Genomic DNA, 57,671 nt, shown 5'->3' on the forward strand with positions numbered 1-57,671 from the left:
ATGGATAATGAAGCTTTAATAGATTCTTTTTCAGATTTTAAATATGAAAAAAATATAGATAGAGTAAATCTTATGGCTATTTTAGAAGAATCTATCCGATGCGTTTTAAGAAAAAAATATGATTCATCTAAAAATTACGACATTATTGTAAATCCAGATCAAGGAGATTTAGAGATATGGAGAAATCGTATAGTAGTGAAAGATGGAGAAGTAAAAGATATAAATAAAGAAATAGAATTATCTACAGCTCGTAAAATAGAGCCTGATTTTGAAATAGGAGAAGAAGTAACAGAAAAAGTAGAATTACAATCTTTGGGACGAAGAGCTGTTTTATCTTTGAAACAAAATTTGTTTTCAAAAATCAACGAATACGATAATACAAATACTTATAAGAAATTTAAAAACAAAATAGGAGAAATCATTAATGTTGAAGTATATCATATTTTGTCTAAGCAAATTATTATGAGAGATGAAGAACAAAACGAAATGTTTTTACCTAAACAAGAACAAATTCCAAGTGATTTTTTTAGAAAAGGAGATCCAGTTAGAGCATTGGTTAAACGAGTAGATTGGAAAGACAATAGGCCTTTCGCTATTCTCACTAGAAGAGATGAAGCTTTTTTGGAAGAACTTTTTAAATTAGAAATACCAGAAGTCTCTGATGGTTTAATTACAGTAAAAAAAGTTGCACGTATACCAGGTGAAAAAGCTAAAATTGCTGTAGAATCTTATGATGATCGTATAGATCCAGTTGGCGCCTGTGTAGGAATGAAAGGATCTAGAATTCATCCTATTGTTAGAGAACTGAAAAATGAAAACATAGATGTCATAAATTATACTTCTAATACACAATTGTATATTACAAGGGCCCTAAATCCTGCTAAAGTTTCTATGATGGAAGTTAATGAAGAACATAAGTATGTCAACGTATATGTAAAACTTGAAGAAATATCAAAAGCAATTGGAAAAGGTGGGCAGAATATTAGATTAGCTAGTCAATTAACTGGATACAAAATTCATATATTTAGAGATTTCCCTTATGAAGATGATGTAGAACTAACAGAATTTTCTGATGAAATAGAACCAGAAGTATTAGAAAGATTTCATAAAGTAGGCTTAAATACTGCTAAATCTGTTTTAAATTACAGAAAAGATGATCTCAGCAAACGAACCAATCTTGAAGAAAAAATAATAACCAAAGTGGTTTCCATATTAAAAAAAGAATTTGAAGAAGAATTCAATATAAATACATAAGTTTTTTGGAGTAAATTTTTATTTTTGTTCTTACACATTTTATATATGTTTATATGACTGATAAAATCAGATTAAAAACAGTATTAACCCAATTCAATATTTCTTTACAAAGAGTAGTTCGTTTTTTACAAAAAAAGGGAATTGAAATAGAACATAATCCTAATGCAAAAATAGAAGGACAAGTCTACAAATTTCTTGTGCGAGAATTTCAAACTTATAAAGAAATACGAGATGAGTCTGAGAAAGTATTTCTGCAAAAAAGGATGGAAAAAGAAAAAATAAAAGAAGAATTGTTAAAATCAAAGCATATTCATGCTCCTCAAATTATACGTGCTAAGTCGGATAATTTAATTGGGTTCAAAAAAATAGGAAAAATCAATATTGATATATTAGACAAAAAATATGACACTAAAGAAGAAAAAAAAAATAATTTGCATAAACATAAAAAAGTAGAAAATAAATTTAAGGAGAATAAACCTGAACACATCGACACTATCTATCAAAAATTAGATGGGGTTATGTTAACAGGAGATAGAATTGATTTATCTCAATTTGAAAAAAAAAGAACTAAACAAGAAAATCACATTAAAAAAAAACGAAAAAGAATTAAAAAAGAAATTTTTATTGATGAAATGAGAAATATTCCTGTCAGGAAAAAACAGGATAAAGAAAAAAAAACTTCTTTTAAACATTCTTCTGAAAAGAAAATAGATAAGTCTAAGAGTAAAAAAAATTCAAAAAAATCAGGAATTACTGATGAACAAATAGAGAAGCAAATTAAAGAAACTTTGGAAAAGTTATCATCTAAAGGAATAAAATCAAAAGCTTCAAAAATTAGAAAAGAAAAACGTCAATACAAAAAAGAAAAAAGACTATTGCAAAATGAAATAGAAAATGAAAAAAAAGAAAAAACACTAAAGGTCGCTGAATTTACAACAGTTAACGAATTAGCATCCATGATGAAAGTTAATGCAACTGATGTCATTGTTTCTTGTATGTCTTTAGGAATAATGGTGACTATGAATCAAAGATTGGATGCAGAAATATTAACTTTAGTAGCAGATGAATTTGGATATAATGTAGAATTTGTTGGATTAGATTTAGAAGAAGCAGTTCAAGATGATAAGGATTTAGAGGAAAATTTAAAACAAAGACCTCCTATTATCACTGTCATGGGACATGTAGATCATGGTAAAACATCTTTATTAGATTATATTAGAAATACTAACGTTATTGCTGGAGAAGCTGGTGGAATTACTCAACATATAGCGGCTTATAGTGTAAAATATTCTGAAAATCAGAGCATTACTTTTTTAGACACTCCAGGTCATGAAGCGTTTACTGCTATGCGTGCAAGAGGTGCTCAAATAACAGATATTGCAATTATAGTTATTGCAGCAGACGATCAAGTTATGCCACAAACTAAAGAAGCTATCAGTCATGCTCAAGCTGCTAACGTCCCCATTATTTTTGTATTTAATAAAATGGATAAACCCAATGCAAATTCTGATAAAATTAGAGAACAATTAGCGAATTTAAATTTTTTAGTAGAAGAGTGGGGAGGAAAATATCCTTCTCAAGAAATATCAGCAAAATTGGGAACTGGAGTGGATAAATTGTTAGAAAAAGTTCTTTTAGTAGCTGAATTATTAGATTTAAAAGCTAACCCAAATAAACCAGCAATAGGAACAGTCATAGAAGCTTCTTTAGATAAAGGAAGAGGATATATCACGACTTTACTTTTACAAGGAGGAACGTTAAAGGTTGGTGATTATGTATTAGCCGGAAGTCATCATGGAAAAGTAAAGAGTATTTTAGATGAACGAGGAAAATCCATTCATTCAGCGGATCCATCAAAACCCATTACTATATTAGGATTAAATGGAGCTCCTACTGCAGGAGATAAATTTAAAGTTTTTCAAGATGAAAAAGAAGCAAAACAACTTGCTTCTAGAAGAGAGCAATTACAAAGAGAACAGAATATACGAGCTCAAAAACATCTTACATTAGATGAGATAGGAAGACGTATTGCACTAGGAGATTTCAAAGAATTAAAAATAATTCTTAAAGGAGATGTAGACGGTTCAGTAGAAGCTATTGCTGATGCTCTTCAAAAATTATCTACGGATACTATCATGGTAAATATTATTTACAAAGGAGTTGGTCAAATAACAGAATCTGATGTATTATTAGCAAGCGCTTCAGACGCAATCATAATAGGATTTAATGTTCGTCCTAATATTGGGGCTAAGAATATAGCCAAAAAAGAAAATATAGAAATACGAACTTACTCAATTATATATGATGTGACTAATGATATCCAAGAAGCTATGGATGGAATGCTTTCTCCTGAAATAAGAGAAAAAATATTAGGAAATGCTGAAATAAGAGAGATTTTTAAAATTCCAAAGATAGGAACTATAGCTGGATGTATGGTCGTCGAAGGAAAATTATTACGTCAAGCAAAAGTAAGATTGATTCGAGAAGGAATTGTTATACATAATGGGGAGTTTACTTCTCTAAAACGTTTTAAAGAAGATGTTAAAGAAGTTTCTAAGGGATATGAATGTGGTTTTGGAATCAAGAATTATCATAATATAAGATCTGGAGATCTTGTAGAGGTTTATGAGGAATTGTCTACAGAAAAAAAAGTTAAATAAATGTATAGAACACATAATTGTGGTGAATTGTGCGAAAAAGATATTGGTAAAGAGGTCATATTATCTGGATGGATTCAAAAAAAAAGAAATTTTGGATCTCTATGTTTTATAGACATTAGAGATTATTTTGGAATAACACAACTTATTTTTTCTAGAAAGTTAATAGATAAAAAATTTTTTTTGGGAAAAGAATTTTTAATTAAAATTAAAGGAAAAGTAGTTGAAAGATCATCCAAAAATTACAAGATCCCTACAGGAAAAATAGAAATTTTAGTATCTCAGATAGAAATTTTGAATTCTTCTCTTCCTACTCCTTTTACTATTGAAAATCAAACTGATGGAAATGAAGAAATTAGAATGATATACAGATATCTTGATATAAGAAGAAATACTATAAAAAACAATTTGATTGTTCGTCATAATCTTGCTTTAGAAATACGAAATTTTCTTTCTAAAAATGGGTTTTTAGAAATAGAAACTCCTATATTGATAAATTATACACCAGAAGGTGCTAGAAGTTTTGTCGTTCCATCTAGAACACATATTGGAAAATTTTATGCATTAGCTCAATCTCCCCAACTATTTAAACAATTATTAATGATAGGTGGAATAGATAAATATTTTCAAATTGTGAAATGTTTTAGGGATGAAGATGCCCGTTCTGACAGACAAATTGAATTTACACAAATAGATTGTGAAATGTCTTTTGTAGGAGTTAACGACGTATTAACTTTCTTTGAATATTTTATAAAACATTTATTTAAAAAGATAAAAAATATTCAATTAGAAACTTTTCCTTGCATTTCTTATTCTGATGCAATGAAAATGTATGGAACGGATAGTCCTGATATTCGTTTTGGAATGCCATTTATAGAATTAAATAATTTGATTAAAAAAAATATTTCTTTCTTAAAAGAACAAGAATTAGTAATAGGAATCAAGATAAAAAAATGTTATAATGCTTATGAACAGATTAATTATCTTTTAAAAAAAATAGAAAATGAAAATATTTTTTGGATACAATGTTTATCCGATAAAACTTTGCTTTCTTCTAATCCAGATTTTATGAATGAAGAAATTATAATAATTTTTATCAATCATTTTCAAGTTAAACCTGGTGATTTTTTATTCATTTCTTACGGAAGAAAAAGAAAAGCTAGAGAAATACTCGGAAAAATTCGTTTAGAAATAGCTAATCATTTTAATTTAAGAAATCCAAAAATTTTTAAACCTTTATGGATTACAGATTTACCTCTTTTTGAATGGAATGAAAAATATAAGAGATATAAATCTGTACATCATCCATTTACAAGTCCAAAAGAAGAAGATATTCATTTGTTGGAAAAACATCCAGAAAGTATTCGTTCTAAATCTTACGATTTAATTATAAACGGAATAGAAATTGGAAGTGGATCTATACGTATTCATAATCAAAATATACAAAATTTGATTTTTAAACATTTAGGACTATCTGCAAAAGAAATAGAATCTAAATTCGGATTTTTTATCAAAGCTTTTGAATATGGAACTCCACCTCATGGAGGAATAGCTTTTGGGTTAGATAGGTTAATTAATCTTTTAGAAGGGAATGATGACATAAAGAATTTTATTGCTTTTCCAAAAAACAATTATGGAAAAGATATAATGATCAATGCTCCATCTTTTTTGAAAAAAGAAAAATTGAAAGAATTACATTTTCGTTAAATGATTTTTATATCGTAAACAAGATTGTTCATATACAAAAATAGCTTTCTCTTGATTTTTCCAATTTCCTATTTTCACTTTTTTGTTTTCTAGATCTTTATATACTAAAAAAAAATGTTCTATCTCTTTTTTAGTATGTAAAGAAATTTCATCAATACTATTTATTGTATTATAATTTGGATCAGCAATAGGCACACAAATAATTTTTTCATCTTCTCCTTTTTCATCTGTCATAAAAAAAATTCCAATAGGTTTTACTTTTATTAAACAACCCGGAATTGTAGGTTCTGTCAAAAAAACTAATGCATCTAATGGATCTCCATCCATAGAAAGTGTTTTTGGAATAAATCCATAATCTGTTGGATAACTCATAGGAGAATATAAAACTCGATCTAATCGAATGAGATTATTTTTTTTATCAAATTCATACTTATTTCTACTTCCTTTTGGAATTTCAATAAGTACATCAAAATTGACTTTCATATTTTTATATTTTTGTATAACAATTAAATTTTTCCAAATATAAAGCAACTTTTTTAGCAAATCCTCCGCCTAAAACTCCATCTATTACACGATGATCATAAGAATGTGACAAATAAATTTTATGTCTGATTCCTATAGAATCACCTTCTGGTGTTTCTATAATAGATAATTTTTTTTGTATTAAACCTATAGCCATAATGGCAACCTGGGGTTGATGTATAATTGGAGTTCCAAAAAGATTTCCGAAACTCCCAATGTTGCTAATTGTATAGGTACCCCCTTGAGTTTCTTCAGGTTTTAATTGATTAGATTTAGCTCTTTTAATTAAGTCATTAATAATTTTAATTAATCCTCCTAAATTATAAGAATCTGCGTTTTTTATGACAGGAACAATCAAATTACCATTAGGTAATGCTGTAGCTAATCCTATATGAATATTTCTTTTTTTTATTATATTTGTTCCATTAACAGAAATATTGATCATGGGAAGATCCTTAATAGCTTTGACTACACATTCCACAAAAACAGACATTAAGGTTAGTTTTTCTCCTGTATTTTTTTGAAAATCATCTTTCATTTTTTCTCTCCATTTCACAATATTGGTGACATCTGCTTCAACAAAAGAAGTAACGTGTGCAGATATATTTTTGCTGTTGATCATATGTTCTGCAGTGATTTTACGAATTCTATCCATTTCTACAACTTCTTCATTTTCTTTATTTTTATGATCTGATAAAAAAATGTCACTGTATTTAGGCGTAATCATTTTATTTTTTTGAATATATTTTAATATGTCTTTTTTAGTGACACGGCCCTTTTCTCCAGTTCCTTCTATTGTTTCTAATTCGTAAAAACTAACCCCTTCTTTATGGGCAATAGTACGTACAAGAGGAGAATAAAAACGTTTTTTATTTTCTTCCATTGTTTCATCTTCTACAGTAAATTTTTTTAACTTTTCTTCCGTTTCTAAAATTGCTATCGGACTTCCTACCTTAGCCACTTCATTAGGAGAAAATAATTTCTTTTTCAAAATACCATTGACTGGAGAAGAAATTTCAGAATCTACTTTATCTGTAGCTATTTCTACCAAAAGGTCTTCTTTTTTTATAGAATCTCCTTCTTTTTTTAACCAACGAATGATAGTAGCCTCAGCTATACTTTCACCCATGGCTGGAAGGGTCAAATTATAATCGGCCATCTAGATTAATCGTTTTATATTTGCAGATACTAATCAGATTTTACAATCCAATACTAATAAAAATAGAAAACTTACAAGACCAAAAATAATAAATTCATTTTAAAAAATGAAAATTCTTTCTTTAAATCAAATCAGAAGAGCTGATCAATACTGTATTGATTACGAATCAATTTCTTCTATCGAATTAATGGATAGAGCAGCTAAAAGCTGTTTTAATTGGATTCTTAAAAATAGACACTTTCAAGTTAGAAAAGTTCCATTTATCGTATTATCAGGAAACGGAAATAATGGAGGAGATGGACTTTCTTTGGCTAAAATGTTATATTTTTACGGAGCTAAAGTTTCCATATACATTGTGAATATTTCCAATCACTTTTCAAATGAATTTTTAATCAATAAAGATAAAGTATTAAGATATGGCATTCCTTTACAAGTTCTTTGTGAAGGAGAAAAATTTCCTTTATTGGATAAGGAAAGTTATTTGATTGATGCTATTTTTGGAATAGGATTTAATCGATTGATCAACCAATATTGGAAGTCTTTTTTTCATTATATCAATGAAAAAAAGTTTCAATCTGTTTTATCTATAGACATTCCCTCTGGTCTTTTTATGGAAAAAAATCATGATGATTTTACAGGAATAATTAAGGCTACTCATACTTTAACTTTTCAAGTTCCAAAATTACCTTTTTTCTTGCAAGATTATGCAAATTATGTTGGAAAATGGGAAATATTGAACATTGGATGGAAAAGTGATTTTCTTCAAAAAATGCATACAAAAAACTTTTATATAGATGATCAATGCATTTATGCTATAAAAAAAACAAGAAAAAAATTTTCCCATAAAGGAAATTATGGACATGGAATTATTATAGGTGGAAATTATGGAATGATGGGATCTGTTATACTTGCTGCAAAATCTAGTTTACGAACTGGAATAGGAAAATTAAGTGTATATGTCCCTTCTTGTGGATATGAAATTATACAGAATGCTTTTCCAGAAGTTATTGTAAAAACAGATATGAAAAAACATTGGATAAGTAATATTGTTATCCCAACTGATATAAATGCAATAGGAATAGGAATAGGAATGGGGAAACATCCTAAAACTGAATATGCTTTTGAATCTTTTCTATTAAAAATAAAACACAAAAAGATATCTATGATAGTTGATGCAGATGCCTTAAATATATTATCAAATCGATTAAAATTATTAAATCTTCTTCCAAAAAATACTATTATCACTCCACATCCAAAAGAATTTTATAGATTGTTTGGACCATGGAAAAATGATTATCAAAAATTGGATCTTTTAAAAAGAATGTCTATGAAATATAAAATATTTGTTATATTAAAAGGAGCTCATTCCATTATTTCTACTCCCTGTGGGAATCTGTATTTTAACAGTACTGGAAATCCAGGAATGTCAACAGCTGGAAGTGGAGACGTTCTGACTGGAATGATAATGAGTTTATTATCTCAAGGTTATTCTCCAAAAAAATCATGTATAATGGGAGTTTATTTACATGGATTAGCAGGAGATATTGCTTCAAAGAAATTAAGCGAAGAATCAATCATTTCTAGTGATATTATTGATCACATAGGAGCAGCTTATCAGGAAATTACAATTTAAGCATAAATCTATTATAGATCGCAGTGCATGACAAATATAATAAAATTATTATCATTGTTGCTAAACCAATTTTATAAATAAAATCTCCATACTTTATATAAAAAGTTTTCTTATCATTAAGGAATATCCTATCATACAAAACTCCTTCTTTTCCATAAGGAATATGTGATATTATTTCTCCTCTTTCGTTAATGAAACAAGAAATTCCTGTATTAGCAGATCTAGCTATATATTTTCTATTTTCAATAGCTCTGAGACGTGCGTAATACATATGTTGTTTGTGTCCTTGCGAAGTCCCCCACCAACCATCATTAGTAATGATAACCATCAATTCTGCATTTTTTTTAAAAAAATTAGAAACATATTCTCCAAATACAGACTCATAACAAATAATAGGTGCTATTCTTACTCCTAAATGAGGATGCTGAAAAACTGAAGGATGACTTTCTTTTCCAAGTTCCATTACAGTTCCTCCAAAATTGAGTAAGATATTTCCTAATATAGGATAAAAAATTTTTTTATAAGGAAGAGTTTCTACTGCTGGTACTAGTTTAGATTTATGATGATACTCTATATTCTCATTAATTCCTATCTGAATAACTGAATTAAAAATATCTAACCATTGTATATTTTTTTTTGAATTTTCTAAAAAAATAGGAACAGAAGTTGTACTTTTTTTTTCTTGATATAAAGAAAATAATTCCACTCCTGTTATAAATACTGTGTTTGGAGATTTTTTTTGTAAATAATCTCTAAATACAGAGACAATTTGATTGTTGTTTATCTTTTTTATTGGAATTTTATTTCCAGGAAATGCAGTTTCAGGAGCCAATATAATCATGGTTTTTTTAGATATTTTTTGATCCATTAATTTCTTGAATTTTAAAATCAGTTTATTTTTTGAAATATGATATTTTTGATAGTATGGATCAATATTAGGTTGTAAAATTAACGTATTTACAGATCTTCTATATTTTTTTTCTTCATATTTTGTATATATGAGATGTGATATAAAAATCATTAAAAATATTTTTCCTATATTGAAAAAGATTCTTTTATATAAAAAAAGTATATTCTTATTTTTCTCATACTTGAGAATTGATTCTGTCAATCCAATATTGACTGTCCATATCCATACAGATCCTCCTAAAGTTCCAGTATATTCATACCATTGGATCCATTCTATATGATTAGAGAATCCATTCCCTAAGTTTAACCATGGCCAAGATAATTCCCATTCTAAATGCATTTTTTCAAATGAAATCCATAAGCAAACTAAAAAAACATTTCCTATTTTTTTACTTCCTGCATGTTTTTTAATCCATGAGTAAAAAGTAAAAACAATTGACATAAAAAAAGAATTCAATAATACAGGAATTAAATAAGCTTCTACAGCAAAAGTTCCATTAATTCTTTTTGAATAAGAGAGCCAACATGTAGAAATAGCATTCCATATTAAAAAAGTAACAAAAGAAAGAAAAAAAATATAAAAATTTTTCAAGTAGTTTTCTACATATAACAAAGGAATGAAAGCGATGAACAAATACATAGGATTTCCATTAGTAGGCCATCCTAAACTCAATAAAATTCCTGAACAGACACTGTATAAAAAAAATTGAATTCCTCTTATTATATCATATGAAATTTGATACAAAATAAATGGAGCTGGCGGGATTTGAACCCGCGTCCAAACAAGTAGCATAAAAGTTTTCTACATACTTATCCAAAAGTATTTTTTTCGTCTTTATTCAAGTTCTGGATCCAGAATAAAAACTAAGATTCAAAACTATTTCTCAGAAAACTTAAGAATCATCTGTCTTCCTATCCTTATTACTTTTTGTACCTATCAGAAATGATAAGGAACAATATCTGATAGATATTTTGCTTCTGTATTTGTTATGCAGACTAAGCTATAATGAATTTACATTAAGCAGCAAAAGCGTATTGTTTTTCGCCGTTTATTGTTATTTGTAACGCTTGATTTACGTGTAAAACCTTACGTAACACGGTATGCTTTCTTTTATCACTAATCTTGCTGTCAAATCCAAAATCAGCCCCTATATACTACTAGATAAAGCTACTCTGATCTGAGACGTCTATCCTTACAAATATAAACAATAAAATTGTAAAAGACCAAAGAGATGATCCTCCATAACTGAAAAAAGGTAAAACAATTCCTATTGTAGGAAAAAGTCCCATTACCATGCCTAAATTAATGACAAAATGAATTAAAATAATATTTCCAACTGAATATCCAAAAATTCTTCCAAAAACATCTTTTTGTCTTTCAGATAGAAAATAAATACGACTAATAAAAAGTAAATAAAATGTAATTAAAATAACACTTCCTATGAACCCCCATTCTTCTCCTACAGTACAAAAAATATAATCGGTATGTTGTTCAGGCACAAATTTTCCTTTTGTAACAGTTCCTTTTTGATATCCTTTTCCAAAAAATTTACCGGAACCAATAGCTGTTTTTGAATATAATAAATTATATCCTACATTGTCTCTATATTTTCTATCAAATTCATTTCGGAATAGAATATTAATTCTATCTCTATGATGTTGTTTCAAAAATTTTTGAGAAAAAAATGGAGAAAAAATGGAAACAGCAGAAAAACTTACAAATAAAAATATATAAAAAAAGAAATTAATGAATGATATATTTTTTTTTATAATGAAGAGAAAAATAAAAATTATAAATAAAAATGAAACTACTATCCAAGGAAATATATTTAATGAAATCAAAAATAATAAAATAGAAAATAAAAAATAAAGTATAAAAGAAATAGATAATCCTTCTCTATATAAAGTTAGAAGAAAAGAAGAAAAAACTATAGAAGAACCTGGATCAGGTTGGAAAAATATTAAAGAAGCAGGTAATATCAATATAATACATATATAGAACAATACTTTTTTATTTTTAATATTATCTTGACTCATCAAATGAGCTACCATTAAAGATGTAGATATTTTAGCTAATTCAGAAGGTTGAAAACTAATAGGTCCAAAAACGTACCAAGATTTTGATCCATTCACGTTTTTTCCAAAAAAAAAGACCCCAATCAAAAGAAATAACGTAAATAAAAAGAAAAATGGTGTAAAATATTTATAGTGAATAGGTTTAAACAAAAAAACAAAAAATATGAAAACAAAACTTAACAAAATCCATATTAATTGTTTTTCTGCTTTTTCAGGAGAAACTGAATACAAATTCATACATCCAAAAAAAATCATGAAAATATAAATTGTTACAATTACCCAGTCTATATTTTTTAATAATATTTTATTTCTTTTTATCAAAAGAACTTTTTGTATAAAAATTATTGAACTTTTTCATTTTTGCTATAGTATCGTATACTTTCTGCAATCCTGAAGTCAGGATTTTTTTTTCAAGATTTTTTCTATGCACATTATTGTTTATGTATTTTTCAGCAATAAGACTAGCAATAGGACCAGCCCAACGAGATCCAAATCCTCCATTTTCTATTATAACAGAAATAGCAATTTTAGGATCCTCTACAGGAGCAAATAATATGAAAATAGAATGATCAGGTAAAGAAACTATTTTCTGTCTATTAATTTTAAGAAAATTCTGCGCAGTTCCTGTTTTTCCAGCCATTCTAATATCAGATGATTTAAAACTCTTTCCTGTTCCAATCATAAAAACTTTTTCCATTCCATTAATAATTAAATCAAAATATTTACTTTTTACTTTAGTATGTTTAGCTCTAGTATAATTTGGATTAGATATAGGTCTATGATTTATGCGTTTTACAATATGTGGAGTATAGAAAAAGCCTTTATTCGCTATAGCACAAACCATATTAGCTAATTGAATAGGAGTTACATTGATTTCTCCTTGTCCTATACTATTGGAAATAATCGTAATAGCATTCCATTTTGTAGTTCCATATTTTTTATTGTAATAATCTCCTGAAGGAATGACTCCTTTTTCTCCTGTAGCTAAATCATTATACAAATAATTTCCAAAACCAAAACTTTTAATAATATTACTCCATTCATTAACTCCTTTTGTTAAATTTTTAGGATATTTTTCAATAACACGTTTATAAACTTGTGCAAAATAATTATTGCAAGAAACAGCAACAGCTGTTTCTACTCCTATAGGTAATCCATGAATTCCAGAATGGCAATGAATTCTTTTTTTACCATATTTAAATCCTTTATAACATATGAATGTAGTATTGGAATTCACTACTCCCATTTGAAGACCAGCTAATTCTGTAAGTAATTTAAATGGAGAAGCTGGAGGATAACGAGCTTGTGTTGTTCTATCAAATAAAGGATTATCTATAGTATCTCTCATTAATTTTTTAAATTCTTTAGAACGATTAATTCCTACAAATAAATTAGGATTATTAATGGGACTAGACACCAATGATAAAATTTCTCCATTTTTAGGATTAATAGCGACTATTCCTCCTTTTTTTTGAAACATAAGTTTTTCTGCGTAATTTTGTAAATTCCAATCTATAGTTAAAGAAATATCATTTCCACTAACTGCTTTAATATCATTTTTTCTATTATTGTAATTTCCTATAATACAACCTTTTCTATCTCTAACCCAATATCTTATCCCCTTTTTTCCTCTTAGTATTTTTTCATAAGATTTTTCCACTCCAGCCCAACCAATAAAATCTCCCATTTGATAATAATTAGATTCTTTCTTAATATCTTTTTGAGTAACTTCTCCTATATATCCCAAAATATTGGATGAACTTTCTACTTTGTAATCTCTAAGAGAACGCTTTGTCCAATCAAATCCTTTATATTTATAAAGTTTTTCTTGTATAGTCGCAAATTTTTCTTTTGAAATAAAAGGAAGAAAAACAGATGGTAAATATTTAGAATAATCTTTTGCTTTTTCTAAATTTTTAGAAAAAGTTTTTTTTTCAATTCCTACAAGATTACAAAATTCTATAATATTAAAATGTTCATCTATAAGAATTGGAATAACTATTAATTCATAAATAGATTTATTGAAAACCAATAAATTTTCATTTCTATCAAAAATAGATCCTCTTTCAGGAATAATTATTTCTTGCTTTATAGAAGTATTAAAAGCATTCAGAATATACTTTTCCGTATATATTTGTATAAAAAATAATCTAATTATGAAAATTAAACCTATAGAACTTAATAAAATGTAAAAATTATATAATTTTTTCAATGTTTAATTTTTCTGAAAAAAAAATATATAATACATAAAATAGTTGTAAAAATACTGCTGAATATCGTTCTAAATAAAAGAATTTTACTAAAAATTGTCCCCTTTAATATTTCTAATATTAACAAAGAAAAATGATGTGTAATAACTAATGAAAATATATAAAGAATTTTTCTAGTAAAAGGTAATTCATAAATAGAAAAATCATTTCTATTTATAAAATTCTTTCCATCAAAAAACTGTAAAAAATTTAATCTTAAAAAAGCAGATAAAGTAGCAGAAAAAGCATGAATCCCTCCAGAATTCATACAATGATCTATAATCCAGCCAATTAAAAAAGATAAAAATAAGAATAAAAATTTATTTCTATTGTAGGGATAGACTAATATAAAAAGTATATATAAATAGCATCCTAAAAATAATGTATTTAATATTGATATTTGAATCAAACAAAGAATAAAAATGAAGAAAACGGAAACAATAAAATTTCTAATGAAACTCATTATTTATTTTCAACTTTATAAAGTTGAACATCATTCCACTCTTTTTTAAATAAATTTTTTACAACATAAGCGTTTTCTATAGTAGAAAAATTAGCCATCAATTTTACTTTTATAATATAATTAGCATGTTCTTCATCAAATTTATAAGAGGAAACTTTTCCAAGTTCTATTCCTTCAGGAAAGGTAGCTGATTTTCCATCTGTTTCCACTATATCTCCTTTATGTATTGTGGAGTGTCTAGGAATATCATACAAAACTACATATTCGTGATCCAGTCCATCCCAACTTAGAGTTCCAAAATATTTATTTTTTTTCAGTCTAGCATTTACTTTAATTTTTGGATTTAAAAGAGAAATAGCGATACTAAAATGTGGAGATGTTTTTATAATAATTCCTGCAATACCATCAGATAATATAATCCCCATATCAGGTTTAATTCCATCTATACTTCCTTTATTTATAGTTATGTAATTTTCCTGCTCATGAATACTGTTATTTATAATTTTTACTGGAGTAAAAGTATATTGTTGTAAATAGTTAACATCTTCTTTTTTGAAATCTTTAGATATTTTTGTTATTTTAGAAAATATGTGTGCATTGCGTAATTTTTTGTTTTCATTTAACAATTTTTTATTTTCAATTTCTAATAAAAAATAACTTCGTAAGTTGTAAATGGTTTCATAAATCTTTCCAATCATGAAATTGGAAGAACCTGCATAAATATATTGATGAAGTTTGGAATTTGAAAAAGAAAGAAAAATAGATGCACATTCTAGTATAAAAAAGAAAATAAAAAAACGCCATTTAAAAAGAAAACTAAAAAATTCACGCATAAGATTTATCTATCCTATTTCATTAAAAATGTAAATTTATCAATATTTTTCAATGCCACACCTGTTCCTTTAACTACAGCTCTTAAAGGATCATCTACTAAAGAGACAGAAAGTCCCGTTTTTTTAGATATTCTTTTATCCAATCCTCTCAAAAGAGATCCTCCTCCAGCCATATAAATTCCTGTTTTATAAATATCTGCAGCAAGTTCTGGTGGAGTTTTTGAAAGAGTTTCCATCACAGCATCTTCTATTCGTAAAATTGATTTATCAAGAGCAGGAATGGTTTCTTTATAAGAAATATTCATTTCTTTTGGTTTTCCTGTAGGTAGATCTCTACCTTGTATATGAATATCATCAGGAGGAGTTTCAATTGATTCCATTGCTGCCCCTATATCTATTTTTATTTTTTCAGCAGTCCTTTCTCCAATATACAAATTGTATTTGGAACGAAGAAAATAAGCTATATCATTGGTAAAAACATCTCCAGCTGTTTTTATAGATTTTTGACAAACAATTCCTCCTAGAGCTATGACTCCACATTCTGTAGTTCCTCCTCCTATATCAATAATCATATTTCCTTCTGCTTTGGTAACTGAAATTCCAGAACCTATAGCAGCGGCCATAGGTTCTTCAATAAGATAAACTTCTTTGGCATTTAGATGTTGAGCAGAATCTTTGACTGCTCTCTTTTCTACTTCTGTAATTCCGGATGGAATACAAATTACCATTGTTAATGATGGAGTAAAAAATTTATTATTGATACCTGGTACTTTCTTGATAAATTCTCTTATCATAAGTTCAGCTACTTGATAATCCGCAATAACTCCGTCTTTTAATGGTTTATATATTTTAATGTTTTCATGTGTTTTTCCTTGCATTTGTTTTGCTTCTTCACCTACAGCTAATACTTTTTTTGTTCTTACATCTATAGCTATTATTGAAGGTAAATCCACTATGACTTTATTATTGTGCATAATAAGCGTATTTGCTGTTCCTAAATCTATGGCAATCTCTTGATTAAAGAGGTTCTTCATAAAATCTATTATTAATCCCATTAATATTTCTTCATGAAAAGATTCACCTAATTTAAATAAAAAATACAGTTTTTCAGTATATTAAACATTTTATATAAATTTTTTCTTTTGGAGGAACATCATGTCTTTTTGTTACAAGGGAGTAATAAAAAAAATCGGAAAGAATATTTGAATCAATCTTTGATTTTGATATCTAAAAAGATTGGAAAAGTTATTAAAAAATCTTCATATTTTGAAAGCGAAGCATGGAATATGAAAAATTCTCCTTCTTTTTATAATAGAGCTTTATATGTAAAAACTAGTCATTCTCCAATTAGTCTTTTAGAAAATATTTTGAATATAGAATTCCTGATAGGAAGAAAAAAGAATCATACAGGAGAATATGAAGATAGAGAAATAGATATAGATATTTTATTTTATGATCATATCATTATATATAGTTCTATTCTGACTATTCCACATCCTCTATTGCATATGAGAAAATTTGTTTTAGAACCTATGTGTGAAATTAGCCCAAATAAGAGTCATCCTATATTTAATTTGACGCTTTTAGAGATATTAGGAGTATGCACAGATAAATTAAATGTAAAAAAATTACTAAACTAAGTTATTTAAGCATGAATGGATGTATGTATGTTATGACTAAAAATTATAATTTTTACATAATTAAACAAATTTAATTTGTTGCATAAAAAGACTCAGTTTTCTATTTTCATTATCATGTTATTCGTTTCTATTTTTGTTTATGCAAACGAAGAAAAAGAAAATAACGATTATCAAGAAAATAATTATTTTAAAGACTTTGAAAACGTTATAAAATACAAATCAAATATACAAGAACATAATATAAAAGAAGGAAAATCCTATCTAAAAGGAAAAGCTTCTATAGAATACGATGATATAAAAATTCAAGCAGATTGTATTGAATTTAATTGGAAAAATGGAGATTTGAACGCAATTAAAAAAGAAAAATCTGTTCTTTTCCAACAAGGAAATCATCAATACACTTTCAGTAATTTTCACTTCAATTTGAAGAGCAAAAAAATAGAAGCAAAAGATTTTTATATAAAAAATAAAAATCAAATGATTATAGCTAGCAGTATTGAAAAAAAAGATCAAAATATAAGTTTAATGAAAAAAGTTACATATATATCAGATCCTTTTTTTCTAAAAAATAAAGACAATAATCCTGATTTTTATTTGAAAACAAATTTTTTAAAATATTCTCATTTTAATAAATATATTTTTTCTGGTCCTGTTTTTTTTTATTGGTATCAAGTTCCGATGCCCATATTTTTTCCTTTTTTATATATTCCTGTAAAAGAGTTTAATAAATATTCTTATGGTATGATATATCCAAAAATTGGAATTCAAAATAAAAGGATTTATGTAGAAGATATAGGATTATTTCTCCCAATTTCCAATTTATTGGATTTTAAAATATTAAGTTCTATATATAACAAAGATAAATGGAAATTAAAAACAAGAATGGAATATAAATTGAAATATTTCTATGATGGTTTTTTTGATTTCAATTATCAATCTATGTCAAATAAACAACATGATTATCAATTTCAGTGGAAACATAATCAAGATTATAAATCAGATTATGATACAAATTTTAATGCAAACATTAATTATAATAAAAATATATTATCAGAGAACAATGACAACGAAGCTCTTTCATATTTAAATGTGAGAAAAAAATTTTCTAATTATTTATTGTTTATGGATGCTTATATGGTAAAAGAAAGCAATAAGAAGGGAATAAAATTCATAATTCCAGAATTAGTTTTTCATATGAAAAATATGTTCTTCAATAATCAAAAAAACTTTTTTTTACGTCATACAAGCATAGAAAATAAAATATTGATTCATAATTTTGTGGATTTTTGTCATAAAACAGTATCCTTTCATACTGGATTCAATCACAAAATGAATATTTCTACTTATTTTTCTTTTTTAGATTCTTATTTGAAAGTTTCACCTAAAATTTTTTATGAGGAATTTTATATATGGAAATATCCTTATTCCTTCGTTTCAAATTTGCAAAAAATAGATTTTTTAGCAGATATGATATCTATCCCATTCAATAAGACTTTAGAAATCAAAAAAAATGTTTTTTTATTGAAACATCAAATAGAACCTGTGTTATCTTTTTATGTTAGGTATTTCCCTCCTTTTTTTCATAATAAAAAAAATCATTTTGAAAAAAAAATAAACTTAATATTAAATAATGATTTGGATGTTCAAATAAAAAACACATTTTATAAAAAAATAAAAATGATCAAAAACTTGAGTTCTTCATTTATTGTTGATCAAAATTCTATCAAATGGGACAATTTACATATTGTAGGTAATGCTGATTTCACAGAAAATCTAGGAATAAAATATAAAGGTGGAATAAATTTTTTAGAAAAAAAGAAGAAAATGAACAAAATAATGTATTTTGATTTTTCTTTTTTTTGGAATTATGAGACTAATTTTTTCTCTGAAAAAAATGAATATAAAAAAAAAGGAAAAAATCGTTATGATTACTTTCTTTTTGATAAAAAAAATTATGCAAGATATTCAATTCCATTGTCTTTTAAAATTGATTTTCATTCCAATTACGAAAACTGTATCAATCAAAAAAAACTTTTTAATGCTTATTTAAGTATAAATGGATCTGTAAATATTACAAAATATTGGAAAATTGATATTCATACAGATTATGATCTCTTGAAAAAAGAGATCATATTTGCTAATATTATTTTTTATAGAGATTTAAGAAGTTTTAAGATGAGTTTTAATTGGATTCCTATGAAAAATCCTTCTTGGAATTTTTTTATTGGGATTAAAGATCCAAATTTGAGTAATATTATACAGTATGATGAGAAAAACTAAAATAAATTAAATATGATACCCAAAAAAATTTCAATAGAAAAAATTCCGTCTTATGGACCATATAGCACATGTGTTCTTGTGGGAAGTTTTTTATTTGTTTCTGGACAAATAGCTGTGGATCCAAAAACTGGAAAATTAGTTTCCGATTCTATAGAAATGGAAACAAGGAAAATAATGGAAAATCTAAAAATTATTCTTTCAGAAAATGGAATAGGGTTTCAAAATGTTATTAAGACTTCTCTTTTTGTAATAAATATGAATCATTTTTCTAAAATAAATGATGTATATTCTGACTTTTTTCATGAAGGAAATTATCCAGCTAGAGAAACTATTCAAGTTTCTGGATTACCTCAAAATGCTAGTATAGAAATATCTTTGATTGCATGTATAAATTAGATATTTATTGTCAAATCAATTGTGAAATATTACTTCTTATTCTTTTTTATCTTATTCCTGAATCAAGCACATTCTGAAAATGTACAGCTTTTTCATGCTGATTTAATACAAAAAAATGATCATAATGATTCTATTTTTTTAATAGGAAATGTTCATTTTAAATATAAAAAATATCATCTTTTTTGTGATCAGGCTATTTATCATAAAAAAAACAATAGATTGTATGGTTATGGAAATGTACAATTAGAATCAGATAAAAGTAAAATAATTTCTAAAAAAATATATATAGAAAATAATTTTTCTCATTTCAAACTATCAGATGGAGTGATTTTATCTATAGGAAAGATAAAATTAATAGCTGATACAATCAATTATGATTTAAGAAAAAAATTACTTAAAGCTGTTAACAATGTAGTTTTTTTTTTTAAAAAGTTGAAGTTAACCACAAATATGTTAGAATATGATTTAAATCGAAAGAAAATTTTTTATAAAATAAATAGTATCATTTATTATAATGATTATGTTATACATAGTAAAGAAGGTTTTTTCTCAACTGATGAAGAAAAAGTAGAATTAAAAAATGGAATAAAATTGGTCAGTAATAATTATACTGTATATTCAGACATGTTGGAATATTTTTTTAAACAAAATAAAATAAACTTCAATTATCCTGCTGTAATCATGCAAAATGATAATTCAGATAATTTTATCTATGTTAAAAAAGCGTTGTTTCTTATTCAAGAAAAAATATTTTTATTAGAAAAATATATTAGTATTCATTATAACGAAAAAATTATAAAAGGAAAATATTTGTTTTTTGATGAAAAAAAAAAATATGGATTTATTAGAAATTTTTTACTAGAAGATTCAAAAAAAAAATATTTTTTGATGGGTGGATATGGAAAGTTTGATTTTAATAATAATTCTTTGATTTTAAAAAAAAATCCGAAAGTAGTAAAGATATCAAAAAAAAATTCTTTTCTTATTTATTCAGATCTTTTAAAGATAAATTTAAAAACAAATTCTTCATATTTAATTCAAGCTTTTTCTGTTAAAAGTTTTTTTTTGAATGAATCTCTTCAAGGAAGATCTAATGTTTTAAATTATGAATCTTCAAATGATTACATTCAATTTGATGGAGATCCTATTTTTTGGTTTAAAAACCATCAAATAACTGGTAAATCCATCTGCATTTCTTTTCAAGAAAGAAATGAATATTTTTTTAAATCCATAAAAATTATAAAAAATGCTTCTTATATAGAAAAAATAAATTCAAAAGAATTTAATCAAATAGAAGGAGATATCATGATTGGTTTTTTTCATGAAAAAAATATTTTAGAAAAAATTTATATTCAAGGAAATATTAATAGCATTATTTTTCTTAAAAATAAAGAAAAAAAGTTAATGAATAAATCTTCTTGTGGAATGCTCTCATTATATTTAGATATAGAAAAAAAAATAAGAGGTATTTCTTGTGTAGAACAGGCCTACTCAGAATTAATTCCTATATCTGAAAAAACTCCCAATGAATTTCTTTTTCTTTCCAATTTTTCTTGGAAAGAAAAACCAAATGAAGATAATAAAAACTTTTTTGTATACAAAGAAATAGAAAAATACAGAAAAGAAAATCATTTAGAACAAGAAGAAATCAAAAAAATAAAAAATAGAACTAAATTCTTATGAAAGAATTAGAAAATGATTTTTTTCAATATCAAGCTCAAATCAACCCTCTACCCATGAAAATTATGGTAGATTATGCTGATGGAAACTATATTTATGGAAATAATGGAAAAAAATATTTGGATTTTGTGGCAGGTGTTTCCGTAAATATTTTAGGACATGGAAATAAAGTAATAAAAAAAGCTATAAAAAAACAAGTAGACAAGTATTTACATACTATGGTCTATGGAGAATTTATACAAAATCCTTGTGTAATTCTTTGTAAAAAAATAGCAAGAAATACTCCAAATCCACTTACTACTACTTATTTAGTTAATTCTGGAACAGAAGCAGTAGAAGGTGCTTTAAAATTAGCTAAATGTTATACTGGAAGAGAAGAAATTATTTCCTGCAAATGGGCTTACCATGGTAGTACTCATGGATCTATGAGTATTATGGGAAATGAAAAAAATAAAAGACCTTTTAGACCATTGCTTCCTTTAGTTAAATTTATAACATTTAATCATATAGAAGAACTGATTTCTTCTATATCAGAAAAAACAGCTTGTGTCATTTTAGAAACCATTCAGTGTTCCAATGGAATTATATTGCCTGATGATTCTTTTTTAAAAAAAGTAAGAGAAGAGTGTAATAAAAAAAAGGCTTTAATGATTCTTGATGAAGTCCAAACTGGATTTGGAAGAACAGGAAAGCTTTTCGCTTTTGAACATTATGGAATAGTTCCTGATATTTTAATAATGGGAAAAGGAATGGGAGGAGGGATGCCTATTAGTGGTTTTATTTCATCTAATAAAATTATGAAGACTTTTTGTGACTCTTATCCATTAGGACATTTAACTACTTTTGGAGGAAATGCTGTTTCTGCTTCTGCTTCTTTAGCTACTTTAGATCAATTAATAAATTCTAATATAATGGAAGAAGTGTCTATAAAAGAAGAGTGGTTTAGAAAATATTTAGTTCATGATGAAATAGAAAGTATTAATGGAAAAGGACTTCTTTTATCTCTTGAATTAAGAGATAAAAATTCAGTGGAAAAATTATTGCAAAATTGTATCAATAAAGGATTAATTTTATTTCGTTTTTTATTTAACAGTCATTCTTTACGTATATCGCCTCCATTGACTATCACAGAAAAAGAAATAGAAAAAGGATGTTCTATTATTATTGAAAGTTTAAATCAACTTAAAAAAAAATAATGTAATTGAGATTTTTCATTGAATTAGCTTATAATGGTAAATATTTTTATGGATGGCAAATCCAAAAAAAAGTAAGTACAGTAGAGGGAAATTTAGAATATTGTTTGTCTAAATTATTAAAAAAGTCTATCAATGTTATAGGTGCTGGAAGAACGGATAAAGGAGTACATGCTAAGCAAATGTTTGCTCATTTTGATTATGAAGGAATAATTAGTAATAAATTAATAGAAAAATTAAATATTTTTCTACCCAAATCTATTAAAGTATTAAATGTTTTTCCAGTAAAAGAAAATATTCATGCAAGATTTAATGCTATAAAACGAACGTATAAATATTATTTAACACGTCAAAAAAACCCATTTTTCCAAGATTTTTCTTGGTATTGTTTTTATCCATTAAATATTCATCGAATGAATATAGCTTCTAAGGAATTAATGCGATATAAAGATTTTAGTTCTTTTTGCAAAAAAAAAACTTCTGAAGCAGAAAATAATAGATGTCAAATCAGTCATGTCTGTTGGTCTGTGAACAATGATATTTTCTGTTTTACTATTGAAGCTAATAGATTTTTAAGATCTATGGTTAGATCCATTATTGGAACACTTATTGATGTTGGAAGAAACAAAATTAGCGTTAGTGAATTTGTTAAAATCATAGAATCTAAAAATTCTAACTTTTGTAGACCAATAGTTCCTGCATGCGGACTATTTCTTACCAGAATTATTTATCCAGAAGACATTTTTTTATGAAAGAAAATTTAAAAAGGAAAAAATCTTCCTTAAAACAGCTTATCAAAATTAGTTTAGATTATAAATTAATATTGATAGCAACAATTACTACTTCTGTATTAATATCTTTTATTTCTGCTTATCGTCCTAAGTTAATCCAAAAAGCTATAGATATTCATATCCTTTATAAAGATTTCTTTGGACTGAAAAATATATTGATTTTGATTCTTTTACTTCTTTTCTTAGAAAGCATATTTCATTTTATTTTATTATATTTTTCTAATGTATTAGCTCAAAATGTTATTGAAAAAATTAGAATTCTTTTATTTGAAAAACTATTGCATTTTAAAAATTCTTTCTTTAATAAAACTCCAATAGGAAAACTAGTATCTTATGCAGTATCAGATATAGAAACTATAACTGTCATATTTAATGATGGAATATTACTTGTTTCTGGAGACGTTTTAAGAATTGTTATGATTATAATAATAATGTTTACAGTACACAAAAAATTATCTTTTATTGTTTTTTTTACTATTCCTTTTATGTATATCATTACTCGATTTTTTCAAAAAACACTAAAAAAAACTTTTCATGAAGAACGAGTACAAACTTCACGTTTGAATAGTTTTTTGCAAGAAAACATTATAGGAATGTCTATTATTCAACTTTTTCATAAAGAGAAAGAAGAATACTTAAAATTTAAGTCTATTAATCGTGAATTGATGAATGCTCATTTTAAAACTATTTTTTACTTTTCCATTTTTTTTCCTATAGTAGAACTTGTTTCTGCAGTGACAATAAGTATTGTTATATTTTATGGAGGATTTAATGCAATTGAAAAAGGAAATGTAAAACCAGGGCAAATTATTGCTTTCATTTTTTTTATCTATCTTCTTTTTCGTCCTATGCGACAAATAGCAGATCGATTTAATATTATACAAAGAGGAATAGCTGGTATAGAAAGAATATTTTCTATATTAAATTCTGATGAAATCATTATTAATAAGGGGAACTTGCGTTTAAAGAAGCTAAAAGGACATATTGTATTTAATAATGTTCATTTTTCATATATTGAAAATGAAATGGTTTTGAATGGAATTTCTTTTGAAATTCAACCTGGAGAAAAGGTTTCTATAGTGGGATCTACAGGTTCCGGAAAATCTACGATTACTCATTTAATTTCCAGATTATATGAAATTAATAAAGGGAATATTTGGATTGATGGACATTCTATTCAAGATATTGAATTAGAAAATTTAAGATCTCATATAAAGGTAGTCACACAAGATACATTTTTATTTAATGATTCGATTATAAATAATATTACACTAGGAGATCCTTCAATTAGCATTGATAAAATAGAAAATATGGCAAAGAAGATAGGAATTCATAATTTTATTACATCATTTCCTAATGGGTATCAATATATCGTAAAAGAAAGAGGAGGATTGCTCTCACTTGGAGAAAAACAATTAATTTCTTTTTTAAGAGTTCAAATGCATCCTTATTCTATTCTTATATTAGATGAAGCTACAGCTTCTTTAAATAAGGAATTAGAGAAAATGATTTATCATGCTACAGATTTTCTAACCAAACATAAAACTTCTATCATCATTACTCACCGTCTTTCTACATTGGAAAATTCTGATAAGATATTAGCCATCAATAAGGGATGTATTGTAGAAAAAGGAACTCATCAAGAACTAATTCAACTGAATGGATATTATGCAGAATTATATAAAGAATCTTTTCATAAGAAAAATTAAGGACACTTGATATAAGTTTTTTTTAATGTTTTTTTTGCCCAGTTTCTTATTATATCTTTTTTTTTAATGTCTTTTACAATATTTTTTAATCTTGTATAATCTGTTTCAAAAGAAATAGGATGAGAAGGAATGCTATCTAACAATTTAACTATAAAAAATGCTTCTTTTCCATTTACAATTTCTTGATAAGGGTTAGAAATTTTTCCTTTTTTTAAAAAATTTAATGTTTTTTTCATGTTTTTTGATAATTGATTTTCTTCAACCCAAATTTTATTCCATATTGAGTAATTCACAATTTGATTGTCTTTTTTTTCGTTCATCAAATTTTCAAAATTTAGATTGTAAATTCGTTTTTTAATCGAATCTACAAATGATTTTGTTTTTCTCAATTCATGTTTTGTATATTTAGGTTTAATTAAAATATGTCTTATATCAACTTCATCCTTTCTTTTTTTCTTTAATTTGATCAGGTGAAATCCTGAGTCTGTTTCAAAAGGTTCAGATATATCATCTTCTGATAAAGAGAGAACTACATGTTTAAATTCTTTTGAAAGACGATTTATTTTAATTCCTTGAATTAAACCTCCATTCCATGCTGAATAATTATCTTCAGAGAACAAAATAGCTTGGATAGAAAAATCAATATCAGAATGTATTTCTTTTTTGGTTTTTTTTAAAAAATCGATAATTTTTTTTCTATTAATTTGACTTAATTTTGGATAAAAAACTATATAAGAAATATACATTCGTTTGGGGACTAAAGGAATTTGATTCTTGTTTTTAGTGAAAAAAAATTTCACTTCTTGAGGTGATACATCGACATGTTCCGTTTTTTTTTGATAAAATTTTTCTATGTATTGATGATTTTTGACTGTTTCGGTTAATTTTTGAATAAAATCTTTTTTCCTAAACTGTATTAAAAATTCTTCTTGATTTGCATATTTTTTACTCATTTCTGAAAATAATGCTTGGGTTTTCAATTCTAATTCTTGATCGATGATTTGTATACTTGCATCTTTTTTTGCATGATAAAGCATTAGTTTTTCAATCAAAAGATCATCTAAACAGTTTTTTTGGTTCTTAGTTTTTATTTCTGAATCTAAAATAATCTCATTTCCTACTATTGCATGAATTCCTCCTAATTTTTCAAAAGAAAAAGAAAAATGATTACTATATATTATGAAGAAAAATAAGAAAAAAATTTTGAGACTTTCTTTCATTAGATTAATTTTTTATTCCAATAAATAATAATACAGAAAAATTATAATATTATGACTTTGATGGCTAAAAATCTATGTAAAAAATATAAAAAAAAATATATAGTTAAAAATGTTTCTTTTCAGTTAAATAAAGGGGAAATAGTTGGATTAATTGGTCCTAATGGAGCTGGAAAAACAACTTCTTTTTATATGATAGTAGGACTTATTAAACCGGATCAAGGAAAAATTTTTCTTTATGAAGAAAATATTACAGAAAAACCAATGTATCAACGTTCTAAAAAAGGAATCGGATATTTATCGCAAGAACCATCTATATTTAGAAAGTTGTCTGTAGAAGACAATATTTTGTGCATATTAGAAATGCAAAAAAAATTTTATAAAGAAAGAAGAAAAATAACAGAAAAACTAATTGAAGAACTAGGATTACAACATATACGAAATCATCGTGGTGATCTTCTTTCCGGAGGGGAAAGAAGACGTACAGAAATTGCTAGATGTTTGGCTATAAATCCTCAGTTTATTCTTTTAGATGAACCTTTTTCTGGAATTGATCCAATAGCTATAGAAGATTTGCAAAAAATTATTCTTTCTCTGAAGAAAAAGAATATAGGAATATTAATTACAGATCATAATGTGCAAGAAATTTTTCTGATAACAGATAGGATTTATTTAATGTTTGAAGGAAAGATTTTAAAACATGGATCAACTATGGAAATCATGAAAGATTCTTTAGTAAAAAAAGTTTATTTAGGAAGTCGTAAATCGTTTTAAAAAAAATAAAATGAATCATCGTTTTAAAGAGCCAGAAGTAGGACTTTTTCTGAATGGAGAACCTCCTCCTTTTTTATGGAAAAAATTTTCTTTTTATAAAAAAATATTTGCTGTTGATGGTGCTTTTTCTTACTTAAATAAATCAGGAATTTCAGTGGATTACATCATCGGAGATTTTGACTCTATTTTAAAAAAAAATATTCCTTTGGGGAACAATTTTTTGACTGATTATGATCAAAAATATACTGATTTTGAGAAAGCTCTAAATATAATTTATCAGAAAGGATTTTTGAACATAAATGTTTGGGGTGCAAGTGGAAGAGAGCAAGATCATTTTTTAGGAAATTTATCTACAGCTTTAAAGTATAAAAAAAAATTGTCTATTATATTTCATGACAAATATCATTCTTATTTTTTTTCCGATAAAAAAACTTTTTTTTATCAGCAAAAAAATAAGAAGGTATCTCTGTTTCCATTTCCTGAAGTAGAAGGATTACAGACTCATGGTCTTAAATATCCTATCAAAAAAGGGTTTCTAAAAATAGGTAAAAATATAGGCATAAGAAACGAATCTGATGAAGAAAAAATAGAAATAAATTACAAAAAAGGAGAATTACTAATATTTATAGAAAAATAAAAATATTTTCTAATTTCTAATAAAAAAAAGAATCTAAAAATCTTTCAATCTATCTATCATTCTTTTTATATGATTAGCAGACTGATTTAAAAGATATTTTTCTTTTTCATTTAATTGCAATTCTATAATTTTTTCTATTCCAGATTTTCCTAAAATGACTGGAACTCCCAAACATATATTTTTCAAATTATACTCTCCTTTCAAAAAAGCTGAACATGAAAAAATACGTTTAGAATCTTTTAAAATAGCTTCTACCATTTGAACAACAGACGCACCAGGAGCCATCCAAGCAGATGTACCTAATAAATTGACTATTTCCTCTCCTCCTTTTTTTGTCTTTTCAACAATAACGTTATTTTCTTCTTCTGATATAAATTCTTGTATGGGGATTCCAGATATAGAAGTGTATCTATATAAAGGAACCATTGTATCGCCATGTCCTCCTAATAATAAGGATTGTATATCGTGAGGTGATAATTTTAATTTTTTAGATAAAAAATAACGATATCTTGTAGAATCTAATATTCCAGCCATTCCAATAACACGAGAAGAATCAATTTTAGCAGTCATATAACTAACGTATGCCATGATATCTAATGGATTTGATACGATGATAAATTTCGCTTTTGGAGAAAAAAAAATAGATTCTTTCGTGACAGAACGAATAATTTCTGCATTAGTCTGAACAAGATTATCTCGACTCATTCCAGGTTTTCTAGGAATACCACAAGTGATAACAACTATTTCAGAATTTTCTGATTTTGAATAATCATTAGTTATTCCAATTACTTGAGAATTTGATCTTACAAGAGGAAGCATCTGAGAAATATCCAAGCTTTTTCCTTTAGGAAATTTTTCTCTAATATCTAATAAAACAATTTTTCTAACTATATCTTTTTGAGCTAATAAACTAGCACAAGAGGATCCTACGTTTCCTGCTCCAATAATAGTAACTTTCATGTTCTTTTTTCTATTTTTCTGTTGTTAATTTTAGGTAAGCTTAAATATTTGCCTAAATTTGTAATCTTTAAAGGTAAACACAATTTCTATTTTTATGAAAGAGGATTACGTCAGAAGAAAAAAATTCTATCATAGACATATAGGACCGTCTTGTAATGAAATTAACGATATGTTGAAAGAATTGCAATGTTCCTCTATTAAGGATTTTATCAAAAAAACCATACCTAAAGAAATACGTTTAAAAAAAAAATTAAATCTACCCAATTCTATTTCTGAATATCAATATTTAAACCACATTTATAAAATCAGTAAAAAAAATAAAATTTACCGTTCCTATATAGGATTAGGATACCGTAATTCTATTACTCCAAGCGTTATTCAACGAAATATTTTAGAAAATCCAAGTTGGTATACTCCTTACACCCCTTATCAATCAGAAATATCTCAAGGACGTTTAGAAGCTTTGATCAATTTTCAAACTATGATTTCAGATCTTACTGGAATGAAAATAAGTAATGCATCCATGTTAGATGAATCTACAGCTGCTGCTGATGCAATGTTTATGATTTTTCAAGAAAAAATAAAAAGAAAACAGATCAATAATAACTATTCCTTTTTTGTTTCAGACGAAATCCTTCCACAAACTTTTGCAGTTTTAAAAACAAGATGTTTTGGTTTAGGAATACACATTATAAATGATACTCATAAGAATTTGCTGAAAAAAAAATATAAAGGAAAAAAAATATTTGGATTGATCATTTCTTATCCTTCTTGTTTAGGAGAAATATATGATTATAGTGAAACAATTGAATATGCAAAAAAAAACAATATATCAGTAATTGTTTCCGCAGATATTTTATCTTTATCCTTGTTAAAACCTCCTGGAGAATGGGGTGCGGATGTGGTTGTAGGATCTAGCCAATCTTTTGGTGTTCCTATGGGATATGGGGGCCCTCACGCTGCTTTTTTCTCTACTCATGAAAGATATAAACGTTTTATTCCTGGTAGAATAATTGGAATATCTGTAGACAGGCAAAACAGAAAAGCATTTCGCATGGCTTTACAAACTAGAGAACAACATATCAAAAGAGAAAAAGCTACTTCAAATATTTGTACATCACAAGTTTTGCCAGCTATTATGGCTTCTATGTATGCTTTATATCATGGAAAAGAAGGATTAATAGAAATAGCTAAAAGCATTCATGAATATGCTAAAAAATTAGAATTTTTATTAGTTAATAATATAAATAATCTTTATCAAGTGAACACATTTTATTTTGATACTATTAGAATCAAAACTGATTTTATAGACAAATTAAAAAAAGTTTCAGAGCGAAAAAAAACCAATTTCAGGTATGTAGATAAAAATCATCTAACTATTACTTTAGATGAAACCACATATAAAGAAGATATAGATCATATTTCATCTATATTTCATGAAGTTTATAAAAAAAGAAAAAAATATGATGATATAAAAAAAATTCATGAAAAATATAAAATTCCTAGTTCTTTAAAAAGAACTTCCGATTTTTTGAAACATGAAATTTTTCATAAATTTTATTCAGAAAATGAATTGATGCGTTATATAAAACGACTAGAAAAAAAAGATCTTTCTTTAAATCATTCTATGATTCCGCTTGGTTCATGCACAATGAAACTGAATGCTTCTACGGAATTATTTTCTTTAAGCCAACATGAGTGGAGGAATGTTCATCCTTTTGTTCCTAATCAACAAGCAATGGGATATCACTTTGTCATTCATAATTTAAAAAAATATTTAAAAGAAATAACTGGATTTTCTGGTATATCTTTACAACCTAATTCAGGAGCTCAGGGAGAATATGCTGGACTGATGGTTATAAAATCTTATCATCATTCATTACAAGAGTCCAAAAGGGATATAGCATTAATTCCTTCTTCTTCTCATGGAACTAATCCTGCTTCAGCAAAAATGGCAGGAATGAAAGTTATTTTAATTGCTACAAAAAATGATGGATCCATTGATAGAAATGATTTATTCAAAAAAGTGAAAGAATATAAAGATTTTTTATCTGTATTAATGATTACTTATCCTTCTACTTACGGAGTATATGAAAGAAATATTCAGGAGATCATAGATATCATTCATGAAAATGGAGGTCAAGTATACATGGATGGAGCAAATATGAATGCTCAAATTGGTTTAATCAAACCAGCACATTTGGGAGTGGATGTTTGTCATCTAAATCTTCATAAAACTTTTGCTATTCCTCATGGGGGAGGTGGCCCTGGAATGGGACCTATTTGTGTTGCTTCACATTTGAAACCTTTTCTTCCTAATCATCCTTTTTTTGAAAAGGGAGAAAAAGATAAATTGACGATATCCTCTTCTCCATATGGATCCTCTTTGATTCTTACAATTTCCTATGCTTATATTCGTTTATTAGGTCCAGATGGACTTAAAAAGTGTACAGAAATATCTATACTGAATGCAAATTATATAAAAGAAAAATTAAAAAGATTTTATAACATATTATATGTAGGAAAAAACAATGCAGTAGCACATGAATTAATTATAGATTGTAGGGTGTTCAAATCTCTAGAAATAGAGGTTGTAGACATAGCAAAAAGAATGATGGATTATGGATATCATGCTCCTACTATATCTTTTCCTGTAGAAGGATGTATGATGATAGAACCTACGGAAAGTGAATCTAAAGAAGAATTAGATCGTTTTATTGAAACACTTATTAATATACGTAAAGAGATTCAAGAAATTGAAGATGGGAAATTTTCTAAAAAAGAAAATGTATTCAAAAACGCTCCGCACAGTATAGAATTGCTAACTAATAATGATTGGAAATATTCTTATAGTAGAGAAAAAGCTGCATATCCATTATTTTGGGTTAGGAAAAGAAAATTCTGGCCATCAATCAGTCGTGTTGATGATGGATACGGAGATAGAAATTTGATATGTACATGTACTTAATTTTTTTAAAATTTTTTAAATTTAGAATATGGAGAAACATGAATAGAATCAAATAAATTTTTTTCATATTTCAATAATCCTGTGATAGCTATCATTGCTCCGTTGTCCGTGGTATATTTCTTTTTTGGAATAAAGATTTCCCATTTTTTGTTTTTTTTTGCAAAAGATATAAACATTCGTCTAATTTCAAAATTTGCGGAAACTCCACCTGCTAAAACTACTCTATAAATTCCAGTTTTTATAGTTGCTTTTTGTACTTTTTCTAAAAGAATTTCTGCTATCATTCTCTGGAGAGAAGCACAAATATCAGATAAGTTTTGTTTTATGAAAAATTGATTTTTTTCTAATTGTTTTTTAACAAATTGTAAAACATTACTTTGTAATCCACTAAAACTAAAATTTAACCCATTTACTGATGGTTTTGAAAAAACAAATTTATTGCAATTTCCATTTTTAGAAAAAAGTTCTATCATAGGTCCTCCAGGATAATGAAAACCCAATATTCTAGCTACCTTATCCAAGGTATTCCCTATAGAATCATCTAAAGTAGATCCTAATATTTCCATTTTGAAAAAATCATTTACTTTCACGATTTGAGTATGTCCTCCACTTATGACTAAACCTAAAAATGGAAATTTAGGATAAGAATTGTTCATATTAGCATTTTTTATGAAATGAGCAAGTATATGGGCTTGGACATGATTTACAGTTAATAAAGGAATATCTAACCCCATTGAAAAAGATTTTGCAAAAGAAGCCCCTACTAATAAAGATCCTATCAATCCTGGACCTAAAGTAAAAGATACGGCATCAATTTGATCTTTTTTAATCTTTGCTGAATCAATAGCTTGATTGACAGCTTTTATAATATTTTTTTCATGTAGTCTTGAAGCTAATTCTGGAACTACTCCTCCATATTTTTTATGGATATCTTGATGAATGATAATATTAGATAAGACATCTCTATTTTTAATAATAGAAACAGCCGTTTCATCACATGATGATTCTATACCGATAATAATAGGTTTTTTTTTCATAATAAAATAACAATATCTTTGATAATGAACAATGTTTTTTTGCATAAATTTTTCACCATAAAAAAAATAATTATTTTTTTGTTTTTTTTATTTGGATTCTTGATTATAAATATTTATGATCAAGAAAAAGTACAAGAAAAAGTATCAACGTTTTTTTTGAAAAAAGTAAGAGAAAAATTAGGTAATAAAATTTCTATAAAACATATTTCATTTAATTTTTTTGAAAAAGAACTTATTTTTTATGATGTCAAAATTAGAGATCATCATCATTTTTCTTTTATTCATTTATCTCAATGTAAAATATCCATTAATAATTTATTTTGTTTTATTTTCATCAATTCTAGACATTTAAATATAAAAAGTTTAATCATTGAAAATTCTTCTTTTTTTATAAGAAAATATTTCAAAGAAAAAGAAAATAATATCCTTTTTTTTATCAAAAATATTTTGATGAATCAAGAATTCAATAAAATGAATATCAAAATAATTACTTGTTCTAAGCTAAGGATCAACAAATCTCATTTGATCTATATAGATTCCAAAAAAAAATTCAATCATTTTTTTTCTAGTTATATAAAAAATATTCAAATCAAAAATCGACAAATAAAAGCTTCTATTTTTTCTTTTCAATCTCAAGAATTTATAAATAAAAAAAAATTTAGCATCAAAAACTTGTTTTGCAATTTAACATATGATTATCCTGCAAAATTAGAAATTCGTGATTTTTTTATAAAAACATACAGTAGTTTTCTAAGAGGATCCTTTTTTATTTTCAATGACGATAAAAAAAATAAAAAATTTTTTTCCAAAAAAAGCATACAATGTGAAATTTTTAAAGGATCAAAATTAGGACCTGATTTAGGAATTTTTTTTTCCAAAAAATGGTCTTCTAATTTTAGATTATTTATTCAGGGAAATATCAACGTAAAATTGAATGGTATGAATAAAAAACTTTTTCTATCTAATATTTTTATAAAGGATTTACAAGAAAATAGGCTGTTTGCAAAAAGTATTTATATTCATTTAAATCAAGAATGGAAAGAATTTAAATTTTTTAAAGCTTTTATTCAATTTTATCCTCATCAAATAAGTAAGATAATCCCATACAAATTCCATTCAAAGTTCAATTTTCTAAAAAAAGTTAATTTGAATTTTAAACAATGGATATACAAAGGTAATTTAATTTTTAGAGAGAAAATTGGAGGGGAAAAAAGAAATTTAAAAGTAGAAGGAACTATTCAAAATCATTTTTTTGTAGTTAAAGTATCAACTTTTATTGATTTTTTGAATCATAATCATGATGTTAAATATGTAAGTAAAATTTCAATTGAAAAAAAATATATTCTTTTTTTATTCAAAGTTTTATTCAAATACAATAAAAAAAGTTTTTTTTTAATTCCATCAGAAATTCCACTTTTTGTAAGTCAATGTTCATTATCTGATTTTTGGATTTTTATTAATTTAAAAGGAAAAATTCATTCACACTTTCAGAAAATCTATCTGAGAATAGATGACGATCAAAATCAAGTTCACAAAGGGATTAAAGTAATGTTAATCAACAATCAAAAATTTAAAAAAATTAGTATCAATGTATATGATATGATCATTGGTCAAATTTATGGACATTTTAAATGGGAACATTTATTAACTATTATCCAAAAAGAAATTTTTGATTTAAAAAATTCCTGTAAAAAAGAAATAGAATACGTGAATTTTAGTTTTCTGATAAAAAAATCCTTTTTCAATTTCATCAAACAGAAAAAAGATAGAAATACTTTTTCTGATATTCTAATTTCAGGAAAAAAAGAGAATAACGTATTTAAAACAATTTTTTTTACAGAAGAGGTTCAATGGAATGGAATTTCTTTTGATAAACTATTTATAATAATTAATTCTTCTTCTTTAAGAAAATTGATACAAATTGATACAGAAAAAATTACTTACAAAAATTTTTTTTCAAAGAAAATAAATGTATCTATTTTGAGTATAGAAAATTTTTGGATGATTAATTCTAAATTTTTTTTAAAATTAAAAAAACAGAAATACAAAGAACAAATCTTGAATTTTATTTGTCAAAATAAAAAAAATTTTTTCATTTTTTTTCCTTTACTTTCTAAATTAAATATCAATGGATATGATTGGAAAATTGATAATAACTTGGGAATAATAAAAATAGACCTTCTTAAAAGAAGATATACCATCAATAATATTATTTTATCTTCAGAAAAACAAGAAATTATTGTAAATGCGGATTTTATTGAAAAAAAGAAAAAAACATTTCAATTTTATTTCAAAGATGTGCAGTTAAAAAAAATTATATTTAAAAAAAATCTAGATGGTTTTGTAAACGGTTTTTTTTCCTATAAAAGGAAATATAATCAAATTGAACCTAATATACATGTAAAAATTACAAATTTTTCAATTGAAAAAAAAATTTTAGGAAACTTTTATGTTCATTCTTTTCATAAGAATAAAAATTATAAGATTAATGGAGTTCTTAAAAAAAATTATCATGACATATTGAAAATAGATGGAAATATTAACAACGAATCAAAAAATCAATCAATACTCGATTTCAATATCAATGTTAAAAACTTAAGAATGGATAATTTTTCCTTTTTTTGGAAAAAAATGAATAGTGAAGCAAGAGGTTTTTTGACAGGAAAAATAAAAATATTTGGGAATATAGACAATCCTCATTATTTTGGAAAATTAGAACTTAAAAAATTTGGAATCAAAATAAATTCTATTAATACAGATTATGAAATCACAAGTAGAGCTTATGTCAATATTGTTTCTGAATCCTGCATATCATTATCTTCTTCTTCTTTTAAGGATACTAAATATAATACTCAAGGGTATATAAATGGATGTTTCTTACACAATAATTTTATCAAATGGAATTTTGAATTATCCATAAACACAAATAATTTACTTGTTTTAGATACAAATGGAGAACGAAATCGTTTTTTATTTGGTAAAATATTCACTCATGGAAAAATTCAAATAACGAAAAAAGAAAATAAAGTTCACGTTTCTATGAATAATGGAAAAATTTTAAATTATTCTCATTTATACATTAATCCAAAAGGTCAAAAATTTAGAAATCAAAGAAATGCAAACAAAGATCACAAGGAAGATAATGATTTATTATCAATAGATATTAAAACAAATGTAAAAAGAAACACAAAAGTATCAATATTTTTAGACAAAAATTTAGAAAATTTTATTGAGTTAAAAGGAGAAGGTTCTCTTTTTTTAAAAAAAACATATAAAAAAAATGTTGAAACCAGTGGAAAATATTTTGTAATAGATGGATTATATCATTTTTCTACCCGAGAAAAAATACCAATTATAAAATTGGAAAAAGAATTTAAAATAAAACCAGGAGGTTTTATTACTTGGAAAAATAATTTTGATCAATCCAATATCAATTTAATTGCTTATGATACAAAGTATGTATCCAAAATTACTGAGTATATAAATTTTACAGAATATGCAATCCTTCATAAAGGAAGGATATTTACAGAATTAAGAATTAACATTTATGGAAAAATACAAAAGCCTAATATTAATATGGAAATTTTATTTCCTAAAAGTAATGAAGAAACTCAACAAAAATTATTTAATAAACTGAACTCTTTTGAGGAAAAAACAATACAATTTTTATCCATTCTAATATTAGGAAAATTTTTTCTAAAAAATGAGACCATAAAAAATTTTTTATACTTTTCTTTTTTCGAAATTTTTTTAAAAAAACTAAAGAAAATATTATTAGATTCATATATCAATCAATCTTTAAATATTAATAAAAAAGAAACGTTCAATTATTTTCTTTCTTCATCTCATAATAACAAAAATCTATCAAATGATAAGAATCATTGTCTCCTTCTATAGTAGGTAGTTTATTTACAAATAAATAAAATCAAATCATTATTGATATCATCTTATTGAAAAACAATAACCTATTTCTTAAAAAGAAAGTTTTGTATCTTGGTATTTTTAATACCTTTATTCAAAAAAAATAAAACAATGATTCTAAGATATAATACAGATGAAATAGACAATACCATTGTCAGAAAATTAAATATAAATGCTAGAACTCCATATACAGAGATCAGTAAACAGATTAGTGAAGAAATCAAACCACTGTCCGTTGGAACTGTTCATGTTAGAGTAAAAAAATTAGAAGATGCAGGTATTATAAAGGGAAGTACTTTGATTATTGGATATGAATCTTTGGGTTTTCATTTAATAGCTTTTGTAGGAATTTTATCAGATTCACGCGAGTCTAAATTAGTAAAAGAAGAATTAAAAAAAATTCCTAATGTAGTCCAATTATATATCACATCAGGAAAATACAATCTTTTTTGCAGAATTATTGCTAGAGATCCTTCAGATGCTAGAGATGTTATTTCTAAAATTGGAGAGATTAAAGGGGTTCTTAGAACGGAATCTACTATTTGTTTAGAAGAAAGCATTAATGATGAAAATAGATTATTATCCAATATTTTACAAAAACATCAATCATCTTATAAAAAAAAAACATGATGATATTATCTAATTGATAATTATTATAATTGTTTGATACTTCTTCTTGAAATCATAATTTCATCCTTCCGAAAAAATTGCATAGTTTCAATTTTTTAGGCAATGGCTAGCTTCTTAAAGTTTTATACATATAAAAATATTGCAGATAAGATTTTAGTTCCAATTATTGCAGTCTTATCATTGACATTTTTTTTCCCAAAAAAAGAGATTTTTCAATATGAATTTTCAAAGGGTAAAAATTGGACTTACAGAGATTTATTTTCTCCGTTTGACTTTGTTGTTCAAAAAAATAGTCAAGATCTAGATTTAGAAATAAAAAAATTGAAAGAAAATCAGAGAATATTTTTTATTCAAAACAAAAAAATAGTTAAAAACATAAAAAAAAAGCTAAAAAAAATTCCATTTCTAAAAAGAAGCAAATATTATTCCAGAATTGTTTATAAAACAGTGAACACTGTGTATAAATATGGATATATAGATTCTATTCCGGAACAAAATAAGATTTTTTGTTTTCAAAAAAACAAAAAATGGATTCCCATTTTATCCAAAAAAATTTATACTCACAAAAAGGTAAATGATGTTATTGAGAAAAATTTTTTGAAAAATAATAGTTATCGTGCAAAAATTCTAAAAAGAATTTTAAAAAAAATTATTGTTCCAAACTTTTTTTATAACCAAAATTATACTGAATTTTTTTTTCATGAAAGAATTAAATCTATCAGTAAAATAAAATATTCTTTTACAAAAGGAGATAAAATTATCAGAAATAATGAAATGATAGATGAAAAAAAATTTCAAGTTTTATCTTTTTTCAAAAAAGAATATGAAAATAAAGTATGGAACAAAAAAAAAGATTATTGTCTTATTATAGGATCTTTTTTAATAATTAGTATGATCTTCACTCTATTTATATTATATCTTTTTTATTTTCAAAATAAAATATTTCATAATAATAGAGAGATGAATTTTTTAATTATTAATATATTGCTCATATCATTGATTACTATTATAATTTTAAAATATCATTCCAAAATATTATATATAATTCCTTTTTGTATACTTCCTATAAGCATTCGCGCTTTTTTCAATTTTCACTTAAGCATCATTATTCACTTAACAACTATTTTATTATTGTCCTTAATTACACCAAATAGTTTCGAATTTGCTTTTCTTCAAGTCACTACAGGGTTTTTAGTCATGTTAACAAAAAAAAACATTTATAAAATGGCTAACCTTTTTATTGCTGTGGGAAAAATAACTATTACTTATATAATTACTTTTAGTTCACTTACTTTAATTCGTGAAGGGTCTTTAGAAAAAATTTCTTTTCATACTTTTTCATTATTCTTTTTTAATGGAGTTTTAACTTTATTTGTTCATCCATTAATATTTCTTTTCGAAAAATTATTAAATCTTACTTCTGATATTTCATTATTAGAATTATCGGATACAAACACTCCTATATTAAGATTATTGTCTCAAAAAGCTCCAGGGACTTTACAACATGTTTTAACAGTAGCAAATATTGCAGAAGAAGCAGCAGTTTCTATTGGAGCTCATTCATTATTGGTAAGAATAGGAGCTATTTATCATGATATAGGAAAAATAAAAAAATCAAAGTTTTTTAGTGAAAATCAATATAATATAATTAATCCACATGAAAAATTAAGTCCAAAAGAAAGTGCAAAAATTATTTTAGAACATGTTCCAATTGGAATTAAGCTAGCAAAGAAATATTATTTACCTGATTCTGTGACTGATTTTATACGCACACACCATGGAAATAGTATTATTCATTATTTTTACGAAAAACAAAAAGAAAAATTTCCAAATACAAAAGTGGATAAAAAACAATTCCAATATTCTGGACCTAAGCCTTTTTCCAAAGAAACGGCTATTGTTATGATAGCCGACTCTGTAGAAGCAGCTTCGAAAAGTATTAAAAATCCATCTTCTAAAGATTTGGAAGACTTGGTAGAAAATGTTATTAATAAACAAAAAAAAGAAAACCAGTTTTCTAATGCGGACATTACTTTAAAAGAAATAGAAAAAGTAAAAAAAGTTCTTAAAAAGAAACTAATAAATATTTATCATACTAGAATAGAATATCCTAATACCTAATTATTTGTTTATTTAATAGATCTCCTTTAGATTTGTATTCTTTCGGAGAGTTGCCGGAGTGGTTAACGGAACAGTTTGCTAAACTGTCGGTATATAAAATATCGCGTGGGTTCGAATCCCACATTCTCCGCAACAACGGGGTATAGCGTAGTTTGGTTATCGCGCCTGGTTTGGGACCAGGAGATCGTAGGTTCAAATCCTGCTACCCCGATCTGCAATTAGATCACGTGGCTCAAATGGATAGAGCAACTGCCTTCTAAGCAGTAGGTTACAGGTTCGAGTCCTGTCGTGATCATCTCTTTCCTTCTAGGACTTCATCTATCATTCCGTATTTTTTGGCTTCTTGAGAAGTCATCCAATAATCTCTATCTGAGTCTTTTTCTATTTTTTCAATAGGGACTTCCGAATGTTTCGATATAATTTCGTAAAGTTCTTTTTTCAACTTCAAAATTTCGCGAACTGTAATTTCAATATCTGAAGCTTGTCCTTGTGTCCCCCCTATAGGTTGATGGATCATGATTCTTGAATGTTTTAATGCAGATCTTTTATTTTTTACTCCTGCACAAAGTAAAACAGCTGCCATAGATGCAGCCATTCCAGTACAAATGGTAGCTACATCTGGTTCTACAATTTGCATGGTGTCATATATCCCTAATCCTGCATAAACATCTCCTCCTGGAGAATTAATATAAATTTGTATGTCTTTCACAGAATCTACAGACTGTAAAAACAATAATTGAGCTTGTACTATATTAGCTACTTGGTCTTCTATAGGAGTTCCTAAAAAAATAACTCGATCCATCATTAAACGAGAAAAAACATCCATTTGAGCTACATTTAGCTTTCTTTCTTCAACAATATAAGGTGTCATTGATTGAATAATATATTCATCTATCATTAAACTATTGATTTTTTTATGCTTAGTTGCATACAGCATAAATTCTTTTGAATTTTTTCGATAATCCATTTTCTTATGTTGAAAAATTTGATCAAAGTTACTCATAATTAATCTCTATTTCTATGCAAAACTTTGCAAAAAAATTTATACATACATAAAAAATACAGAAATTAGGAACTTTTAATTTTAAAAAAAGCATTGAATTTGTACAAAAAATTAGCAATACAAACAATTATCTATTCTATAGGATCAATTTTACCAAAAATTATTAATTATGCTTTTTTAAAATTTTTTACTGTTTCTTTAAAAAGAGAAGAATTTTCTCTTTATACAGATATGTATGCTTTATCTTTTATGGTTATAGGATTTCTTTCTTTTGGATTAGAAAATACTTATTTTAGATTTTTATATAAAAAAAATTACAACAAAGAAACTATTTTTTCAACGGGTGTTATAATACAATTATTGATTACCTCTTTTTTTTTAATTATTTCTGTTAACTCAATTAAATATTTAATTTCTATCGCTGGGTATCAGAATCATCCAGAATATTTTCTTATGTTCTTCTTAATCATATTTTTTGACACAATTTGTATTCTTCCTATGGCTTGGCTTCGTGCGAATGAAAAACCGTTAAAACACACTGTTATAAATATAATAAATATACTCATCCAATCATTTTTAATAATATATATGTTTTTTTGTTCTAACAATCTTTATATCAAAGGAACTTGTTTCTTTTTTATTTTTGAATGGATAAATTCGTTCACAGATAGAACAGGTTATATATTTTTTGCAAACATGATATCATCCTTAAGTAATTTATTTTTAGTGCTTCCTATTCTTTTCAAAAAAGTAATTCTAAAAAGATTTAACAAAATTCTTGCCAAAAAAATGTTAAATTATGGAATTCCTATTATGTTAGGAACTATTGCTTTTTCTATTAATGAAAATCTTGATAAAATATTGATCAAAAGATGGGTTTCCGATGAAATTAACGGATCTTATTCTGCTTGTTATAAAATAGCATCTTTTATGAGTTTGTATATCAGAATTTTTCGATTGGGAATCGAACCTTTTTTTTTTAAAAAATCAGTGGATTCTGATGCAAAATATTATTATGAAGAAATTAACTATATGTTTATTCTTTTCGGATTAATTTTTTATGTATTAATATGTGGAAATATCCCCATGTTTGTAGAATTTTTTATTGATCAAAAATATCACTTCGCAATGTCCATTATTCCTATAATAATGATGGGAAATTTATTTTTAGGAGTTTATACGAATCTATCCATATTTTATAAAGTAATAGATAAACCTATTATAGGAACTTATATCTCCTTAATAGGAGTATTAATCACTTTTTTATTTAATATTATTTTTATTTTAATTCCTAATAGTAGTTTTATGATCCCTGCTTGGGGAACTTTAGCATCGTATGGATGCATGTTAATCATTTTATACATTTGGGGGAAAAAAAAATTTTTTAAATTTTGTAGAAAAATAAGAAATATCATAATTCATTTTTTATTTGCAATTTTTTTAGTTATTGTGATCAATAAAAAGAAAGAAATGATGTTTAGCTTCTTTTTTCAATTCCTATATTTGACAATTATTTTATTTATTGAAAAAAAAAGATTGATTAATTTAATTAAATATTAAAAGTAGATTATCGTGTGATAAAAAATGGATACCAATTAACTTTAATTGCCAATATAGAAAAATCTATTTCCATTAATTTTATGGAAAGAAAATTGATATCAACAGGCATTTTTATTCAATTTCCTAAAAAAATTAAGTATCATTTTTTTTTGAAGAAAAAATTCATTGAAGCTATTTGCGTCATTCATATTACAAAAAATAAAAAAAATACGGTTTTATGTCAAGAAATTAAAATGATTATAACAAACGTTTTGTTTGAAACTATGAAAATTAGATCCAATGAAAAACTAGCTGTAGTAAACATATTTCAAGGAACCCAAATAAAATGGGAAAAATGTTCTATTTTAAATACAAGTATGAGAGGATGCAATAGTTTTGGAAGTACTGGGATATGAAAAAATAATACATATATAACAAATGATGTGATATGAAAATTATAATTCCTATGGCTGGAAAAGGATTGCGTTTGCATCCGCACACTTTAAGCACTCCAAAACCATTAATCCATATAGCAGGAAAAACAATTTTGAGAAGATTGTTGGAAAGTTTATCCGGAGTTATAAAAATTTTTTCTGTACAAGAAATTGTTTTCATTATAGGAAATGACGGAGAAAATATTGAAAAAAAATTAATCCAATTAGCTAATGAGATAGGAGTTAATCCTATTATCTATTATCAAATCACTCCACTTGGAACGGCAGATGCCTTGTTAAAAGCTAAAAATTCATTGAATGGAGGACCGATAATCATTATTTTTTCCGATACTTTATTTTATAATACTTCTTTGGAAAAGGAAATTACTAACAAAGTAGATAACATTATATGGACAAAAAAAGTTAAAAATCCTCATTCATTTGGAGTGGTAAAATGTGATTCTTCGGAAATTATTACTCATTTTATAGAAAAGCCAAATAATTATGTTTCTGATCTAGCAATCATCGGTCTTTATTATTTTAGAGATAGTCTTTTTTTAAGGAAAGAACTCCAATCTTTAGATAAAAAAAGAAAAAATGAACAAGAATATCAATTAACATCTGTTTTAGAAAATATGAGAAAAAAAGGAGAAAAATTTATCAGCAAACAAGTTCAAGAATGGATGGATTTTGGAAATAAAAAAAGAACCATTTCTTCTAATTCAAAAATATTATCTATAGAACACAATCATTCTCAATTGATTCATGAAAAAGCAATCATAAGAGATAGTTTAATTATAAAACCTTGTTCAATCGGAGAAAATACAAGCATTGAGAATAGCATCATAGGCCCTTATGTTTCAATAGGAAAAAATACAAAAGTAAAAAATAGTAATATAAGAAGATCTTTGATTCAGGACAATACAAAAATACAATATGCAAATTTGCATAATTCTATGATAGGAAATCACATCTATTATATCGAAAAAGCAAAAAAAGTAAGTTTAGGCGATTATTCTGTTTTCAATTAATAAAATCAAAATTCATAATTTTTTTTATATTTGATAAAAAATCCCGTTGAATGGATTTCATTTCTATTTTTTTAATACTACTTGGAACTTTTGGAACCACAGAAATTGTGGTGATTGTCATTCTTGCACTTTTACTTTTCGGTGGTAAAAAAATACCGGAATTAATGAAAGGATTAGGGACAGGATTGAAAGAATTCAAAAAAGCTTCTGAAGGAAAAGATTCAGAATCTGAAAAAGAATAAAAAAATTTATTTCATTTTACGTTTGTTCATTCGTACTTTTTTTCTACAATTTGAGATAATGGCAACGATAACGATAAAAAATATTATGTTTTTTATGCTCATATTAAAAAGTTTGATTGTTCAATCTGCATCAAAGCACTTTTTGGAACAAAAAAATGTAATTAATTTTCATAAAGATATTTTTGATAAAAAATTAGATTTAAATAACATTTATACAGAAAAATTATGGAAAAAAATGCTTGTAGGGAAAAAAAAATCTTTATCTAGTAAGAAATTATCTCATAAAAAAAATATTGTTATTACTAATATAGATTCTGAAAAACTTCAATTAAGATTGAATTTTTTAAATAAAAGATCTAAAACTAAGATGCTTAAATACAACAGCATAGTGCATGCTTCTGTAGAAAGTTATCTTCGTATGGGAAAATATATAGAAAAAATTATTTCATTGTCAGATTTTTATTTTCCTATGTTTGAAGAAAAACTTGAAAACTATCGTCTTCCAAAAGAATTAAAATATTTAGCTATTATAGAATCAAATTTAAATCCTGTTATTACCTCCAAAGCAGGAGCTCAAGGAATTTGGCAATTCATGCCTGAAACTGGAAAAATATATGATCTCAACATTAATAATATTTATGATGAAAGAAATGATCCTGTCAAATCAACGGAAGCAGCTTGCCGTTATTTAAAATTTCTATATAAAAAAATAGGAAATTGGGAATTAGTCTTAGCTGCTTATAATGCTGGTCCAGGTACTGTAGATAAAATATTGCAAAATCATCAAAACAGAAAAGATTTCTGGGGTTTATGGGAATTTTTTCCAAAAGAAACTCAAAATTATGTTCCAAAATTTATTGCCATTAATTATGTAATGAATTACTATAAGGAACACAATATTTACACATATCGCTCCTATCCCTACAAATATAAATATAAAGAAACAGTCCTAATCCCTGTCAAAGAAACAATTTCTTTGAAATTTTTTGCCTATAGTTTAAATATGTCTTATCAAGATTTAATTCTTCTAAATCCACAATATCTTGTGGATCTTATTCCTCCTGGAAATAAGTTTTTTTTGAGATTGCCAAAAAACAAAGTTTCCTTTTTAAAAAAAAAATAGGGAAGCATATATTATTATAATAACTAAAGTTTCCTTAACATTTTCAAAATTATGAACGAAAAAATTGAACAAAAAAGAAAATCTTTAGAACTTGTTCTAGAAAAAATGGATAAAATATATGGGAAAGGAACTGTTATGCGAATGGGAGATTCTCATATAGGAAATTTAGAAATTGTTTCTTCTGGATCTTTAAGTTTAGATATAGCTTTGGGAATAAAAGGATTTCCAAAAGGTCGTATTATTGAAATATTTGGACCAGAATCTTCAGGAAAAACTACTTTAGCATTACATGCAATAAATCAATCTCAAAAATTAGGAGGTTTTGCTAGTTTTATTGATGCTGAACATGCTTTTGATTGTCTTTATGCTCAAAAAATAGGAGTTAACATCAAAGAATTAATAATCTCTCAACCAGATAATGGGGAACAAGCGCTTGAAATAGTAGATAATTTAATTAGATCTGGTGTTATTGATATGATCGTGGTTGATTCTGTGGCAGCTTTAACTCCTAAAAGTGAAATAGAAGGAGAAATGGGTGATTCTAAAATAGGATTACAAGCTAGATTAATGTCTCAAGCTTTGAGAAAGCTAACTTCTAGTATAGGAAAATCAAAAAGCATACTCATATTTATTAATCAATTAAGAGAAAAAATCGGAGTTTATGGAAATCCGGAAGTTACAACAGGCGGAAATGCCTTGAAATTTTATTCATCAATTCGATTAGACATCCGAAAAGGAAATCAAATTAAGAATGGAGAAAAAATATTAGGAAATAGAACAAAAGTAAAAGTAGTGAAAAATAAACTTTCTCCTCCTTTTAAAATTGCTGAATTTGATATAATGTACGGTGAAGGTATTTCAAAAATAGGTGAAATACTGGATTTAGGAGTTGATTTAGGAATTATTAAAAAAAATGCATCTTGGTTTAGTTATGGAGACATGAAATTAGGTCAAGGAAGAGATTCTGTCAAAGAATTTTTAAAAGAAAAGAAAAACATTATAAATGAAATACAAAAAAATATAATAAATCAATATATTCAAAAATAGAAAGTGATATGAAAATTACTTTTTTAGGAACTGGAAACTCTCAGGGTATTCCTATTATTGGATCTAAACATCCAGTGTGTTTGTCTAAAAATCCAAAAGATAAGAGACTTAGAAGTTCTGTTTTAATTGAGAAAGACAAAAAATTTTTTTTAATAGATTGTGGTCCAGATTTTCGTTATCAAATGTTGCGAAGCAATCATGAAAGATTGGATGCTATTTTTCTTACACATGAACATCATGATCATATAGGAGGATTAGATGATATAAGACCGTTTTCTTTTAATATGAATAAACCCATACCTGTTTATGGATTACGTAGAGTTTTAGAGAATTTAAAAAAAAGATTTTTTTATATCTTTTCAGAAAATCATAAATCGAATACATCAAGAATATCCATACATGAGTTAGATAGTTATAAAGATTTCTTTATTGTAGAAGATTTTAAAGTTTTTCCTTTATCCATATGGCATGGAGATCTTCCTATTTTAGGTTTTCGTATAGAAAATTTTGCATACATTACAGATGCAAGCAGTATTCCTCTTCAAACAATTCAACAATTAAAAGAATTAGACATTTTAGTTTTAAATTTTTTAAGAAAAGCACCAAAATATCCTTATCACTTTACGCTATACAAATCTTTGAATGCAATTCAAAAAATTCGTCCTAAAAAAACTTATCTCACACACATTAGTCATATGATTGGGTTTCATGAAGAAATAGAAACACGATTACCAGAAGATGTCTACCTAGCTTATGATGGATTAATCATATATGAAACATAAAATATTTTTCATTTAAATACAATTTATTTACTATTGATTTATTTAGAATAACTCGTTTTTATATTTATTAAATACAATTAAAATAATATGCAAACGTTAAAAAAAATTTTTTTTTCCACAAAAATAACTTCTTTTTTATTTTTATTGTTGGCTATATCTATGGCTATAGCTACTTTTCTGGAAAAGAAATTTTCTACTGATGTCGCCAAAATATTTATTTATGAATCTACTTGGTTTGAAATAACAATGTTATTAATTACAATCAATCTGATAGGAAATATATGGAAATATAAATTATGGAATTATGATAAATTTCCTCTTTTTATTTTTCATTTATCATTTGTATTTATCTTCATAGGAGGAATTTTTTCTAGATATTATAGTTTTGAAGGAATAATGTCTATAAGGGAAGGTGAAATTAATAGAAAAATCATTTCTAGAAAAAATTACATAAAATTAAAAATTAATCAAGGAAACTATACTAGATTTTATCATGATCCTTATATTCTTTCTTATTATCATAAAAGATATAAAAGAAAATTTTTATTTAAAGATAATCCTTTAAAAATAAGAATTATAGATTATATTCCATGTGCTAAAGTTATTTTTTCGAAAAAAAAACCAGAAGAAAAAATTATAAAGATTGTTTCAAACAATCAAAAAGGAAGAACGGAAAATTTTATTAAAAATGGAAATATAACGAAAATAAACGGTGTAATATTTTCTTTAAATAAAAAAATACCTTCAGGTATACAAATTGTTGAAAAAAATAACAAATTATTTTTAATATCTTCTTTTTCAGGAGAATATATAAATATGATTAGTAAAAAAACTTATTTTTTACTCAAAAATACTTTTGATGTTTTAAAAATAAAACATTTGTATCGAATGAAAACAGATCATGGAATGATGCAGTGGGTTATTCCTGAAAAAATTATGAAAGGAAAATTAGAATATATCAAATCATGTGAAAAAGAAGAAAATAATAATTTATTAAGTGCTATTACGGCAGAAATATCTTTTCGAGATCAATCCAAATTAGTAACCTTTTTAGGAGGAAAAAATACAATAAAAATGAGTGATCCTTTATTATTTAAGGATTGTAAAATATCCATCGGATATGGATCTATATTTTGGAATCTTCCTTTTTTATTGCGATTAAATAATTTTAAAATAGAAAATTATCCAGGGTCTGAATTTCCTTCATCTTTTATGAGTCATATCACACTTATAGACAAAAAAAAGAAAATAAATCATTTTATTTACATGAACAATGTTCTCAACTATAAGGGATATAGATTTTTTCAATCTGGATATGATCCTGATGGAAAAGGGACTCATTTTTCTGTTAATAATGATTATTTAGGAACCTATTTTTCCTATGTAGGTTATTTTTTGATGAGTATAGGGATGTTTTTTACTTTATTTTGGAAAGGAACTAGATTTAATTATTTGAAAAATAAATTGAAAAATTTATATAATAAAAATCATTCAATGCTATTTTTCATATTATTTCTATTGTTAGGAAATAATTATGTTTCTTTTACTAAAACACACAATCAAATACATGAATTAAAAAAAATTCCTTTAGAAAATGTTTCTGACGCTATTCATATTCCTAAAAAACATAGTGAAAATTTTGGACGTTTATTAGTACAAGATCATAAAGGAAGAATAAAACCTGTCAATACTATAGCTATTGAACTTCTTAGAAAAATACATAAAAGAAATTCTATAGAAAATCTAGATGCCAATCAATGGTTTATCTCTATGCATCAAGATAATATATTTTGGACAAAAATACCTTTTATTAAAGTAGATAAAAAAGGAGGATATCAATTTTTAAATAAAGTAAAAGCAAATCAAGAATACTATGTTTCTCTGATAGATCTTTATATTTTAGATCCAAAAACATCAAGATTAAAATTTGTACTTCAAGAAGACTATGAAAAAGCTTTTTCTAAAAATCCTATGCAAAGAGACGAGTATGATAAAGCAGTACTCAGTCTTAGTGAACGTGTAGGAATTATTCATGAGATTTTTCAAGGAAAATATATTCGCATTTTTCCTATACCAAATGATAGGAATCATACTTGGTCTAGTTGGATTATATCAGATTCAAACAGATTAAACCTTTCAGGTTTTTCTATGTTTAATAATTACCTAAAATCTTTATTTGATGCTCAAAATGAAAAAAATTGGCGAATTGCAGATAATGAAATCAAAAAAATACGACTCTATCAAATAAAACATTCTAAATCTATTTTACCTTCGAAAAAAAAAATATCCATAGAAATTATTTATAATAAACTCAATATATTTTATGTTTTATCTTTTTTATATGTTTTTTTGGGAATAGTTATTATTATTAATTCTTTTTTGATAATTTTTTTTCAAAAAAAATATATGTATTTTTTTTCTAAAGTGTTTTTTTTCATTTTATCTGTTTTATTTGTTGCAAATTTTCTAGGTTTAATTTTTAGATGGTATATTTCTGAACATGCTCCATGGACTAATGGATATGAATCTGCTATTTTTATTAGTTTTTGTTTAGTTGGAATAGGTTTTATATTTTATAAAAATCAATTTGTTTCAGGAATGACAACCTTAATAGCATCTATTTTATTAATGATAGCACATGGAAATACAATGGATCCAGAAATAACAAATTTAGTACCAGTTTTAAAATCTCATTGGTTGATTATACATGTGGCAACAATAACAACCAGTTATGGTTTTTTTTTCACAGGATCATTTTTAGGATTTTTTGTATTAATCTTATATATATTAAAAGCATATTTCCATTATTATAGTAAAATAATTCAAATTCATATTGAAAAATTAACTATTATTAATGAAATGTGTCTTACCATAGGACTTTTTTTATTAACAATAGGAACTTTTTTAGGTTCTGTTTGGGCAAATAATAGTTGGGGACGTTATTGGAGTTGGGATCCAAAAGAAACTTGGGCTCTGATTAGTATTATGGTTTATGCTTTTGTATTACATATCCGATTGATTCCATTCATGAAAAGTATATTTGCTTTTAATTTTTACAGCATATTGTCAATAAGTTCTATTATTATGACTTATTTCGGAGTCAATTATTATTTGTCTGGATTACATTCTTATGCTAAAGGAGATCCTGTTTCTGTTCCTTTTTGGATATATTATAGTTTATTAATTTTGTTTCTTGTCACAGGTTTTGCTTATTATTCTGCAAAATTTCATAACATTACAAAAATAGATAAAAATAAACAGTGAATTTTCATTCATCTTTTTTTAAGAAAACAAAAAAAAAAGAAAGCACTCTATTTAGAGATGCATTTGGAAATTTACATTTTATAAAACGTTTTTTAATTTTCACTTTTGGTTGCATTTCTTATAATCGTTATAATGGATTTAATCAATTACAATTAAAAGGAACGGAATATCTTAAAGATCTGCCTGACAAAAGAGTTTTATTTGTTTCAAATCATCAAACTTATTTTGCAGATGTTTTTGCTATGTTTCATGTTTTTTGTAGTGTAAAAAATGGATTTATAAATAGCATAAAGAATCCCATTTATCTTTTGAATCCCAAAGTGAATCTGTACTATGTAGCGGCTCAAGAAACCATGTCTCAAGGTATTTTAACAAAGTTATTTGCTTATTCTGGAGGAATTACTGTGAAAAGAACATGGAAAGAAGGAGATAAAAGAGTAAATCGTTCTGTGAATATATCTGAGATAACTCGTATGGGAATAGCTCTTAATGATGGATGGTTAATTACTTTTCCACAAGGAACTACCCAAGCATTTGCACCTGGACGAAGAGGAATTGTTCATGTGATCAGAAAATATAATCCTATTGTTGTTCCTATTGTAATTGATGGATTTCAAAAAGCTTATGATAAAAAAGGAATTCGAATTAAGAAAAAGGGGGTATTACAGAAAATGAAATTTAAAGAACCTATTCAATTAGATTTAAAAAAAGAAACCACTGAGAATATTATGGAAAAAATCATGGATGCTATAGAACAGTCCCCAAAATATTATAAAAAAAACAATAATGATGTATTATGAAATACAAATTGATAAGAGATACTTTTCTTGATTTTTTTCAAAAAAAGAAACATAAAATTATTTCTTCTTTTCCTATTCATTCAAAAAATGACCCGACCCTTTTTTTTATCAATGCAGGGATGAACCCTTTTAAAGATTATTTTTTAGGACATGTCAAGCCTGATTATTCAAGAATAGTCAATATTCAAAAATGTCTTCGAGTAACTGGAAAACACAATGATTTGGAAAATGTTGGATATGATAATTATCATCACACTATGTTTGAGATGTTAGGAAATTGGTCTTTTGGAGATTATTCCAGAAAAGAAACAATAGAATGGGCTTGGGAGTTATTAATTGAAGTCTATAATATACCAAAAGAAAATATTTACATATCTGTTTTTATTGGAGACGAAAAAGAAGGATTATCCATGGATCATGAAACTTTAAAGTTTTGGAAAACTTTAATAAACAAAGATAATATTCTTTTTTTTGGAAAAAAAGAAAATTTTTGGGAAATGGGATTGACAGGGCCTTGTGGACCTTGTTCAGAAATTCATATAGATTTACGTAATGAAAAAGAAAAAAAAATACTACCTGGAAAATATCTTATTAACAAAAAACATCCAAAGGTGATAGAAATTTGGAATCTTGTTTTTATAGAATTCTTACGTAAATCAGATGGAACATTAGAAAAACTACCGATAAAACATGTTGACACGGGAATGGGATTGGAGAGATTATGTATGGTATTGCAAGGAAAATTTTCTAACTATGAAACAGATATTTTTTTTCCAATTATTCAGAATATAAAAGAATCTTTGGGAAAAATTTATAAAGAAGATTTTAATCAAAAAGTGTCCATACATATAATAGCAGATCATTTGAGGGCCATTGTTTTTTCTATTTCAGATGGTCAATTGCCATCAAATAATGGAGCTGGTTATGTTATAAGACGAATTTTAAGAAGAGCCGTAATTTATGTGATCCGTTTTTTATATAAAAAGGAGCCTTTTATTTATCAATTTGTAGATTCTTTAGTGAGAGAAATGAAAATTTCTTTTCCAGAATTGGAAAAAAAAAGAAAATACATCAAAAATGTGATTTTTGAAGAAGAATTTTCTTTTTTAAGAGTTATTGAAAAAGGAAGTCATAAAATTCAATATATCATAGAAAAAACTAAAGAAAAAAATGAAAATATTATTGATGGAAAAATCATTTTTCAATTATATGATACTTATGGGTTCCCTATACAGTTATCTAAAATGTTAGTTGAAAAAAATAATTTATCAATTGATGAAAATTTATTTCATAAAAAATTGTTAGAACAAAAAAATAGATCAAAAAAAGAAAATAATACAATAGAAAAAAAAGATTGGATAAAAGTACATCATCATCAATTTATTCATGAAAATGTAAATTTTGTAGGATATGATATAACAGAATGTGATGTATCAATTTTAAAATACAGAGAAATAGAAAACAAATTAGAGAAAACTTATTATTATGAGTTAGTCTTTTCAAAAACTCCTTTTTATCCTGAAGGAGGTGGACAGTTGGGAGATACTGGATTAATAAAAAGCAAAACTGATGAAATTATTATTTTCAATACTAAAAAAGAAAATTCCATTATCATACATTCTGCTCAAAAATTTCCTTCAGATGTTCATTCTTCTTTTAAGGCTATAGTTGATAAAAATAGAAGATCAGAAATTGAAAAAAATCATACTTCTACTCATTTATTACATTTTTCTTTAAAAAAAATCTTAGGAAATCATATTCAACAAAAAGGTTCTTATGTAGGAGATGATTATTTACGATTTGATTTTTCTCATTATCAAAAAATAACTGTTGAAGAATTGCATAAGATAGAAAATCTAGTCCAAGAATTAATTTTCTCTGATCTTATTCTAAAAGAAGAAAAATTTTCTTCCTTGCAAGAAGCTAAAAAAAACACTTCTTTTTATAAGAGTGAAACATTCGAAAATAAATACAAACAAGAAGTGAGAGTGATAACTTTTGGAAAGTCGTCTGAATTATGTATTGGGACACATGTCAAAAATACTGGATTAATTCAAATTTTTAAAATAATATCAGAATCTTCTGTATCATATGGAATACGAAGAATTAAGGCAATAACTTCAAAAAAAGCAATACAATACTTAAAATCAATTCATGATCAATATCAATCTTTAAAAAAGATGATGAAATATCCGGAATCTCCTTTAAAAAATTTCATCATTTTACAAAATGTAAATAAAGAATTAAAGAAAGAAATATCAGAAATACGTTTGCAGCAAATTAAAGCACTCAAAAAAGAATATTCTTTAAAAGCTATTCAACTATCTTCAATTAACTATATATGTGATCTTGATCAAGAAAAAGAATTGAATATGAATCTTATTAAGAAAATTGTTTTGGATTTAAGACATGAAATCTCTAATTTATTTATGATTGTAGGATTCCTAAAAGGTAAAAAACCAGTTATTTTTATATCTATTTCCGATTCTGTCATTCAAAGAAAAAATATTCATGCTCATAAAATAATATGTAAAATGGCATCTTATATACATGGAAAATGTTGGGGAAAGTCTTTTTTCGCTACAGCTATAGGAACTGAAAAAAGTGGATTTAACTTGATTTTAAAAGATACAATAGCTATAAAAAATCATTTAAAATAAACTTTGATAGATATTTAAAATGTTTAAATTTGAAGTAAAAATAGTATATGAGTGATAGATTTTCTTTTCTAAATACCATTCATTTTAAAGATTTAGAATTTCTATATAACAAGTATAAAAAAGATCCTAATTCAATAGAGCCAAGTTGGAGCGCTTTTTTTCATGGATTTGATTTTGGAAAAAAAAATTATAAAACCGTTCGTCAATCAATCAATCAAGAAAATCATAGAAAATCTTTCAATATTGAGAATAAAAATGATAACGGGATCATCCAAAAGGAATTTTTAGTATCTAATTTGATTCATGCTTATAGAAAAAGAGGTCATTTTTTTACTCGCACAAATCCTATACGAGAAAGAAGAAAATATTTTCCTTCTTTGGATTTAAAAAATTTCGGATTATCTGATAAAGAACTTGACGTATTTTTTGAATCTGGAAAATTAATAGGTCTTGGAAAGACTTCATTGAGAAATATAATCAATTATCTAAAAAATATTTATTGTGGATCTATAGGAATAGAATACATGTATATTTATGATCTAAAAAAAATTCAATGGATTGAAAAATGGTTTCAAAAAAGAAAACTGCAATTTTCTGCAGGAGAAAAAAAGTTTTTTTTGAAAAAATTAAATGAAGCAGTTGCATTTGAAAATTTTATTCACACAAAATTTGTAGGACAAAAAAGGTTTTCTATAGAAGGAAATGAATCCGTATTACCTGCATTAGAAGAGATGATAGAATATACATCCAGAAAATATTTAACAGAATATTTCATAATTGGAATGTCACATAGGGGACGTTTAAATATTCTTTCTAATTTCTTTCAAAAAAATTATTCTCAAATATTTAGTGAATTTCAAGGAAAAGAGTACAAAGAAAAGACATTTTCTGGTGATGTAAAATATCATCTAGGATTTTCTAAAGTTAGAAAGACTCGTCAAGGACGATACATTAAAATGAATTTGGTTCCTAATCCTTCACATTTAGAATCTGTAGATGCCATTGTAGAAGGATTTGCACGTGCAAAAATAGATATTACTTATAATCAAAATAGTAATTCAGAAAAAATTATTCCTATTTTAATTCATGGAGATGCAGCATTATCAGGTCAGGGGATTGTATATGAAGTCATCCAATTATCTAAATTAAAAGGATACAAAACTGGAGGAACAATTCATATTGTACTTAATAATCAAATAGGTTTTACCACAAATTATACTGAAGGACGTTCTAGTATTTATTGCACTGATGTAGCAAAAGTTGTTCTTTCTCCAGTATTGCATGTTAACGCCGATGATGTAGAATCTGTTATACAAGCAATTTATTTTGCTGTAGATTTTAGAATGCAATATCATGAAGATGTTTTTATAGATTTACTTGGATATAGAAAATATGGTCACAATGAGGGAGATGAACCTAGATTCACTCAACCTTCTTTATACAAAGCTATTTCAAAACATCCAAATTCTTATAATCTGTATAAAAAAAAATTAGAAAAAAAAGGAATCATTAATAAAAATGATATAATCAGTATGGAAAAAGAATATGAACAGATTCTGAATGTAGGATATCATGAAGCAATAAATATCAAATGGAATGTATTAAATTCTTTTTTAGAAGAAGAGTGGAAAAATTATCCTATAGTATCTAGTGATGAAGATATTTTTAAAAGAGTAGATACACAAATTCCAACGAAAAAAATTATAGATATATCCAATAAAATTTTTTCTCTTCCCAAGAATAAAAAATTTTTTAAAAAAACGGAATCCATTTTTCAACAAAGGTTAGAAATGATTGGAAAAAAATTAGTGGATTGGAGCATGGCAGAATTACTGGCTTATGGAACACTTTTGGATGAAGGAGTTCATATTCGTTTATCAGGTGAAGATGTGGCAAGAGGAACATTTTCTCAGCGTCATGCTATTGTAAAAACAGAAGAAGAAGAAGAAATTATTCTTTTAAATCAGATAGGAATAAAACAAGGAAAAATGCAGGTATATAATTCTCCTCTTTCAGAATATGGAGTTTTAGGTTTTGATTATGGATATGCTATGTTTTCTCCTTATGTTTTAACTTTGTGGGAAGCTCAATTTGGGGATTTTGGAAATGGTGGGCAAATTATAATAGATCAATATATTTCTTCCGGAGAAAATAAATGGAAAATTAGCAATGGTATTGTGTTGTTACTTCCCCATGGATATGAAGGGCAAGGACCGGAACATTCCTCCGCACGCGTTGAACGTTATTTGCAACTTTGTGCTAATAACAATTTGTTTGTGGTTAATTGCACGACCCCAGCTAATTTCTATCATCTTTTAAGAAGACAAATGAAGTTAAAATATAGAAAACCTCTTATAGTTTTTACTCCAAAAAGTTTACTTAGAAATGCAAAATGCTTGTCTCCAATAGAAGATCTTTCTCAAGGAAAATTTCAAGAAATTTTGGATGATACTTCTGTAATAGATATTAATCAAATCACTAGATTAATTTTTTGTTCTGGAAAAATATATTATGATTTGCTTAATAAAAAAGAAGCACTGAAAGATGAAAAAACAGCATTGATTCGTATAGAACAAATCTATCCATTAAAAACGGAAAAAATTAAAAATTTACTTTCTAAATACAAAAATAAAAGAGAAGTTATTTGGGTCCAGGAAGAACCAGAAAATATGGGATTATGGAGTTTTATTTTAAGAAAATTGGGAAATTTAATTTCATTTAATTTAATTGCTCCATCTGAAAGTTCTAGTCCATCTACAGGATCTTATCCAGATTTCTTGAAAATTCAAGATAAAATATTAAAAAAAGCTTTTTTTTGATTTTGTAATATTTAAAAAATTGAAATTATGATAACAAAGGTCAAAGTCCCTTCTCCAGGAGAATCAATTACGGAAGTAGAGATTTCCACATGGTTCGTTAAAGATGGTGATTATGTTTCTAAAGGACAAAGGATAGCAGAAATAGATTCAGATAAGGCTACTTTAGAAATTTCTGCAGAAGAGAATGGAGTGATAAGCTTAATGGTAAAAAAAGGAGAAAAAATACGAGTTGGAGATGTATTGTGCCATATCGACACTTCTAAAAAATGCATAAAAGAATTTCATAATAAAGAAAAGAAGAATAAGAAAGAGTTTCATTCCGTAAATGCAAAAATTCTTTCTCCAGCTTCAAAGAAAATTTTAAAAGAAAAGAATATTCCTATAGAATCTGTTCAAGGAACAGGAAAAAATGGGAGAATTACAAAATCAGATTGTGTATTTCTTGAAAAGAAAACTTATTCTGTTGGTAGACCTATTACGATGTATAGATCAAAAACAATAACACCTCTTTCTCCTCTAAGAAAAAAGCTTTCTGAAAGATTAGTTTCCATAAAAAATGAAACAGCCACACTAACTACATTCAATGAAGTTGATATGCAAGAAGTTTTTCTTATAAGAAGAAAATATAAAGAAATTTTTAAAGAGAAACATGGAGTTCATTTAGGATTCATGTCTTTTTTTACTATTTCTTGTATTAGAGCATTGCAGATGTATCCAGATGTTAACTCTATGATTAGTGGAGAAGAAAAAATTAATTTTGAATATTGTGACATTAGTATTGCTATATCTGGACCTAAAGGATTAATGGTTCCTGTCATACGGAATGCGGAACATTTATCATTTCGTGGAATAGAACAGGAAATCAATAAATTATCAACAAAAATCCAGAATGGAACAATATCCATAGATGAAATGACAGGAGGAACTTTTACCATTACTAATGGCGGAGTTTTTGGATCTATGTTATCTACTCCAATTATAAATCCACCACAAAGTGCAATATTGGGTATGCACAAAATTATGGAAAGACCTGTAGTGATTGATGGATCTATTAAAATACGTCCTATTATGTATTTAGCTTTATCTTACGATCATAGAATAATCGATGGTAGGGAATCTGTTGGATTTTTAAAAACGGTCAAGGAATCTATAGAAAATCCAATAAAATTTTTAATGGAAGGAAGTGAAAAAAATATTCATAAAATATTAGAATTATAAAAAAAAGAAGATAAAATGATATTATGAAAAATATTATTCTTGTTTTTTTTTCTTTTGTTATTTTGTTTTTATCAGATATTGATCCGGGTTATAATCATTTTATAACAAAAAAAAAAGAAGATAAAACATATAACTCTACAATTAACACAGCTTCCATTAATATAATTTTTATGTTGCCTTTGTTTTTTAGTTCCGTAAAAGACGAAAAAATAAATCACGAAAGTAAAAAGTTGAGTGAAAATGCTTTATCCTTTTATCTTGGAGCTCAAAGTGCTATTGATTTTCTTTTATTA

General features: G+C 25.7%; 42 protein-coding genes, 3 tRNA genes and 1 other RNA gene (1 of these 46 running past the window's edge). 33 read left to right on the plus strand and 13 right to left on the minus strand.

Going from position 1 to position 57,671, the window contains the following annotated elements; translation table 11 throughout:
* From nusA to aspS, 3 genes are read left to right on the plus strand one after another with little or no spacing between them, the layout of a single operon-like run.
* Positions 1-1,254 (plus strand): transcription termination factor NusA, encoded by a 1,254-nt coding sequence (gene nusA / locus H0H67_RS00005; protein ID WP_194295607.1) that lies wholly within the window; start codon positions 1-3, stop codon positions 1,252-1,254.
* 53 nt (positions 1,255-1,307) lie between these two features.
* Positions 1,308-3,914, plus strand: coding sequence for a translation initiation factor IF-2 (infB, locus tag H0H67_RS00010; RefSeq protein WP_185859318.1), 2,607 nt, complete (start codon positions 1,308-1,310; stop codon positions 3,912-3,914).
* Positions 3,915-5,618, plus strand: coding sequence for an aspartate--tRNA ligase (gene aspS / locus H0H67_RS00015; RefSeq protein ID WP_185859320.1), 1,704 nt, complete (start codon positions 3,915-3,917; stop codon positions 5,616-5,618).
* On the opposite strand, the gene H0H67_RS00020 is transcribed toward aspS, so the two are convergent.
* Together H0H67_RS00020 and H0H67_RS00025 are read right to left on the minus strand one after the other, a co-directional pair.
* Complete coding sequence (locus tag H0H67_RS00020; RefSeq protein ID WP_185859322.1) at positions 5,604-6,101, minus strand: inorganic diphosphatase; 498 nt, start codon at positions 6,099-6,101, stop codon at positions 5,604-5,606. The two genes, aspS and H0H67_RS00020, sit on opposite strands and share 15 nt — an antisense overlap.
* A gap of 4 nt (positions 6,102-6,105) precedes the next feature.
* Positions 6,106-7,299, minus strand: a complete 1,194-nt coding sequence (locus H0H67_RS00025; protein ID WP_185859323.1) for a dihydrolipoamide acetyltransferase family protein — start codon at positions 7,297-7,299, stop codon at positions 6,106-6,108.
* Between the two features lie 106 nt (positions 7,300-7,405).
* Between H0H67_RS00025 and H0H67_RS00030 the strand changes: the two genes are divergently transcribed.
* Positions 7,406-8,932 (plus strand): NAD(P)H-hydrate dehydratase, encoded by a 1,527-nt coding sequence (locus H0H67_RS00030; protein ID WP_185859324.1) that lies wholly within the window; start codon positions 7,406-7,408, stop codon positions 8,930-8,932.
* Here H0H67_RS00030 and lnt read toward each other — a convergent pair.
* The 7 genes from lnt to H0H67_RS00065 form a co-directional block, all read right to left on the minus strand.
* On the minus strand, positions 8,922-10,634 hold the full coding sequence (gene lnt, locus H0H67_RS00035; protein ID WP_185859325.1) for an apolipoprotein N-acyltransferase: 1,713 nt from the start codon (positions 10,632-10,634) through the stop codon (positions 8,922-8,924). The genes H0H67_RS00030 and lnt overlap by 11 nt on opposite strands.
* Positions 10,590-10,990, minus strand: a transfer-messenger RNA (tmRNA) gene (gene ssrA / locus H0H67_RS00040). Before ssrA ends, lnt begins: the two co-directional genes overlap by 45 nt.
* A gap of 9 nt (positions 10,991-10,999) precedes the next feature.
* On the minus strand, positions 11,000-12,238 hold the full coding sequence (gene rodA / locus H0H67_RS00045) for a rod shape-determining protein RodA (RefSeq protein WP_185859326.1): 1,239 nt from the start codon (positions 12,236-12,238) through the stop codon (positions 11,000-11,002).
* The gene (mrdA, locus tag H0H67_RS00050; RefSeq protein WP_185859327.1) at positions 12,222-14,129 is read right to left on the minus strand and encodes a penicillin-binding protein 2; all 1,908 of its coding nucleotides are present in this window, start codon (positions 14,127-14,129) and stop codon (positions 12,222-12,224) included. The genes rodA and mrdA overlap by 17 nt, the downstream gene beginning before the upstream one ends.
* Positions 14,126-14,629, minus strand: a complete 504-nt coding sequence (locus H0H67_RS00055) for a hypothetical protein (protein ID WP_185859328.1) — start codon at positions 14,627-14,629, stop codon at positions 14,126-14,128. The genes mrdA and H0H67_RS00055 overlap by 4 nt, the downstream gene beginning before the upstream one ends.
* On the minus strand, positions 14,629-15,462 hold the full coding sequence (gene mreC, locus H0H67_RS00060; protein WP_185859329.1) for a rod shape-determining protein MreC: 834 nt from the start codon (positions 15,460-15,462) through the stop codon (positions 14,629-14,631). Before mreC ends, H0H67_RS00055 begins: the two co-directional genes overlap by 1 nt.
* A 14-nt stretch (positions 15,463-15,476) precedes the next feature.
* Positions 15,477-16,517, minus strand: coding sequence for a rod shape-determining protein (locus H0H67_RS00065; protein WP_185859330.1), 1,041 nt, complete (start codon positions 16,515-16,517; stop codon positions 15,477-15,479).
* Positions 16,518-16,604: 87 nt separating this feature from the next.
* Between H0H67_RS00065 and folK the strand changes: the two genes are divergently transcribed.
* The 7 genes from folK (at position 16,605) to H0H67_RS00100 (ending at position 25,151) form a co-directional block, all read left to right on the plus strand.
* Positions 16,605-17,102 carry a 2-amino-4-hydroxy-6-hydroxymethyldihydropteridine diphosphokinase gene (gene folK, locus H0H67_RS00070; protein ID WP_185859331.1) on the plus strand — a complete coding sequence of 166 codons (498 nt, stop codon included), beginning with the start codon at positions 16,605-16,607 and terminating at the stop codon, positions 17,100-17,102.
* A 114-nt stretch (positions 17,103-17,216) separates the two neighbouring features.
* Positions 17,217-19,382, plus strand: a complete 2,166-nt coding sequence (locus H0H67_RS00075) for a putative LPS assembly protein LptD (RefSeq protein WP_185859332.1) — start codon at positions 17,217-17,219, stop codon at positions 19,380-19,382.
* Between the two features lie 12 nt (positions 19,383-19,394).
* The gene (locus tag H0H67_RS00080; protein WP_185859333.1) at positions 19,395-19,778 is read left to right on the plus strand and encodes a Rid family detoxifying hydrolase; all 384 of its coding nucleotides are present in this window, start codon (positions 19,395-19,397) and stop codon (positions 19,776-19,778) included.
* Positions 19,779-19,799: 21 nt separating this feature from the next.
* The gene (locus H0H67_RS00085) at positions 19,800-21,461 is read left to right on the plus strand and encodes an OstA-like protein (protein ID WP_238784573.1); all 1,662 of its coding nucleotides are present in this window, start codon (positions 19,800-19,802) and stop codon (positions 21,459-21,461) included.
* Entirely contained in the window at positions 21,458-22,654 is a 1,197-nt protein-coding gene (locus tag H0H67_RS00090; protein ID WP_185859334.1) for an aspartate aminotransferase family protein, read from the plus strand. Before H0H67_RS00085 ends, H0H67_RS00090 begins: the two co-directional genes overlap by 4 nt.
* A 5-nt stretch (positions 22,655-22,659) precedes the next feature.
* Positions 22,660-23,403, plus strand: a complete 744-nt coding sequence (gene truA / locus H0H67_RS00095) for a tRNA pseudouridine(38-40) synthase TruA (RefSeq protein WP_185859335.1) — start codon at positions 22,660-22,662, stop codon at positions 23,401-23,403.
* Positions 23,400-25,151: an ABC transporter ATP-binding protein gene (locus H0H67_RS00100; protein WP_185859336.1), complete on the plus strand. Its 1,752-nt coding sequence runs from the start codon at positions 23,400-23,402 to the stop codon at positions 25,149-25,151. The genes truA and H0H67_RS00100 overlap by 4 nt, the downstream gene beginning before the upstream one ends.
* Here H0H67_RS00100 and H0H67_RS00105 read toward each other — a convergent pair.
* The gene (locus tag H0H67_RS00105) at positions 25,148-26,371 is read right to left on the minus strand and encodes a peptidylprolyl isomerase (protein WP_185859337.1); all 1,224 of its coding nucleotides are present in this window, start codon (positions 26,369-26,371) and stop codon (positions 25,148-25,150) included. The two genes, H0H67_RS00100 and H0H67_RS00105, sit on opposite strands and share 4 nt — an antisense overlap.
* Positions 26,372-26,422: 51 nt before the next feature.
* On the opposite strand from H0H67_RS00105, the gene lptB reads away from it, so the two are divergent.
* Positions 26,423-27,142, plus strand: a complete 720-nt coding sequence (gene lptB / locus H0H67_RS00110; RefSeq protein WP_185859338.1) for an LPS export ABC transporter ATP-binding protein — start codon at positions 26,423-26,425, stop codon at positions 27,140-27,142.
* Between the two features lie 10 nt (positions 27,143-27,152).
* Positions 27,153-27,779, plus strand: coding sequence for a thiamine diphosphokinase (locus H0H67_RS00115; protein ID WP_185859339.1), 627 nt, complete (start codon positions 27,153-27,155; stop codon positions 27,777-27,779).
* Positions 27,780-27,812: 33 nt separating this feature from the next.
* Here the strand turns inward: H0H67_RS00115 and mdh are convergent, their stop codons facing one another.
* A complete protein-coding gene (mdh, locus tag H0H67_RS00120) occupies positions 27,813-28,739 on the minus strand; it encodes a malate dehydrogenase (protein ID WP_185859340.1) in 927 nt (308 codons plus the stop codon).
* A gap of 94 nt (positions 28,740-28,833) precedes the next feature.
* Between mdh and gcvP the strand changes: the two genes are divergently transcribed.
* Positions 28,834-31,707, plus strand: a complete 2,874-nt coding sequence (gene gcvP / locus H0H67_RS00125; RefSeq protein WP_185859341.1) for an aminomethyl-transferring glycine dehydrogenase — start codon at positions 28,834-28,836, stop codon at positions 31,705-31,707.
* Positions 31,708-31,712: 5 nt separating this feature from the next.
* Here gcvP and tsaD read toward each other — a convergent pair whose 3' ends face one another.
* On the minus strand, positions 31,713-32,744 hold the full coding sequence (gene tsaD / locus H0H67_RS00130) for a tRNA (adenosine(37)-N6)-threonylcarbamoyltransferase complex transferase subunit TsaD (protein WP_185859342.1): 1,032 nt from the start codon (positions 32,742-32,744) through the stop codon (positions 31,713-31,715).
* 24 nt (positions 32,745-32,768) lie between these two features.
* On the opposite strand from tsaD, the gene H0H67_RS00135 reads away from it, so the two are divergent.
* The 6 genes from H0H67_RS00135 to H0H67_RS00160 all read left to right on the plus strand — a co-directional run bounded on the left by H0H67_RS00135 (position 32,769) and on the right by H0H67_RS00160 (position 39,711).
* Positions 32,769-36,641, plus strand: coding sequence for a translocation/assembly module TamB domain-containing protein (locus H0H67_RS00135; protein WP_185859343.1), 3,873 nt, complete (start codon positions 32,769-32,771; stop codon positions 36,639-36,641).
* A 135-nt stretch (positions 36,642-36,776) separates the two neighbouring features.
* Positions 36,777-37,295 carry an Lrp/AsnC family transcriptional regulator gene (locus H0H67_RS00140; RefSeq protein WP_185859344.1) on the plus strand — a complete coding sequence of 173 codons (519 nt, stop codon included), beginning with the start codon at positions 36,777-36,779 and terminating at the stop codon, positions 37,293-37,295.
* A gap of 102 nt (positions 37,296-37,397) precedes the next feature.
* On the plus strand, positions 37,398-39,416 hold the full coding sequence (locus tag H0H67_RS00145; RefSeq protein ID WP_185859345.1) for an HD family phosphohydrolase: 2,019 nt from the start codon (positions 37,398-37,400) through the stop codon (positions 39,414-39,416).
* A 44-nt stretch (positions 39,417-39,460) separates the two neighbouring features.
* A tRNA-Ser gene (locus H0H67_RS00150) sits at positions 39,461-39,546 on the plus strand.
* Between the two features lie 6 nt (positions 39,547-39,552).
* Positions 39,553-39,627 (plus strand) — tRNA-Pro (locus H0H67_RS00155).
* Between the two features lie 10 nt (positions 39,628-39,637).
* Positions 39,638-39,711 (plus strand) — tRNA-Arg (locus H0H67_RS00160).
* Here the strand turns inward: H0H67_RS00160 and clpP are convergent.
* The gene (gene clpP / locus H0H67_RS00165) at positions 39,709-40,383 is read right to left on the minus strand and encodes an ATP-dependent Clp endopeptidase proteolytic subunit ClpP (RefSeq protein WP_185859582.1); all 675 of its coding nucleotides are present in this window, start codon (positions 40,381-40,383) and stop codon (positions 39,709-39,711) included. The genes H0H67_RS00160 and clpP overlap by 3 nt on opposite strands.
* Before the next feature lie 135 nt (positions 40,384-40,518).
* On the opposite strand from clpP, the gene H0H67_RS00170 reads away from it, so the two are divergent.
* The 13 genes from H0H67_RS00170 to H0H67_RS00230 form a co-directional block, all read left to right on the plus strand.
* The gene (locus H0H67_RS00170; RefSeq protein ID WP_394366805.1) at positions 40,519-41,979 is read left to right on the plus strand and encodes a lipopolysaccharide biosynthesis protein; all 1,461 of its coding nucleotides are present in this window, start codon (positions 40,519-40,521) and stop codon (positions 41,977-41,979) included.
* Positions 41,980-41,993: 14 nt separating this feature from the next.
* A complete protein-coding gene (locus H0H67_RS00175) occupies positions 41,994-42,374 on the plus strand; it encodes a dCTP deaminase/dUTPase family protein (RefSeq protein ID WP_185859347.1) in 381 nt (126 codons plus the stop codon).
* Positions 42,375-42,406: 32 nt separating this feature from the next.
* A complete protein-coding gene (locus H0H67_RS00180) occupies positions 42,407-43,423 on the plus strand; it encodes a sugar phosphate nucleotidyltransferase (protein WP_185859348.1) in 1,017 nt (338 codons plus the stop codon).
* Between the two features lie 50 nt (positions 43,424-43,473).
* Positions 43,474-43,665, plus strand: coding sequence for a Sec-independent protein translocase subunit TatA/TatB (locus tag H0H67_RS00185; RefSeq protein WP_185853366.1), 192 nt, complete (start codon positions 43,474-43,476; stop codon positions 43,663-43,665).
* A 58-nt stretch (positions 43,666-43,723) separates the two neighbouring features.
* A complete protein-coding gene (locus H0H67_RS00190; RefSeq protein WP_185859349.1) occupies positions 43,724-44,788 on the plus strand; it encodes a lytic transglycosylase domain-containing protein in 1,065 nt (354 codons plus the stop codon).
* Positions 44,789-44,839: 51 nt separating this feature from the next.
* Complete coding sequence (recA, locus tag H0H67_RS00195; protein WP_185859350.1) at positions 44,840-45,835, plus strand: recombinase RecA; 996 nt, start codon at positions 44,840-44,842, stop codon at positions 45,833-45,835.
* Positions 45,836-45,843: 8 nt separating this feature from the next.
* Positions 45,844-46,617, plus strand: coding sequence for an MBL fold metallo-hydrolase (locus H0H67_RS00200; RefSeq protein ID WP_185859351.1), 774 nt, complete (start codon positions 45,844-45,846; stop codon positions 46,615-46,617).
* Positions 46,618-46,704: 87 nt separating this feature from the next.
* Positions 46,705-49,881, plus strand: coding sequence for a cytochrome c biogenesis protein CcsA (ccsA, locus tag H0H67_RS00205; protein WP_185859352.1), 3,177 nt, complete (start codon positions 46,705-46,707; stop codon positions 49,879-49,881).
* Positions 49,878-50,681: a lysophospholipid acyltransferase family protein gene (locus tag H0H67_RS00210; RefSeq protein WP_185859353.1), complete on the plus strand. Its 804-nt coding sequence runs from the start codon at positions 49,878-49,880 to the stop codon at positions 50,679-50,681. The genes ccsA and H0H67_RS00210 overlap by 4 nt, the downstream gene beginning before the upstream one ends.
* Positions 50,678-53,341 carry an alanine--tRNA ligase gene (gene alaS / locus H0H67_RS00215; RefSeq protein WP_185859354.1) on the plus strand — a complete coding sequence of 888 codons (2,664 nt, stop codon included), beginning with the start codon at positions 50,678-50,680 and terminating at the stop codon, positions 53,339-53,341. The genes H0H67_RS00210 and alaS overlap by 4 nt, the downstream gene beginning before the upstream one ends.
* Positions 53,342-53,388: 47 nt before the next feature.
* Positions 53,389-56,160 carry a 2-oxoglutarate dehydrogenase E1 component gene (locus tag H0H67_RS00220; RefSeq protein WP_185859355.1) on the plus strand — a complete coding sequence of 924 codons (2,772 nt, stop codon included), beginning with the start codon at positions 53,389-53,391 and terminating at the stop codon, positions 56,158-56,160.
* Between the two features lie 27 nt (positions 56,161-56,187).
* Positions 56,188-57,378, plus strand: a complete 1,191-nt coding sequence (gene odhB / locus H0H67_RS00225) for a 2-oxoglutarate dehydrogenase complex dihydrolipoyllysine-residue succinyltransferase (protein WP_185859356.1) — start codon at positions 56,188-56,190, stop codon at positions 57,376-57,378.
* A gap of 23 nt (positions 57,379-57,401) precedes the next feature.
* Positions 57,402-57,671, plus strand: the beginning of a protein-coding gene (locus tag H0H67_RS00230; RefSeq protein ID WP_185859357.1) for a hypothetical protein. 855 nt of this gene lie beyond the right edge of the window; the window shows 270 of its 1,125 coding nt (coding positions 1-270); its start codon is at positions 57,402-57,404; the stop codon falls past the right edge of the window.

Source organism: Blattabacterium cuenoti (assembly GCF_014251575.1).
In the GTDB taxonomy this organism is placed as follows: Bacteria; Bacteroidota; Bacteroidia; order Flavobacteriales; family Blattabacteriaceae; genus Blattabacterium; species Blattabacterium cuenoti_N.

Excerpts from the sequence above, each read along its gene's own strand:
- H0H67_RS00185 (WP_185853366.1), top strand. The coding sequence starts at position 43,474 with ATGGATTTCATTTCTATTTTTTTAATACTACTTGGAACTTTTGGAACC.
- H0H67_RS00055 (WP_185859328.1), bottom strand. The coding sequence starts at position 14,629 with ATGAGTTTCATTAGAAATTTTATTGTTTCCGTTTTCTTCATTTTTATT.
- H0H67_RS00145 (WP_185859345.1), top strand. The coding sequence starts at position 37,398 with ATGGCTAGCTTCTTAAAGTTTTATACATATAAAAATATTGCAGATAAG.
- H0H67_RS00090 (WP_185859334.1), top strand. The coding sequence starts at position 21,458 with ATGAAAGAATTAGAAAATGATTTTTTTCAATATCAAGCTCAAATCAAC.
- lptB (WP_185859338.1), top strand. The coding sequence starts at position 26,423 with ATGACTTTGATGGCTAAAAATCTATGTAAAAAATATAAAAAAAAATAT.
- H0H67_RS00100 (WP_185859336.1), top strand. The coding sequence starts at position 23,400 with ATGAAAGAAAATTTAAAAAGGAAAAAATCTTCCTTAAAACAGCTTATC.
- H0H67_RS00105 (WP_185859337.1), bottom strand. The coding sequence starts at position 26,371 with ATGAAAGAAAGTCTCAAAATTTTTTTCTTATTTTTCTTCATAATATAT.
- mdh (WP_185859340.1), bottom strand. The coding sequence starts at position 28,739 with ATGAAAGTTACTATTATTGGAGCAGGAAACGTAGGATCCTCTTGTGCT.
- H0H67_RS00200 (WP_185859351.1), top strand. The coding sequence starts at position 45,844 with ATGAAAATTACTTTTTTAGGAACTGGAAACTCTCAGGGTATTCCTATT.
- H0H67_RS00030 (WP_185859324.1), top strand. The coding sequence starts at position 7,406 with ATGAAAATTCTTTCTTTAAATCAAATCAGAAGAGCTGATCAATACTGT.
- tsaD (WP_185859342.1), bottom strand. The coding sequence starts at position 32,744 with ATGAAAAAAAAACCTATTATTATCGGTATAGAATCATCATGTGATGAA.
- H0H67_RS00190 (WP_185859349.1), top strand. The coding sequence starts at position 43,724 with ATGGCAACGATAACGATAAAAAATATTATGTTTTTTATGCTCATATTA.
- H0H67_RS00025 (WP_185859323.1), bottom strand. The coding sequence starts at position 7,299 with ATGGCCGATTATAATTTGACCCTTCCAGCCATGGGTGAAAGTATAGCT.
- nusA (WP_194295607.1), top strand. The coding sequence starts at position 1 with ATGGATAATGAAGCTTTAATAGATTCTTTTTCAGATTTTAAATATGAA.
- H0H67_RS00220 (WP_185859355.1), top strand. The coding sequence starts at position 53,389 with ATGAGTGATAGATTTTCTTTTCTAAATACCATTCATTTTAAAGATTTA.
- H0H67_RS00140 (WP_185859344.1), top strand. The coding sequence starts at position 36,777 with ATGATTCTAAGATATAATACAGATGAAATAGACAATACCATTGTCAGA.
- infB (WP_185859318.1), top strand. The coding sequence starts at position 1,308 with ATGACTGATAAAATCAGATTAAAAACAGTATTAACCCAATTCAATATT.
- recA (WP_185859350.1), top strand. The coding sequence starts at position 44,840 with ATGAACGAAAAAATTGAACAAAAAAGAAAATCTTTAGAACTTGTTCTA.
- H0H67_RS00080 (WP_185859333.1), top strand. The coding sequence starts at position 19,395 with ATGATACCCAAAAAAATTTCAATAGAAAAAATTCCGTCTTATGGACCA.
- ccsA (WP_185859352.1), top strand. The coding sequence starts at position 46,705 with ATGCAAACGTTAAAAAAAATTTTTTTTTCCACAAAAATAACTTCTTTT.
- H0H67_RS00180 (WP_185859348.1), top strand. The coding sequence starts at position 42,407 with ATGAAAATTATAATTCCTATGGCTGGAAAAGGATTGCGTTTGCATCCG.
- gcvP (WP_185859341.1), top strand. The coding sequence starts at position 28,834 with ATGAAAGAGGATTACGTCAGAAGAAAAAAATTCTATCATAGACATATA.
- aspS (WP_185859320.1), top strand. The coding sequence starts at position 3,915 with ATGTATAGAACACATAATTGTGGTGAATTGTGCGAAAAAGATATTGGT.
- odhB (WP_185859356.1), top strand. The coding sequence starts at position 56,188 with ATGATAACAAAGGTCAAAGTCCCTTCTCCAGGAGAATCAATTACGGAA.
- H0H67_RS00065 (WP_185859330.1), bottom strand. The coding sequence starts at position 16,517 with ATGGGATTAATAATAGATTTTATGAAGAACCTCTTTAATCAAGAGATT.
- H0H67_RS00115 (WP_185859339.1), top strand. The coding sequence starts at position 27,153 with ATGAATCATCGTTTTAAAGAGCCAGAAGTAGGACTTTTTCTGAATGGA.
- H0H67_RS00075 (WP_185859332.1), top strand. The coding sequence starts at position 17,217 with ATGTTATTCGTTTCTATTTTTGTTTATGCAAACGAAGAAAAAGAAAAT.
- mreC (WP_185859329.1), bottom strand. The coding sequence starts at position 15,462 with ATGCGTGAATTTTTTAGTTTTCTTTTTAAATGGCGTTTTTTTATTTTC.
- clpP (WP_185859582.1), bottom strand. The coding sequence starts at position 40,383 with ATGGATTATCGAAAAAATTCAAAAGAATTTATGCTGTATGCAACTAAG.
- H0H67_RS00135 (WP_185859343.1), top strand. The coding sequence starts at position 32,769 with ATGAACAATGTTTTTTTGCATAAATTTTTCACCATAAAAAAAATAATT.
- lnt (WP_185859325.1), bottom strand. The coding sequence starts at position 10,634 with ATGCTACTTGTTTGGACGCGGGTTCAAATCCCGCCAGCTCCATTTATT.
- alaS (WP_185859354.1), top strand. The coding sequence starts at position 50,678 with ATGAAATACAAATTGATAAGAGATACTTTTCTTGATTTTTTTCAAAAA.
- H0H67_RS00020 (WP_185859322.1), bottom strand. The coding sequence starts at position 6,101 with ATGAAAGTCAATTTTGATGTACTTATTGAAATTCCAAAAGGAAGTAGA.